This is a genomic window from Streptomyces virginiae, from assembly GCF_040638905.1.
GTDB classification, from domain to species: Bacteria; Actinomycetota; Actinomycetes; order Streptomycetales; family Streptomycetaceae; genus Streptomyces; species Streptomyces virginiae_B.
The window spans coordinates 1-57671 of record NZ_JBEZYV010000017.1; the positions used below are offsets into that span (position 1 = coordinate 1).

Sequence of the window (57671 nt, forward strand, 5' to 3'; positions counted from 1 at the left end):
TGGGGCGGGGACACGGCGGAGTGTCCCCGCAGGACGAGGCGCGACCACCGGGTACCACCGCGACATGCCCGCGGGCGCCGAGCCGAGGAGACACTCCGGCGGGGCACCGCCCCACACCACCAAGCCCCGCCGGCGATTGAGGCGCGGGCCCGGGGCAGAGCCCCAGCACCCACCGGCCAGCCCCAGCCGAACCGCAGGGCCCGGGCACCCATCCACCCGCCCCAGCCGAACCGCAGGGACCCGGCCACCCCGGCGGGAGGCTACTCGTGGTGTTCCAGGCCGATCGCCTTCTGGAGGTTCTTGTGGGCCTGACCCCATTCGCCCTCCTGCTGTTCCAGCAGCGCCGCGGCGATGGCGTCGAGTTTGACCTGGATGGCGTGTTCCGCGCGGCGTTCGGAGTTCTTCAGCAGGGCCAGCAGGAGCAGGGCCACCGCGCCCATCGCGTCGCCGACCAGGTGCTGCCAGCTCGTGTCCAGGTGGAGCAGGTGGACCACAAGGAAGGCCGCCACCAGCAGGACGCAGAACACGGAGAAGGGAGCGGAGCTGGTGAAGTTGGACGCCAGTTCCGCGAGCTTCTCGAACCGCCCGAGCTCGTCGTCGTCGCCCTTCTTCGCGGGGTGCTCAAAGGTCATGCTCCACGCCTGCCCGCTGCGGCTCCCCGAACCCCCCGGTTCGCCCGCTTGTGCCCGAAGGTGTCGCGGCCGGGCCGAACGGCCCATACCCCGCACGGCACCGCCGAGAGGATATTGCGCCAGATTGGCAAGATGACTCCGCGCCAAACGATCATTTTCGCTCAGCAAGCTTCAAACACGATCATCCGACGCTCGCCCCCGTCACCCCCGCTCGGGATACCCCCACCCCGCCCGTCGACTGCCCCCGACCCCGGCCGAGGATGGCCGAAACCACTCGGGCCGCCCGGAATTGCAGACAACTTCCGGCCATTCAAAGCGAGTTGACCTCGCAGCAAGGGTCAACCTAAGGTTTGGACCAGTACTGACCAGTACTCCTATTCCAGCTTTGGCTGTTTCCGTGCTCCACTCCGCCAATCCCATCGCAGGGGAATGAATCAGGCCGATGTTTGCGGATCAGGATGCGATGGACGCCGGCTGCGTGACCTCGGGTCGATCGCCCCGGAGAGCTCCGCGCATCCTCGTCCCCAGATCCGTGGTACCGCGGAGAACACCGGCCCCGTGAGCCCCGGAGCTCCGGCACCCCGAAGAGGGGGAACCCCGCGCGGCAGCCCTCCCGGCGCCGCGCGTCACGTTCGCCGTCCGCCTGCCGGCCCGCACCCGGTGCGAACATCCGATCCGGCATTGAATGAGGCTGAGAATGCTTGACGCTGCCCTGGACCAGATCCACTACGAGACGGTGGTCGACGCCGTGCGCGCGCACGCCGCGCGCATACCGGACCATCCGCTGTTCACCTTCCTCCCCGACGGCGAGGAGGCCGAGCCCTCGCTGACCTTCGCGGCGCTCGACGCCAAGGCGCGGGCCGTCGCCGCGAGCCTGCACGCCGCGCACGTGGAGCCCGGCTCCCGTGCGCTCCTGCTGTTCCAGCCCGGCCAGGACTTCGTCGTCGCCTTCTTCGGCTGCCTCTACGCGGGCGTCGTCGCCGTGCCCGCGTACCTCCCCCACCCGGCGCAGCGCGCCCGGGGCCTGCTGCGGCTGGCCGGCATCGCCGAGGACGCGCAGCCCGCGGCCGTGCTGACCACCGCCGGGATCCGGGCGGCCATCGAGACGACGGCGCGTACGATCCCCGAGGTCCAGGAGACGGCCTGGCTGGCGGTCGACACGATCGCGGAGGGGACCGGAGCGAACTGGTCCGCACCGTCCCCGGAACCGAAGTCGGTCGCCTTCCTGCAGTACACCTCCGGCTCGACCGGACGGCCGAAGGGTGTGATGGTCACCCACGGCAACCTCACCCACAACACCGACCTCATCCGCACGTCTCTCGGAATGGACGGCTCCACGGTTGTCGTGGGGTGGCTGCCGCCCTATCACGACATGGGACTGATCTCGATGATCATCGTTCCGGCGATGATGGGGATCCATTCCGTTTCCATGCCGACCGTGGCGTTCCTGCAGAGTCCGGTGCGCTGGCTGCGCGCCATATCGACGTACCGGGGAACGCTTTCCGCGGCCCCCAACTTCGCGTTCGATCTGTGCACCCGGAAAGTCACCGAGGAGGACCGCGCGACCCTGGACCTTTCGTCCTGGCTCGTCGCGACGAATGGTGCCGAGCCCATTCGCGCCGAGTCGATGAAGCGGTTCTCCGAGGCATTCGCGTCCACCGGATTCCGCCCGGAAACCATCGTTCCGGTATACGGGCTCGCGGAGAGCACGCTGCTGGTGAGCGGGGCTCCGATCGAACGGCCCTGGGTGTTCCGGTCCTTCGACGAGAACGAGCTCGAACGCGGGGCCGCGGTGGTCGTGCCCGACGACAGCCCGGGCGCGCGCGTCCTGGTCAGCTGCGGCGTCAGCCGGGCCCTCGACGTGGCCGTCGTCGACCCGCAGGCGCGCACCCGGTGCCGGCCGGGACAGGTCGGTGAGATCTGGGTCGCAGGCGACAGCGTCGCGGTCGGCTACTGGCAGCGTCCCGACCTCAGCCGCGAGGCCTTCGAGGCGACGCTCGCCGACGGCGACGACCAGGGCCCGTACATGCGTACGGGCGATCTGGGCTTCCAGACGCAGGACGGTCTGTTCGTCTGCGGACGCATCAAGGACGTCATCATCGTGGGCGGGCGCAACCACTACCCCCACGACATCGAGCGCACCGCCGAAAGCGCGCACCCCGCGCTCCGCCCCGGCTGCGTCGCCGCCTTCGGTGTCAGCACGGACGGCGTGGAGCAGGTGGTGGTCGCCGCCGAGCTGCGCCGCGAGGCCGGCGACGGCTCGGACCGGGAGGCCCAGGAGGGCGTCGTGAACGCCGTGCTGCGTGCGGTGGCCCAGGAGCACCGGCTGACCGTGCGCGAGGTCGTCCTCCTGCCCGCCGGGACCCTCCCCAAGACGTCGAGCGGCAAGCTCCAGCGCCGCGAGACCCGGAAGGAGTACCTGGCCGGCCGGTCGCCGTGGAACGCCCAGCACTGACCCGCACCACCACAGAACAGCGGAACAGCACGACACAGGGGGAGCACATGAAGGACACCGAGCTGGAAACCTGGCTGCGCCGGCGCATCGCCGAGCTGGCCCGCATGAGTTCGGCAGACGAGATATCGGTCCACGAGCCGCTGGCCGCCTACGGCCTGTCCTCGATCGACGCGGTGGCGCTGGCCGGTGAACTCGGCGCACTGCTGGGCCGGAAGGTCTCGCCGACGGTCGCGTACGAATTTCCCACGCTCAAGGAGATCCTGGACCACCTCCAGGGCAGGCGGCCCGACCGGGGCGGCCTCACCGCACCGCGCCGCAACGCCACAGCCGGCGCGGCCCACGACGAGCCGATCGCCATCATCGGCATGGGGTGCCGGTTCCCCGGGGCCGACGGCCCGGAGGCCTTCTGGGACCTGCTCGAACGGGGCGTGGACGCCGTCGGCCGGGTCCCCGACGACCGGTTCGCCCGCTGGGGCCGCGGCGACGGCGGCACCGACCGCGCCGGCGTCGGAGGCTTCCTCGGCGGCGTCGGCGGACTGGACCTGGACTTCTTCGGCATCAGCGAGCACGAGGCCGCCAAGATCGACCCGCAGCAGCGGCTCATGCTGGAGGTCGCCTGGGAGGCCGTGGAGGACGCGGGGATCGACCCGTACGGCCTGGCCGGTTCGGCCACCGGCGTCTTCGTGGGCATCTCCAGCTCGGACTACCGCGACGTCCTGGCGAACTCGCCCTCGGCGGACGCCTATTCGCTGCTCGGCGGGGCGTCCAGCGTCGCCGCCAACCGGCTCTCCTACGTACTCGACCTGCGCGGCCCGAGCCTGTCCGTCGACACGGCCTGCTCCTCGTCCCTCGTCGCCGTCCACCTCGCGTGCGAGGCGATCCGCCGCGGTGAATGCGGCGTCGCCATCGTCGGCGGCGTGAACGTGATCCTCACCCCGGCGATCACCGAGGCGTTCGACAACTCGGGCGTCATGGCACCCGACGGCCGCTGCAAGGCCTTCTCGGCGCGGGCCGACGGCTACGTGCGCAGCGAGGGCGCTGGTGCGGTCGTCCTCAAGCCGCTGAGCGAGGCGCTGCGCGACGGGGACCGCGTCTCGGCGGTGATCCGCGGGTCCGCGGTGACCTCGGACGGGCGGACCAACGGCCTGCTGGCGCCCAGCCGCCGGGCGCAGGAGGACGTGGTGCGCCTCGCGCTCGCGGGCGCGGGCGCCCGCCCGTCGGAGGTCGGCTACGTCGAGGCCCACGGGACGGGCACCGCGATCGGCGACCAGATCGAGGCCGCCGCGCTGGGCACCGTTTTGAAGCAGGGCCGCGCCGAGGACCGGCCGTGCGCGATCGGCTCGGTGAAGACGAACCTCGGGCACCTGGAAGCGGCGGCCGGCATCGCCGGCCTGATCAAACTGGCCCTCTCCTTCGAGCACGGGGCCCTCCCGCCGTCCCTGCACTGTGCGGAGCCGAACCCGGACATCGACTTCGACGGGCTGGGGCTGCGCGTGCAGACCTCGCTGCGCCGCTGGGAGTCTCCCGAGGAGCTCGGTCTGGCCGGAGTGAGCTCCTTCGGTTTCGGCGGCACGAACGCGCACGCGGTGCTCGGCCCCGCCCCCGCCGCCGTTGCGGAGGCGGAGCCCGCGGCGCCCGCGGGCGACGGGCACCCCGTACGGCTCCTGGCCCTGTCGGCCGCCACCGAGGCGGCCCTGCACGCGCAGGCCGCCGGTCACGCGGCCTGGGCCGCCGGGGTGGACGAGCACGAGCTGGGCCGGGACACCGCCGCGGCGACGCTGCTGCGGGGACGCGGCGGGCCACGGGGGCGCGAGTTCCGTGCCGCCTTCGCCTTCGCGGACAAGGAGGAGCTCCTCGGCCGCCTGCGCGAGCCGTTCACGGCCGCGCGGGGCGTACCGGACGAGGCGGGCGTCGTCTTCGTGTTCCCCGGACAGGGCGCGCAGTGGCTCGGGATGGGCCGGGCCCTGCTGAAGTCTGAGCCCGCCTTCGACCTGGCCGTCTCGCGCTGCGAGCAGGCCTTCGCCCCGTACGTCGACTGGTCGCTGCGCGAGGTCCTGACCGAGGAGGACGCCGCTGCGCTGCTGGAGCGCATCGACGTCGTCCAGCCCGCGCTCTTCGCGATGCAGGTCGCGCTGGCGGCGCTCTTCCGGTCGTGGGGCGTGCGGCCCGCCGGTGTCGTCGGGCACAGCATGGGTGAAGTGGCGGCGGCCCACGTCGCGGGCGCGCTGCGACTGGAGGACGCGGCGCGGATCATCTGCCGGCGCAGCGCCCTGATGATGCGTCACCGCGGCCAAGGATCCATGGCGCTGGTCTCGCTCCCCGTCTCGGACGTGCGCAAGGCCCTGGAGCCCTACGGGGACCGGCTCTCGCTCGCCGCGCACAACGGGCCGAGCACGACGGTGGTGTCCGGGGAGGCCACGGCCGTCGACGCGTTCGTGACCGCCATGGACGCCGAGGGCGTCTTCTGCCGGCGGGTCAAGGTGGACGTGGCCTCGCACTGCGCGCTGCTGGAGGACCTGCGGGAGGACCTCACCGCCGAGCTGTCCGGGCTGTCGCCGCGTGCCGCGACCGCCGTCTTCTACTCCTCCCTGGTCGGGGAGCGCCTCGACGCGCAGGCGCTGGACGCGGGCTACTGGTGGCGCAACCTGCGCGAGCCGGTGCTGTTCGCCGACGCGGTCCGCACGGCCGGGGCGGCCGGACACCGGGTGTTCCTGGAGATGAGTCCGCACCCGCTGCTGTCGGTGTCGGTGACCGAGTGCCTGGAGGACGACGACCGCGCCGCGGCCGCCCTCCCGGCGATGCGGCGCTCGGACGGCCGGGCGCCCTACGAAGCGGTCGCCGCGCTGTTCGAGGCCGGGTGCGAGATCGACTGGGCCGCCTTCTTCGGCGGCCGGCCCCGGGCGGGCACGCGGCTGCCCGCGTACCCCTGGCAGCGCCAGGAGCACTGGGTGGAGCCCGAGGGCCCCCGCTCGGAGGGCACGCTGGTCACCGGGGCGCTGCCGGTCATCCGGGACCACCGGGTGCAGGAACGGGCGATCGCGCCCGCCGCGTGGATGCTCGACGCGGCGCTGAAGGATCTCAATCCGGACCGGGTCGGCGGGTACGGCCTGAGCGACGTACTGGTGACGAACCCCCTGGCCGTCGCCGAGGGTGAGGCCCGGCACGTGCGGGTCTCCCGGCGGGTCCGCGCGGGGAACGAGCCCTTCCTGTCCGTGGAGAGCCGGGCGGCCGGCGATCGGGGCTCCGCGTGGGAGGAGCACGTCTCCGCCACGTGGTCCGAGGCCCCGCCGGCCCCGGACGCGGCGGACCTGTCCGCGATCCGCCTGCGGTGCCCGCGGCGCGTCGAGCCCGATGTCCTCTACGAGCACCTGGCGGCGTCGGGGCTCTCGTACGGGGACACCATGCGGATGGTGACCGGGATGTGGCTGGGCGAGAAGGAGCTGCTGACCCGGCTCGCTCCCCCGTCCCCGCGGACCGCGGGCCGGCCGCTGCCGGCGGACGTCGCGGACGGGGCCATGCAGTCCATCGCCGGGCTGTCCGTCGACGGCGGCGCCGACGGGACGTTCGTGGGGTTCGGCTACGGACGGGTCGACGTCTTCGCGCCCTGGTCGGGTCCGGCCTTCGCCCACGTGCGGCTGCTCGGCGAACTCGAGGCCGACGCCGACACCTTCGACTGCGACGTGGACGTACTCGATCCCGACGGGCGGGTCCTCGTACGGTTCACGGGCGTGTCGCTCAAGCGGATGCGCACCCGGCACTCCATGCGCTTCTTCGCCGTGGACGCGCGGCCGCAGCCGCGGCCCGCCGAGACCGACGCGACCGCCGCCGCCACGCCCGTCGTCCTCCTCACCGCGGACGCCGGCCGGTGTGCGGCGCTGGTGGAGGAGCTGGGCCGGGGCGGCGGCGGGTGTTCGGTCGTCCCGCTGCCACAGGGAGAGGAGGCGGCGGCGTTCCTGGAGTCGCTGCCGGAGCGGGCGCGCCTGCTCGTCGTGGAGCCGGAGCGCGAGGCGTTCCTGTCGTTCCTGCGGGCCGCCGCGCGCACCGGGTCCGCCGCGCGCCGCGAGCTGGCGCTGGTGACCGGCGACGTCGCGCTGCCCCCGCTGCTGCGCGCCCTGGAGCAGGAGAGCGCCAGCTGGTCCGGGCGGGCCGTGCGGGTCGAGCCGGAGGAGCTGGCGACGCGGGAACTCGCCCGGGACATCGCCGCGGAGCTCGCGACGGCACCCGGCGCGTTCTGCGTCCGCTACCGGCACGGGGAGCGGACCGTCCCGTCCCTGTCCCCGGTCGAGCCGGCCTCCGGCGAGGCGGACCTCCGGCCCGGCGGCGTCTACTGGATCACGGGCGGCCAGGGCGGGCTCGGTTCCACGCTCGCGGTCACGCTGGCCCGCGAGGCGGGCGCGCGGGTGGTACTCACCGGGCGCCGTCCGGAGGTCGACCCGCGGCTGGAGGAGGCGGTCGACGCGGCCGGCGGGCGGCTGCTGTACCTCCAGGCGGACGTGACGGACGCGGCCGCGGTACGGCGTGCCCTGGACGAGACGCTGCGCCGCTTCGGGGCCCTGCACGGTGTGATCCACACCGCGGGAATCCTCGACGACGCGCTCGTCGAGTCGACGTCGGCCGAGCGCATGAACACGATCATCGCGCCGAAGGAGCAGGGAGCCCGGATCCTCATCGACGCGGTGGCGTCGGAGGACCTGGACTTCATCGTGCTGTTCTCGTCCATGGCCAGCCTGTTCGTGACGCCCGGGCAGGGCGCGTACGCGGCGGGCAACGCCACGCTCGACGCGCTGACCGGTACGGTGCGCAGCCGGCGCACGCCCGTGCGCACGGTCAACTGGGGCCCCTGGGCGGAGCTGGGAATGGTCGCCGACCCCAAGTACCAGGCCCAGCTGCTGGAGTCGGGGCTGCACCCGATGTCGCCGGAGGCGGGCGCCGCCGCGTTCCTCCGGTCCCTGGGCAGCTCCCACCTGCAGCTGGCGGTCCTGGACGTGGGCGACGAGGTCGCCGACGGTCTGGTGGACCGGTTCAACCGCGGGCACGGACAGGCCGGGGCGGCGCCGCGGGCGCGCGCTGCGCGTCCGGACGGCGCGGCCGGCTCGGCGGCGGACTTCGTCCGGGCGGAGCTGGCCCGGGCCCTGCGCCGCTCCCCCGCCGAGATCGACACCTCTGCGCGCTTCGACCGCCTGGGGGTCGACTCGCTGCTGGCCGTGTCCCTCACCCGCCGGATCGGCGCCCACTTCGGGCTGGAGCTGCCGGCGACGTTCATGTTCAACCACCGGACGGTGGACGCCGTGGGGCTCCACCTGGAGGGGCTGCTGGGGCCGGCCGAGCCCGAGGGGGCGCAAGCGCTGCCCGAGCTGCCCGCGCAGAGCGCGCAGGAGGTCACGCTGGACGAGGCGGAGCTGCACAGCACCGTCCCCGGCTACACCATCGCCGCGGGCCCGGCCGGGCTCGACATGCGGCTGCGGGACGTTCCCGTGCGCAAGGCCGGGCCGGGCGAGGTGGTCATCGACGTGCGGGCCGTCGGCGTCAATTTCATCGACGTCCTGGCGACCACCGGTTTCCACCCGTTCCTGTCGACGCCCCCGTTCGTCCCCGGGCACGAGGTGGCCGGCGTCGTCCACGCGGTGGGCGACGGCGTGGAACACGTGCGGCCCGGCGACGCGGTCATCGCGCTGACCCCGGACGGCGGTTACGCGGCCCGCGTGACGACGGCCGCGTACACGGTGGCTCCGCTGCCCGAAGGCGTCAGCGCCGTCGATGCGGTCTCCGTGCTGATCAGCGGCCTCACGGCCATCGCGTGCCTGGAGCGGGAGGCGCGCGTCCACCCGGGCGACCGGGTGCTCGTCCAGGCAGCGGCCGGCGCGACCGGTACGGCCTGCGTGCAGCTGGCGCTGCACCACGGCGCCACGGTGTTCGGGACGGCGAGCACGGAGGCCAAGCTGGACCACCTGCGGGCCCTGGGAGTCCAGCACCCGATCAACTACGCGGAGGCGGACTTCGCCGAGGCCGTACGGGAGCTCACCCCCGACCAGGGGCTCGACCTCGTCGTGGACTCGCTCTCGGGGGACGCGGTGGGCCGCGGCCTGGAGCTGCTGCGGGCCGGGGGGCGTTTCATCGAGATCGGGGCGGCGGGGGTGCTCGACCTGGCCGTGGACGGCCGCGACCTGTTCATGAGCAGCCGCTCCTTCTGCACCGTCAACGTCGGTGCGCTGGCCCGTGATCCGTCCCGGCTGCGGCCGCTGATGGACCGCCTCGTCGAGCTGATCGACGCGGGCGTGCTCCGTCCCTCGGTGGGCGGTGTCTTCGCCTTCGAGGACGCCCCGCAGGCGATCACGCAGTTGCGCAACCGGGCCAACATCGGCAAGTTCGTCGTCACCGTTTCTTAGGATGGTCGTGGAAGAATCTCGCAGTCGATCAGAGTGGAAGCGGAAATTCCGCACGTTTGCCGATGAGGTGATGGCCCCGCACGTACGCCGCTACGACGAGGAACGGGCCTTCCCCGTCGAGATCCACGAGCGGGCCGCCGCCGAGGGCATCCTCAACGCGGCCTTCCCCCAGGAGCTGGGCGGCGCCGGACTGTCCTACACGGAGTTCGGCCAGGTCATCGGCGAACTGTCCGCGGTCTGCCCGGGGATGACGTGGACGCTGGTGTTCAACCGCGGCGCGCTGCACCCCGTGGTCGCCGCCGGCACCCCGGAGCAGAAGGAGCTGTTCGTCACGCGGCTGCTGAAGGACAACGGCTACGCGGCCCTCGGGCTCACCGAGCCGGAGAACGGCTCCAACCTGCTGGCGGCCGCCACCCGCGCCGTGCAGACGGATTCGGGCTGGCTGCTCAACGGCGGCAAGTGCATGTCCGGGAACGGGACCGTCGCCGACGTGTTCATCGTCCTGGCCAACACGGTGATGGACAACCGCAAACGCGGCCTGTCGTTCTTCGCCGTCCCGCGCGACGCTCCGGGCGTGACCGTGAGCGAGGACATCGACAAGGCGGCGTTCCGCTGCCTGCCCACGCCCTCGGTCACCTTCCGGGACGTCGCCCTGGAACCGATCAGCCTGATCGGGAGGGCCGGGGACGGGGAGATGCTGCTGAACGAACTCCTCGCGACCATCCGCATCGGCGGCGCCGCCTGCGGCACGGGCATCGTCGCCGCCATGCTGCGGGACGCGCTCACCTGGGTCGGCGAGCGCCGCGTCTACCCCGACGACCGCATGGACACCCTCAGCCACGTCCAGCTGACACTGGGCCGGTTGTACGTCGAGCTGTGCGCCGCCCGCAAGCTGCTGGACGAGGCGACGGCCCTGGCCGATCAGGGACTGCCCTTCGGCAAGGAGAGCTCCATGGCGAAGTACTACGCCACCGAGCTCGCCGTCCGGGCCTCGAACGAGATCCTCCAGCTGTACGGGTGGCGCGGCATCGCCGCCGACCACGGCGTCGAGAAGCGCTGGCGGGACGCGCGCGCCCTGACCATCTTCGAGGGCTCCAGCGAGATCCAGCTGCTGAACGTGTTCCGCGAAATGCGCAGGACGGCCACGAGCGAGGGAGGTCTGTGAGCACGTCCGTCGAAGTGACCACCGAGACCGTGCGCGCCGGGGACGGCGCCACGGCACAGGTCCGGCTGCACCGCAGGCCCGACGATCCGTCGGCACCCGTCCTGGTGTGCATGCCCGCCATGGGCACCAGGGCCGCGGCCTACGCCCCGCTGGCGGACGCCCTCGCCGGGGCCGGCTTCCAGGTGGCCGTCGGCGAACTGCGCGGGCAGGGCACGAGTTCCGTGCGCGCCGGGCGGGGGGTGCGCTACGGCTATCACGAGATGGTGGCGTACGACTACCCGGCGCTCTTCCGCGCGGTGCAGGCGGCCTTCCCGGCGGCTCCGCGCCACCTCCTGGGGCACAGCCTCGGGGGGCAGCTCGGCGCCCTCTACCTCAGCCAGGAGCCGCACATGGCCTCGGGCGCGGTCCTGGTGGGAGCCCCCTCCTGCCACTACCGCGGCTGGCCGTTCCCGCAGAGTCTGGGGATGCTCGCCGCCTTCCAGCTCGCGGCCGCGTTCGCCGCGGTGTACGGGTACTTCCCCGGCCGCCGCATCGGGGTCCTGGGCAACGACTCCGCGCAGGTCCTGAGGGACATGGCCACGCAGGTCCGGACGGGCCGCTACCACGTGCCGTCCTGCGAGGTGGACTTCGAGCCGGCACTGGCGAAGCTGGAGCTGCCGGTGCTGGCGGTCGCCGTCAAGGGCGACGCCATGGCACCGCCCGGCGGGGTGCGCGCCCTCGCCGGGAAGCTCACGAGCGCCCGCGTGACGTACTGGGAGCTCGCGCTCGGCGAGGGCGCCAAGGGCAGCCGGCACTACGCCTGGATCCGGGACAGCGCCGCGCTCGTGGCACGGGTACGCAGCTTCGTGGACCAGGTCTGACGGCCCTCCCCGGCCCGTCAGCCCAGACGGGCCGGGGAGGAGGCCCCGGGGGTCAGCAGTTCGGGGCTGCCGGAGCCGTCGGCCGGCACGGTCCACAGGTCCGTACGGTCGGCGGCGCCCTCGGCGGGCAGGGCGTAGGCGAGCGTACGGTCGTCCAGCCAGGCGGCCTGGTCGTCGACGCTGCGCTTCTCGGCGAGCGGACGGTCCCGCGACGTCCCCAGATCCATGACGTGTTCGCGCCACAGCGAGGCCCCGGCCCGCACCCGCTTCTTGTACGCGATGCGCGTCTCGTCCGGGGACAGGGACGGGCATTCGACGTTCTTGGCGAGGGTGGTGACGGAGCGCCGCGAGACCGAGCCCTTGACCAGGTGCGTCTCGCCCGCCGTGGAGAGGGTGGCGTAGAAGGTGTCGTCGTCCTTCGCGAAGGTCACGCCCCAGAAGTTCACGTCCTGGGCGCGGTAGTCCCGCCCGTCCATGGTGATGGCGAACTCCTCCAGGCTCGCGTCGAGCTTCCAGGTCCTGGTGTCCAGGATCGCGGTGCGCGTGGAGAAGAACGCGGCGCCGTAGGACTCACCGGAGACGAACACGGTCCAGGCGGCGAAGCGGCCGCTGGGGGAGACGCGGGCCCGGCTGGGCGTGCCCGCCAGGGGGAAGCTGCGCACCTGGCGCAGCTCGGCGTCGACGATGACCGCCTTGTTGTCCTGGGCGAGCGCGCCCGGGCTGGAGCGCAGGCAGACGCCCGTCCCCGCCGCGGCGTGGAAGCGCCGGCAGGTCAGGTCGGACACGGTGCGGGGGCCGTCGGGCGCGTCGGCCGGGACGGAGGTGAGGGCCCCGCGGTCCGGGCCCTGCCCGCTGCCCAGGAAGGCCAGCGTGTCCCGTCCGGCCGTCAGCGTGACGGCCCCCGCGGTCGCCTCCGCGCCGCCCGTACGGGGCTGGTCGGCGCGGGAGGCGGCGCGCTGCACCAGGGCGGCGCCGACGCCCCCGAGCAGCAGCACCGCCACCGCGAGGACGAGCAGGCGGCGGGAGCGTGTCATCGGGTTCCTCACGGGCGTCGGGCCGGGTCGGGCGGAGTGGGTGCAGCTGCCGCAGGTGCGCAGGGCGCGGGCGTGGCCGGCCGCAGCACGTAGCCGGCGACGGCCGCGCAGCAGAGCAGGCCGGCCGCGGCGGCGGCGAGGGCCGGGCCGGTGCCCCAGAGGGTCCACGCCCCGCCGAAGGCCAGCGAGCAGCCGAAGCGGGCCAGCGCCTGGCCGGTGCCGACCAGGGCCAGGCCGGTGGCGCGCAGCGACTCGGGGACGGTGGCGGCGACGGCGGCGGGCAGCACCCCGTCGGTGGCGGCGTAGAACATGCCGTGCAGGGCCAGGACCAGGTAGGGCAGGGCCGGCCAGGCGGGGGCCCACAGCAACAGCCCGTAGGCGGCGAGCAGGAGGGCGTGGCCGGTCAGGAAGACGGTGCGGCGCCCGATCCGGTCGGCGAGGGCGCCGGCCGGGACGGCCAGCAGCAGGAACACGGCGGCGGTGCCGAGCGGCAGGAGCGGGAACCACTGGTCGTCGATGCCCGTCCGGCGCTGGAGCAGCAGGTAGACGAAGGCGTCGCTGACGGTGGTGAGTCCGAGCAGGACCGCGCAGAGCGCCAGGGCCCGCAGCCGCGGCAGGCGCAGCAGGGCCGCTGCGTCGCGCAGCCGTACGGGGTCGGGCCGCTCGGGGGCGGGCGGCGCGGCGGGTGCGGCGGCCGTCCGGGGGCGGGGGGGCGGTGTGCCGCCCGCGCCGGAGGGGACGAACAGCATGAGCACGACGACGCCCAGGGCGGCGACGCAGGCGCTGACGCCGAAGACGGCGTCGTAGCCGTCGACGGCCACGCCGAGGATGAGGAAGGCGGCGAGCGGGCCGAGCAGCGCCCCGGTGGTGTCCATCGCCCGGTGCACGCCGAAGGCCCGGCCCTGTAACCGGTCGGGGGTGGAGAGGGAGATCAGCGCGTCGCGCGGGGCGGTGCGCAGGCCCTTGCCGGTGCGTTCCAGCGCGAGGACGACGCTGATCGGGCCGAGGCTGTGGGCGAGCAGCAGCAGGGGTTTGCACAGCGCGGACAGGCCGTAGCCGATGCCGGCGACCAGCTTGTGGTTGCGGACCCGGTCGGCGAGGTGGCCGCCGGTGAGCTGGACCAGGGCGCTGACGCCGTTGTAGACGCCGTCGAGCGCGCCGAACCCGAGGGGGCTCAGGCCCAGCCCCGCGATCAGGTAGAGGGGCAGGACGGCGGTGACCATCTCGGAGGAGACGTCGGTGATCAGACTGACCGTGCCCAGGGCGAGGACGGTCGGGGCGACCGCCGGCGCCCTGCCGGATCCCCGGTCCGGCGCGGTCTTCGCGCCCGCGGGCGCGGAGCGGTCCGCGAGGTACATGCTCTGGAGCTCCCCCGTGCAGACGGTCTGAGTCGTTCGGACGTGCGAGTCGATCCCGAACCCTAGTGCTTGTACGGGCCAACTGTGGTGCGTACGAGGCGATTCGGCCCTGGCGGGCGTCCTGCCGGTCAGGCCGGGCTCGCGGGCCCTGGTGCCGCACCCGGATCCGGTCCGACCTACAGGACACCCCCCGCGCACCGCTGCGTCACTGCCGGCTGCTCTCGTCCCGCAGCCAGGTGGAGAAGTCCCGGTCGCGGACGGCCCTGCGGGAGCCCCGGCGGGCGGCGAGCGCGGCCGCCGCGAACACCAGGACGGCAGGCAGCAGTTCCGGATCGGCGCGCAGCAGGGAGCGGAGGTCGGACGTTGCGGTGCGCGCCGAGGGGGCGGCGCCCGCCCCGGCCTCCCGTGCCGCCTGGAAGCGCTCGTACTCGGCGGAGGAGGTCGCCGCGCGGACCTTGCGCCGGATCAGGTCGGACCAGGTGCGCGGCGGGCGCACGACGACCCGGGCCGCCTCCACCACGCTCCGCTCCCCCGGCCCGAAGGTGAGGGAGGCGGCCAGGTCGTCGGCCATGAGCGGGGGCAGTGCGGCGATCCGCTGGTGCCCCTCCTCCGTCACGGCGATGACGCCCCGGCCGAACAGGCCCTCGCGGACGGCCGGCAGCCGCTGCCACACCCGGTAGTAGGCGCGGACCGGCCAGGCGCAGCCGGTGAGCGGGATGTCCCGGCCGGGTGCGGCGGCGAGCAGGTCCGGGTCCCCGTCGAGCGCGTCCGCCAGGGCGCGTACGTCGGCGGCCCCGAGGACGACGTCGGCGTCCACGTACAGCCGGGGGAAGCCGCGCGCATGCTCGTCCCCGACCCGAAGTGCCGTGTGTTTGGAGGGCGTCGGGATCTCCACGACGCGTACGCGGGCGCCGTGCGCGCCCGCCACCCGGGCGGTGTCGTCGCTGCAGCCGTTGCACACCACGACGATGTCGGGCCCGGACGCCGAGGAGTCGGCCAGGAGCGCGTCGAGGAGCCGGCCGATGACCCGGCCCTCGTTGTGGGCCGGTATCACGATGCTGGTCACCCGCGCAGTATGCACGCTCGAACGCCGGCTCCCGGCGATTCCGCCAACTCTGCCCGGGGGTACGCCCGGTGGACTAGATTGAGCGGCGCCGACCGGATTCGGCACGCTTCGGCGCGGCCGGCCACGGTCCGGAACCGGCAAGGGTGGTACGGCTTCGGCTGCTTGTGGGGAACGGGCGGTCGGGCCGGGGGGCGGCATACGCGATTCACGCAGAACATCGGTTGTGGGGGGCCATCACCGTCGAGCAGGTCACGCACGGGACGCGCAGGCGTCCGGCGTGCCCTCTACGACGGCGTTCCTCCTCTCACCACACGCGTCCCGGCCACGGGTTGTCGACACGCCGGTCGGCGTGCGCGGAAGGAAGGGAACGCTGTGAAGGACACCTCCAAGGACGGCGCGCAGAGCGCCGCCCAGACCGTCGGGCAGAGTGCCGGGATCTCCGGCCGGGGGTCCGCGGCACCGTTGGGCATCGCGGTGGTCGGCGCGGGCTACTGGGGACCCAATCTCGTCCGCAACTTCCAGTCCAGTCCGCAGTTCCGGCTGCGGTGGCTCTGCGATCTGGACGTCGACCGGGCACGGCAGGTGCTCGGCAGGTACTCCACGGTGCAGCCGACCTCGGACTACGCGGCGGTCCTCGCCGACCCGTCCGTCCAGGCGGTCGCCGTGGCCACCCCGGCCGGGACGCACCTGGACGTCGCGCTGGCCGCCCTGCGGGCCGGCAAGCACGTCCTCGTGGAGAAGCCGCTCGCCTCCACGTACGAGGACGGGATGCGGCTGGTGGCGGAGGCGGAGAAGCGCGGTCTCACCCTGATGTGCGACCACACCTACTGCTACACCCCGGCGGTGCGCCGGATCCGGGAGATGGTCCGCTCCGGTGAACTGGGCGAGATCCACTTCGTGGACTCGGTACGGATCAACCTCGGGCTCGTCCAGAAGGACGTCGACGTCCTGTGGGACCTGGCCCCCCACGACCTGTCGGTCCTCGACTTCATCCTCCCCGACCACGTGAAGCCGGTGGCCGTCGCCACGACCGGCGCCGATCCGATCGGGGCCGGTCAGTCCTGCGTGGCCTACCTGACCCTCCAGCTGAACACGGGCGCCATCGCGCACGTGCACGTCAACTGGCTCTCCCCGACGAAGGTGCGCACCACCATGGTCGGCGGCTCCAAGCGCACCCTGGTCTGGGACGACCTCAACCCGACCCAGCGCGTCTCGGTGTTCGACCGCGGCGTGGAGCTGAGCACCCCTCAGGAGATCGGCGCCGACGAGCGCCGCGACATGCTCGTCTCCTACCGGACCGGTGACATGGTGGCGCCCGCGATCGGCGAGAAGGAGGCGCTGCGCAGCATGGTCGAGGAGTTCGCCGACGCCATCAGGACGGGACGGCCGGCGCTGACCGACGGCCGGGCGGGCCTGAAGGTCCTGGACATCCTCGAAGCGGCCTCCCGCAGCCTGGAGTTCCGTGGCGCGGTCGTCGGACTGCGCACCGGGCGCTGACGTCCCGGATCCCTCCCGGAACACTTCCGGATCTCTCGCGGACCACCCACGGATCCCTCGCGGACCGTGCACACACGCAAGACACGACCTATTCAGTGGGAGCAGGGCGTTGAGCAGCAGCGTACGAGGCAAGAGGATTCTGGTCACCGGCGGAGCGGGCACCATCGGCTCGCACGTGGTGGACCAGCTGGTGGACAACGGGGCACGCGAGATCGTGGTGCTCGACAACTTCGTGCGGGGGCGGACCGCCAACCTGGCCCGCGCCCTGCCGAGCGGTGTCGTCGAGGTCGTCGAGGGCGACATCCGCGACGTGGCGGCGGTACGCAAGGTCACGGAGGGCGCCGACCTGGTCTTCCACCTGGCCGCCATCCGGATCACCCAGTGCGCGGAAGAGCCGCGGCTGGCGAACGAGGTGATGGTGGACGGCACGTTCAACGTGCTGGAGGCGGCGGCCGCGGCCGGAGTGGGCAAGGTGATCGCCTCGTCCTCGGCCTCGGTCTACGGACTGGCCGAGCAGTTCCCGACGACCGAGCGCCACCACCCGTACAACAACGACACGTTCTACGGTGCGGCGAAGGCCTTCAACGAGGGGATGCTGCGCAGCTTCCACTCGATGTACGGGCTCGACTACATCGCCCTGCGCTACTTCAACGTGTACGGGCCTCGGATGGACATCCACGGCCTCTACACCGAGGTGCTCATCCGCTGGATGGAGCGCATAGCCTCGGGCGAACCGCCGCTGATCCTCGGCGACGGCCTGCAGACCATGGACTTCGTCGACGTGCGCGACATCGCGCGCGCCAACCTGCTGGCCGCCGAATCGGACCTGACCGACGAGGTGTTCAACGTCGCGAGCGGGTCCGAGACGAGCCTGCTGGAGCTGGCGAACGGCCTGCTGGAGGCCATGGGCGCGGACGGCCTGATGCCCGAGCACGGCCCGGCCCGGGCCGTGAACGGCGTGACCCGCCGCCTGGCGGACACCGCGCGGGCCTCGGAGCGGCTCGGCTTCACGGCCGGCATCGACCTGCGCACCGGGCTGCGGGACCTGGTGCAGTGGTGGCGCGCCGAGCGTGCCGCCGACGCGGCCGCACAGGCGGGCCGATGACCGCCCCCGCCCCGGCCGCCGCGCAGGCGCGGATCCCCGTGATGGTGCCCTGGCTGGGCGAGGAGGAGGCGAAGGCGGCGGCCGACGCGGTGCTCTCCGGCTGGGTCGCCCAGGGTCCCCGGGTCGCCGCGTTCGAGCGGGCCTTCGCGGAGCGGGTGGGCGCCGAGCACGGCATCGCCGTCAGCTCGTGCACCACCGCCCTGCACCTGGCCCTGGTCGCGCTGGACCTCGGACCGGGTGACGAGGTGGTCGTCCCGTCCCTGTCGTTCATCGCCACCGCCAACGCCGTGCGCCACGTGGGCGCCCGGCCGGTGTTCGCCGACGTCGAGGAGGCCACCGGCAATCTGACCCCGGCCACCGTGGACGCGGTTCGCACCCCCCGTACGAAGGCGGTGCTCGCCGTCCACCAGGGCGGGGTGCCGGCGGACGTGCACGCACTGCGCGCGGCGTGCGCCGAATGGGACGTGGCGCTGGTGGAGGACGCCGCCTGCGGTATCGGCGCGACGGTCGGCGGGAAGTCCGTCGGCCACGGGGCGCTCCTCGCCGCCTGGTCCTTCCACCCCCGCAAGGTGATCACCACCGGCGAGGGCGGCATGGTGACGACGGACGACGCACAGTGGGCGGAGCGGCTGCGCCGGCTGCGCGAGCACGGGATGAACGTGTCCGCCGCGCAGCGTCACGCGAGCAGCAAGCCGATCGTCGAGAGCTACCTGGAGGTCGGCTACAACTACCGGATGACCGACATCCAGGCCGCGGTCGGCCTGGTGCAGCTCGGCAAGCTGGACGAGATCGTGGCCCGGCGGCGCGCGCTCGCCGCCCGGTACGCGGAGCTGTTGCGGGAGGTCCCCGGTCTCCGCCCGGTCCGCGATCCCGTACACGGTCAGGGCAACTTCCAGTCGTACTGGGTGCTGCTGGCCGAGGATTTTCCCGTCGGCCGGGACGAGCTGCTCGCGGTGCTCTCCGAGGCCGGGATCTCGGCCCGGCGCGGGATCATGGCCTCCCACCTGGAGCCGGCGTACGAGGGCCACGGCGCGGCCGCGCTGCCGGTGACCGAGCGGATCAGCCGTGACTCGCTGATCCTCCCGCTGTTCCACACCATGACCGGGGCGCAGCAGGACCGGGTGGTGGCCGTGTTGCGGGAACAGGCGGGCGGATGAGCGCTCCGGTGACCGAGGACCTGCTGATCGTCGGAGCGGGCGGCTTCGCGCGGGAGACCGCGCAGGCCGTACGGGACGTGGCCGCGGCCGACGTGGCGCGCTGCCGTCCTCCCCGCTGGCGGTCGGCCGGGCACCTCGACGACGATCCGGCGCTGCACGGCCGGGAGGTCGACGGGGTCCCGGTGCTGGGCGGCTGCGAGCTGGTCCACGAGCTGCCGGCCGCCCGGGTGGTGGTCTGCGTGGGCAGTCCGCGCGACTACGCCGTACGGGCCCGCCTGGTGCGGCGCCTGGGGCTGCCGGCGGACCGGTACGCGACGGTGGTGCACCCCACGGCGGCGGTGTCGGCGTCCTCGGTGCTCGGCGCGGGCTCGGTGCTGCTGGCGCACTGCGTGCTGACGGCCTCCGTCCGGGTCGGGTCCCACGTGGCGGTCATGCCGCAAGTGGTCCTCACGCACGACGACACGGTCGAGGACTTCGCCACGCTCGCCTCCGGCGTACGCCTGGGCGGCGGGGTGCGGGTCGGGCGCGGCGCGTACGTGGGGGCGGGGGCGCTGGTCCGGGAGTACGCCGCGATCGGCGCCTGGTCGCTGACCGGCATGGGCAGCACCGTCCTCGCGGACGTTCCCGCCGGGGAGGTGTGGGCCGGCAGCCCGGCCCGCCCGCTGCGGCCGGCGGGGGCCCCGGCCCTCGCCGAACTGGCGGCCGGGCCAGGGGCATCCGGCGGGTCCGCCGCGGGCGCACCCGCGCAGGAGGCGCCGGTGCCCGCCGGGGCAGCGGCGCACGGCACGGAAGACGGCGCCGGCCCGAACGGCCCGCGGCCTCAGACACGGATGGAGAGTCCCGTCGCATGAACCAGATACCGCTCGTCGACCTGAAGGCCGCGCACGCCGAGGTCGCCGAGGAATTGAGGGCCGGCTTCGACCGGGTGCTCGCGGACACCGCCTTCATCGGGGGCGCCGAGGTCCGGGCCTTCGAGAACGAGTACGCCGACTTCGCCGGGGTCCGGCACTGTGTGGGGGTCGCCAACGGCACCGACGCCCTCGAACTGGCGCTGCGGGCGAGCGGTGTCGGCGTGGGTGACGAGGTGGTGCTGCCCGCCAACACCTTCATCGCGACGGCGGGCGCCGTCGCCCGGATCGGCGCCCGGCCGGTGCTGGTCGACTGCCTGCCCGACACCCTGCTGATGGATCCGCAGGCCGCGCTGGACGCGGTCGGGCCGGCGACCCGCGCGGTGGTGCCCGTCCACCTGTACGGGCAGTGCGCGGCCGCCGCGGAGCTGGCGGGCCGGCTTCCGGCGCACGTCAAGGTCGTCGAGGACGCGGCGCAGAGCCAGGGCGCGACCCGGGACGGCCGCTCCCCCGGCAGCGGGGGGATCGCCGCGACCAGCTTCTACCCGGGCAAGAACCTCGGGGCGTACGGGGACGCGGGCGCGGTGGTGACCGACGACCAGGAGAGCGCCGATCTGGTCCGGGCGCTCGCCAACCACGGCGGGGTCGCCAAGTACCGCCACGACGTGGCCGGTTTCAACAGCCGGCTGGACGGTCTGCAGGCCGTGGTCCTGCGGGCCAAGCTGGCCCGGCTGGCGGAGGGGAACGCTGCCCGCCGGACCGCCGCCGCCCGCTACGACGGGCTGCTGGGCGGGCTCGCCGCCGCCGGACGGGTCACCCTGCCGGTCACCGCGGAGGGCAACGTCCACGTCTGGCACCTGTACGTCGTACGGGTCGGCGGTGCCGACCGCGACACGGTGGTCGGCAAGCTCAACGCCGAGGGGATCGGCGCGGGCGTGCACTACCCGGCCCCGGTCCACCTCACCCCGGCCTTCGCCCACCTCGGGCACGGGCGCGGGGCCTTTCCGCACGCCGAGCGGGCCGCGGACCTGATGCTCTCCCTGCCCCTCTTCCCGCAGATCACCGCCGCCCAGCAGCAGCGGGTCGTGGACGCGCTCTCCGACGCCCTGCGCTGACACGTGCAGACGTACACAATGAGGTCCAGATGAACAAACGGACAAAGTTGCTCCGTTACGGTCTCTTCACCGTGGTGGCGGCCCTGATGGCCACGGTCCTGCCTCCGGCCTCCGTGGCCGCGGCGGCCGATCCCTGCGGTCCCACGACGAACGCGATCGTCTGCGAGAACTCCAAGCCGGGCACCCCGATGGAGGAGTGGTTCGCGCCGAGCGCCTACGGCGACATCAAGGGGTTCCCGGCCCAGACGAGCGTCCAGGCGGGCGACACCCTGCAGTTCAAGATCCAGTCGCCGACGCCGTACAAGGTGTCGGTGTACCGCCTCGGCCACTACGGCGGCACCGGAGCCCGGCTGGTGTCGACCGCGGCGCAGGCCGCCCAGACGTATCCGGCGAACTTCGCGCCCGGCGGGAACCCGGCCACCTGCACCACCAAGGCCTCCACCGGCCTGGTGGACTGCGGCAACTGGCCGGTCACCGCGACGTGGTCCGTGCCGGCCGACGCCGTCTCCGGGCTCTACGTGGCCAACTTCGACCAGGCCGACGGCAACGGCGTGATGCCGTACCCGTTCGTCGTCCGCAAGGACGACAGCCACTCCGACATCGTGGTGCAGACCAGCGACCAGACCTGGCAGGCGTACAACAACTACGGCGGCCAGGACCTCTACGACGGGGGCGGGCCCGCGCCCGACGGGCGGGCCTACGAGGTCAGCTACAACCGGCCCATGGACATCGGCGGGGACAACGGGATCTACGGTTCCGAGTTCCAGATGGTGGCGTGGCTGGAGCGCAACGGCTACGACGTGAGCTACATGTCCGGGATCGACATGTCGGTGCGCGGCGCGACCCTGCTGTCCCACCACAAGGTCTTCATGTCCTCCGGGCACGACGAGTACTGGACCCAGGACCAGTTCACCAACGCACTCAACGCGCGCCGGGCCGGGCAGCACCAGACGTACTTCGCGGGCAACGAGATCTTCTGGAAGACCCGGCTCGCCCCGAGCATCGACGGCGCGAACACCGCCAACCGGACGCTGGTCTCGTACAAGGAGACCAAACTGTCCTTCCCCCAGCCGAACGGCATCCCCGACCCGAGCGGGATCTGGACGGGCACCTTCATGGACCCGGCCGGCGCGGCGGGCGGCCGGCCCTTCCAGCCGCAGAACCAGCTGACCGGCTCGATGTTCAGCGTCAACGGCTACCGCAGCGACGCGATCACCGTGCCGGGCACCTTCGCCAAGCAGCGCCTGTGGCGCAACACCTCCGTCGCGAACCTCACTCCTTCGCAGACCGCCACGTTCCCGCAGGGCACGCTCGGCTACGAGTGGGACAGCGACGTGGAGAACGCCAGCCGTCCGGCCGGGCAGATCCAGATGTCGTCCACGACGGTCGACATCGAGGACGGCAAACTCCTGAAGGACTACGGCAACACCTACGGCAACGGCACCGCGACGCACAGCCTGGTGGCGTTCCGCGACCAGACCTCGCACGCGCTGGTGTTCGGCGCGGGCACGGTGCAGTGGTCCTGGGGTCTGACCAACATGCCCACCTCCAACCCGGACGACACCGTGGTCACCGCCGACAAGCGGATGCAGCAGGCCACGGTGAACGTGTTCGCCGACATGGGCGTCCAGCCCAAGTCCCTGCAGAGCGACCTGGTCGCCTCGACCGCCTCCACGGACACGGTGGGCCCCGGCATCACTGTCACCAGCCCGGCGGCGAACGCCACCGTGCCGGCCCTGCGGCCGGTGACCGTCACCGGTACGGCGACCGACACCGGCGGCGGCGTAGTGGCCCGGGTCGAGGTGTCCACCGACGGCGGGACCACGTGGAAGGCGACCACCGGCCTGGCGAACTGGAGCTACACGTGGACGCCGACCACCCCGGGCCCCGTGCAGATCAAGGTGCGCGCGGTCGACGACAGCGTCAACATCGGCGCGACCACCACTGTCCCGCTGACCGTCGGGCCGCAGCAGTGCCCCTGCACCGTGTGGCCCGCCGCGGCCGTGCCCGGCACCGTCAACGCCGGTGACGGCAGCGCCGTCGAACTCGGTGTGAAGATCCGCTCCTCGGTGGCCGGCTCGATCACCGGCGTCCGGTTCTACAAGTCCCCCGCCAACACCGGGACCCACACCGGCAGCCTGTGGAGCAGCACCGGCCAGCGCCTGGCCACGGGCACCTTCACCAACGAGACGGCGTCCGGCTGGCAGCAGCTGAACTTCTCCAGCCCGGTGCCGATCAAGCCCAACACCACCTACGTCGCCTCCTACTTCGCACCGAACGGCGGCTATTCCTTCGACAACACCTTCGCCGCCGCCGACGCGGGCCTGGCCCCGCTCACGGCCCTGAAGAACGGAACCGACGGCGGCAACGGCGTCTACCGCTACAGCGGGACGGGCGGGTTCCCGAACAAGGCCTCGTCCGGCAGCAACTACTGGGTGGACGCGGTGCTGGACACCTCCGGCGCGAGTACGACCCCGCCCACCGTCACCGGTACCTCCCCGCAGTCCGCCGCGACCGGTACGCAGATCACGGCGGCGGTGACGGCCACCTTCAGTACGGCCGTCGACGCGGAGACGCTCACCTTCACCGTGAAGGACGCGGGCGGCGCCACCGTCCCGGGCAGCAAGGTCCTCGGCGCGTCGAACAGCGCGACCTTCACCCCGTCCTCCGAACTGGCCCTGAACACCACCTACACGGCGTCCGTCCGGGTGTCCGACCTGTGGGGCAACGCCATGACCGGGCCGGTCACGTGGAACTTCACGACCAGCGCGAGCCCTCCGGTGGTGAACTGCCCCTGCGCCCTGTGGAACGGCACCGCGGCGCCGAGCACCGCCAACGTGGGCGACGACGCCAACTCGGTGGAGCTGGGCACCCGCTTCCAGTCGGCGGTGAACGGCTACATCACCGGTGTCACCTTCTACAAGGGCCCCGGCAACACCGGTACCCACACGGGCAGCCTGTGGTCCTCCTCCGGCACCCTGCTGGCCACCGGCACCTTCGGCAGCGAGACCCTGTCCGGCTGGCAGCAGCTGCAGTTCGCAACACCGGTGCCGATCACGGCGGGCACCACGTACGTGGCCTCCTACCACGCACCGAACGGCAACTACTCGGTCGACGGCGGCTACTTCTCCGGCGCCCACCGCTCCTACCCGCTGGTGGCCCCGGCCGACGCGCCCGGGAGCGCCAACGGGCTCTACAAGTACGGCTCCGCCACGGTCTTCCCGTCGAACACCTACGGTTCGGTGAACTACTGGGTCGGTCCGGTCTTCACCACGACCCCGCCGAACTCCCCGCAGTCCACGGACGGTTCCACGGAGGTGTCCGGCCAGTGAGCACGGTCAGCGTGGTGATCCCCTGCTACAAGTACGGCCACTTCCTGGCCGACTGCGTCAAGAGCGTCCTGGACGAGCAGGAGGGCGTCGACGTCCGGGTGCTGATCATCGACGACGCCTCGCCCGACGACTCCGCGGACGTGGCGCGCGCGCTGGCGGCGGCCGACCCGAGGATCGAGGTACGGGTCCACGAGCGCAACCAGGGGCACATCGCGACCTACAACGAGGGTCTGCTGGAGTGGGCCGACGGGGACTACGTCGCCCTGCTCTCGGCCGACGACCGGCTGGTCCCCGGGGCCCTCGTGCGCGCCGCGGCCCTGCTCGACGCCCATCCGGAGGCCGGCTTCGCCTATGGCAGGCCGCTGCGCTTCCGGCACGGCGGTCCGCTGCCCCAGGCCCGTACCCGGTCCGCCGGGTCGGTGGTCTACCCCGGGCGGTGGTGGCTGGACCGGCGGTTCCGGGAGGGCACCGGCTGCATCACCTCGCCCGAGGTGGTCGTCCGTACCAGTCTCCAGCGCAAGGTCGGGGGCTACGATCCGGAGCTGCCGCACGCCGGTGACATCGAGATGTGGATGCGGCTCGCGGCGCACGCCGACGTGGGCTACGTCCGCGGAGCCGACCAGGCCTTCTACCGCATCCACGGCGACAACATGTCCACCACGGACTTCGGCGGGCAGCTCGACGACCTGCGCCAGCGCCTGGTCGCCTTCGACTCGGTGCTCGTCAAGTGCGGCGATCTGCTCCCGGGGGCGGACCGGCTGGCGGTCGCGGCGCGCACCCGGCTCGCCCGGTACGCGCTGCGGCGCGCCTACCGGGCCTACGACCGGGGGCGGACCGCCGTGGTGCCGGTCGACGAGCTCGTGGAGTTCGCGGCCGAGTGCCTGCCGGACGGCTACACGTCGCTGGCCGAGTACCGGGCGCTGCTCAGGCGCCGGCGGATCGGTCCGCGCGTGATGCCCTACCTTCAGCCGCTGGTGCTGTCGGCCGTGGCCGACCGGGGGCGCGAGTGGCTGTGGTGGCGGTCCTGGAAGCGCCGAGGGATCTGATGACCCGTCTCCACCGCTTCCAGCGGCGGCTCCTGCGGACCGGCGCCGGCGCTCTCGCGCCGGCGCCGGTCCCGGCGTGTCAGGAGCCGGTCGGTCCACAGGGCCACCGCCACACCGGCGACCGCGGCCACCAGGGCCACACCGGCGAGGGCCCGCATCCGGTCGCCGGTCCGCGCGACGGCGTGCGGCTGCACCAGCAGGTCCACGCTCATCCGTGCCGCGTCCGGGATGCCCTGCTGCGTCTGGAGGTCGGTCAGGTGCCGGGTGTAGACCTCGATGATCTTCCGTACGGAGGCGTCGGCCACGTCGGGGTCGGAGTGCTCGACCTGGATCTGCAGCGAGGGAATCAGGTGGCGCGGGGTGACGCTGGTGCCGCTGTTGCGCGGTGTCATCCGATAGGTGCCGGCGACTCCCGCCGCCCGGAGCTCGTCCGCTCCCGCGGGCGAGTCCAGCTGCTGCACCACCGCATAGGAGACGGCGGCGAGCGGCGGCTGGAGGTTCGCGAGCTGGTTGGGCTGCCGGCTGGTCACCGGCGGCTTGAGCACCACGATCGCGGAGCTGAGGTGGACCGGCTGGGGCCGCAGCACCGCCGCCGCTCCGACGGCCGCGAGCAGCACCGCCACGACCAGGACGTACCAGCGCCGGCGCAGCGCTCGGACCAACTCACCAGGCGACACGGGGATCCTTTCCTTCATGTCCGATCCTTGCAGGACCCGGGTAGGTCCGCCATCAGATCCGTTACCCGGCAGGGGTGTTCGTGAGCATTCGTGAATTGGGCGCGGTGCTGCGGCGGCGCTGGTACGTGATGCTTCCGGCGATCGTGCTCAGCCTGCTGGCGGCGCTCCACCTGTACCGGTCGGTGCCGGTGGCGTACCAGTCGCAGAGTTCGGTGGCACTGCTCGACTCCTCGGCGGCGGCCAAGCTGCCGCCGGCCTTCGGCAATCCCATCTCCAACGCGGGCGGCGCCCTGGTGGTGACCGCGGACGTGCTGATCAGGACGCTGTCGGGGGCGGACGCCGCCCGTGAGCTGCACAGCCTGGGCGTGAGCGATCCCTATACCGTCGGGTTCGCCGCGAACACCTCGGGGCCGCTGCTGACGCTGACGGTCACGGGCACCGACCGGGAGAAGGTGCTGGAGGAGACCAACCTGCTGACGGGCTTCGCCGGGGAGCAGCTCAACGCGCTGCAGGCGGCAGCCAAGGTGCAGCCCGCGTACATGGTGCAGACCGCGCCGGTGGTGCTGCCGCAGACCCCGGTGCCGCAGCTCAAGAGCCGCTACCAGCAGGTGCTGGGGGTCCTCATCCTCGGTGTCGGCGGCGGGTTCGTCCTCTCCTTCGTGGCGGACGCGCTGTCGGCGGCCCGCCGGCGCAGGCGCGAGAGGGCCGCCGAGGCCGCCGGCGCATCGGGCCGGGCCGGGCGCCGCAGGTCGCGGGGCCGCCATGTGGACGCCACCGCGCTGCTCACCGGGTATCTGGCGCTGGCCTTCTTCATCCCGTCGAACCTGACGCTGCCGGGCCTGGGCGGGGTGGGGACCCCGGCCAACGTGTTCGCCCTGCTGGCCCTGTTCTGGTATCTGGCGACCTGGCTCGCCGGCCGGATCCGGCCGGCGGCCGGGACCCGGCTGCCGCGGGTGGCGATGTGGCTGCTGGCCGTGTCGGTGCTGGCCTCCTACATCGCGAACGCGGGCCGCGGCAGCGTGCGCAAGGAGCTGCTCGGTGCGGACCGCGGCCTGATCGCCCTGCTGGTGTGGGTGTCGCTGGTGGTGCTGGTCACCGCCGGGATCCAGGACCGGGCGCGCCTGGACGTACTGATGCGCCGGGCCGTGGTGATGGGGACGATCGTGGCGGCCGTCGGGTTCTACGACTTCTTCACCGCGACCAACATCGCCGACAGCATCAGCATCCCGGGACTGGCCTCGGGCGTCCCCCAGATCACGACCCTGGACCGCGGGGCGTTCACCCGTCCCCGGTCCACGACGGCGCAGCCGCTGGAGTTCGGCGGGATGCTGGCGCTGCTGCTGCCCTTCGCCGTGCAGCAGGCCTTCGATCCGGTACGGCGCCACCTGAAGGCCTGGCGCCGCTGGGCGCCGGTGGCGCTGATGGGCGGGGCACTGCCGCTGACGGTGTCGCGCACCTCGATCATCGGGGCGCTGATCGTGATCCTGGTGATGGTGCCGCGCTGGAAACCGCAGCGGCGGTGGACCGCGATCGGTGTGCTGGTGGGAGCGGTCGCCTGTTTCAAGGTGATCATTCCGGGGCTGATCGGCACCATCACCGCCCTGTTCGCGTCCTTCCTGTCGAACTCCGACAGCAGTACCCAGGCCCGGACCGTGAAGTACAGCGCGATCGTCCCGTACCTGGACGAGCGCCCCCTGTTCGGGCGCGGGCTGGGCACGTTCATTCCCGAGCTCTACTTCTTCACCGACAACCAGTACATGCTGACCCTGGCCGAGATGGGGTTCCTGGGGCTGCTCGCGCTCGTGTTCCTCTTCCTCACCGGCATCCACCAGGGCGGGGCGATCCGCCGGCTGGCGGTCGGCGAGTCCGACCGGGAGCTGGGGCAGGCGTTCTTCGCCTCCGCGGTCGTCGCCCTGGTCGTCAGCGCCACGTTCGACGCACTCAGCTTCCCGATGTTCGCCGGGATGTTCTTCCTGACGATCGCCGCCGGAGGCAGTTACCTCGGCTTCATCCGGCGCGCGGCGCCGAAGCCCCGATCCGTGGAGTTCCCATGTCTTCCCGCCGATCAGCGTCTCCCGAGTCCCTCCCCGGCTCCGGCTCCGGTCCGGTAGCGGTCCTCGTCGTCACCTGGAACAGTGCGGAGGTCCTGCCGGAGTTCCTCGCCTCGCTGCCGGAGGGCATGGCCGGGCTCGACTGGCGTCTCGTCGTCGCCGACAACGACTCCGCCGACGACACGGTGGAGGTGGTGCGCTCGCTGGCCCCGGACGCGACGGTCGTCCGTACCGGGCGCAACGCCGGGTACGCGGCCGGGGTGAACGCCGCGCTGGCGGCCGCCGCCGGGTGGGAGGGCGGCTTCCGGGCCGCCCTGGTGAGCAATCCGGACGTCCGGATGCGGCGTGGCTGCGCCAAGGTGCTCGTGGACGCGCTCGGCGCGCCGCAGCCCGGCGGCGGCCGGGTCGGGATCAGCGTCCCACTGCTGTACGAGGAGGACGGCCGGACGCTCCTGCACTCGCTGCGCCGCGAGTCCAGCGTGCCCCGGGCACTGGGCGAGGCGGTGATCGGCAACCGCCGGGCGGGGCGCTTCCCGCGCTGGAGCGAGCTGGTCACCGATCCGGCCGCGTACGAGCGGGAGACGGTGGCGGACTGGGCGACGGGGGCGCTGATGGCCCTGTCCGGGGAGTGCCTGGCCGCGTGCGGGGCCTGGGACGAGTCGTTCTTCCTGTACTCGGAGGAGACCGAGTACTGTCTGCGGGCCCGGGACCGCGGTTTCGTGACCCGGCTGGAGCCGTCGGCCTCGGCCACCCACCTGGGCGGGGACTCCCGGGTGTCGCCGCGGCTGTGGACGCTGCTGACGGTCAACCGGGTCCGGCTCTACCGGCGCCGCCACGGCCTTGCGGCCACCACCGCCTTCCGGGCGGCCGTGCTGCTGCGGGAGTCCTCCCGCGCGGCCCTGGGCCGGCCGGCGAGCCTGGCGGCCGCCCGCGCGCTGGCCGGCCGGCCGGCCCTGCGCGCCGCGCCCGGTCCTCAGCCGGCCGGGCCGTCCCACGCGGTGTAGAAGCTTCCTGGGTTGACCAGGTAGCGGACGGTGGGGCGGGGCAGGTGGCGTACTTCGTGGCGGCGGGCGTAGCGGCGGATGAGCTCCCAGTCCTCGCGGGGCAGCACCTCGGGGGTGCGCCGCAGCCGGCTGAAGTGCAGGGCCCGGCTGCGGCGGGCCACGAAGGCGTTGGTGTCCAGGAAGGCCTCGTGGGCGGCGCGGCGGCGGTCGAAGGGGACGGACAGGACGTCGCGTTCGGTGCCGTCGGGCAGCACCCTGCGCAGCGCGGTGTAGACGGCGTCGGGTCCGCCGGCCGCGTCCAGGCAGGTCAGGGCCTGCTCCAGGTGGTCAGGCTCCCACAGGTTGTCGTCGTCGAGGAAGGCCACGTACCGGGAGCGGGTGAGCCGGATGCCCACGTTGCGCACGACTCCGGCGGTCGCCGTGTTGCGGGTCAGGGAGACCGCGAACAGGCTTGGGTGCGAAGGCAGTTCGGGCAGGCCGGCGCCGTCGTCGACGACGATGACCACCTGGTCGGTGACGGTCTGCGCCAGGGCGGAGCGGACCGCCGCGCGCAGCGCGTCGGGGCGCCGGTGGGTGGCGATCACGGTGGCGACCCGGGCGGCCGGGGGCCGGCCCAGGAGGGCCGCGAGGCGGGTGGTCTCGGTGTCCTCGAAGCGCCGCAGCCGTACGGCGGAGGGCAGGAGCAGGAGTTTGTTGCGGGCCTCGAAGAGCACCAGCCAGCCGAAGGCCCGCTTCAGCAGTTCCCAGGGGGCCCGGACGATACGGCGCATCGTGGAATCTCCGTGGTGGTGGGGTGGGGTGTCAGGGGGCGGGTTCCACCGGGCGGCCGTCGGACATGCGGTTGTCCTTCCACACGTTCCCGGAGCCGCCGGGGTTCCAGGCGGTGACGGGGCCGTAGGCGCCACTGGCCGGGTGGTACTGGGTGGAGAAGACGTTGCCGGTGACCCGGATGCCGGTGGCGCCCGGGCCTCCGCCGTAGAGCGCGTACGCTCCGCCGGCCAGCCAGTTGTCCTCGACGATGACGGAGGAGACGACGCCGGTGTCGGCGAAGAGGCCCACGGCTGCGGTGGCGCCCTTGTCCACGGGGGTGGCGTTGAGCAGGGTGTTGTGCCGGACGGTCAGCCGGCCCTTGTTGCCGCCGCCGCTGATGACGGCGTCGGTGTGCTGCCATTCGCCGCCCTGGTTGCGGAAGGCGACGAGGTCGTGGACGTAGTTGTCGTGCAGGTCGCCCTGGCCCATGGACAGGGCGTTGCCGAACACCGAGATGTCGCACCAGCCGACCTCGATGGAGCTGCCGCCCATGTTCGACACGGCGTAGTTGACGCCTCCGTTGTCGGGGCCCTGGCCCGGTACGGCGGTGATGGTGGTGTGCAGGACCTTCAGCCCGCTGAAGCCGGGGCGCAGGTTGATCCCCCACCAGTTGGTGGAGGTGATCTTGCTGTCGACGACGGTGACGTCGTCGGCGTAGATGTCGAGCGAGCCGCGGATGTCCCAGCCCTTGATGACCGTGCCGTCCTTCTTGACCGACAGGTTGCCGGTGTCGTGCCGCTCCAGGCCGATCCGCGGGCCGGTGCTGTTCGCGTCGGGGTATCCGCAGGCCCCGGGTGAGGTGCAGGCGGTGGCGGAGGGGGCGGGGGACGGTCCGCCCGCTCCCGGCGAGGGCGGCGGTGAGGCCGTGGCCGAGGGGCTCGGCGTGCCGCCGGTGGCGGGCACCGGCGTCGCGGGGGCAGCGCCCGTCGGTGTCGCGGAGGGGGCGGCCTTCGGATCGCTCACCCCGGTGCGGTCGGCGTCGTACAGGGTGAGGACGACGGCCAGGACCACTCCGGCGAGCAGCCACGCCCCCAGGCGCCTTCGGTTGCCTGTCATGGCCGGTCGCCTATCCTCGGAGCGTTTTTCGGGCGGGCAGGAGGCATGCGGCGTAGCACAGGGTGCCTGCGGTCGCGGTCGCGAGGAGCGCGGGCACGGAGTCGCCGAGGGAGCGTTGCAGGAGGAGGAGCACGGCGGTCATCACGGCGCCGCCGAGCAGCGGCAGGGCGCAGGCCCGTACGAGGGTGCCCAGGCGGATGCCGCCGCGGTGCAGTGCGAGGAGGAACACCGGGACCACGACGGCGCAGGCGACGGCGACGTGTCCCTGTGCCACACCGGTGATCCCGCCGCCGCGGGCGCCGATCACGAGGGCCGGGATCAGGACGAGCAGCCACAGGCCCTGCACTCCGATGAGCGAGCGGCGCCGGCCGGTGGCCACCAGGCAGTCGTAGGCGAGTTCGCAGCCGATGCGGACGAGGCCGAGTGCCATCAGCCAGGGCAGGGGGCCGGCCGCGGGCAGCCAGCGTTCGCCGTAGACGAGCTCGATGACGGGTGCGGCGAGGGAGGCCAGCAGGACGCAAGGCGGGACGGTGGCCGCCGTCACCACGCCGAGGGCGCGGGCGAAGCCGGCGGCCAGCGCCTGCGGTGAGTCGGCCAGTCGGGAGAAGCCGGCGAAGGAGACGCGGCGGGCGGCTTCGGAGACGACGCGGACGGGCCAGCCGGAGATGTTGAAGGCGAGTACGTAGAAGCCGAGGGCGAGGGGGTCCAGGGTGGAGCCCACCACCATGGTGTCCACGTTGACCACGCCGAGCGCGAGCATGCTGGCTCCGGCGAGCGGGAGGCCGAACTTCAGCAGGGCGCGGGCCTGTTCCCTGTCCCAGCCGAACGTCAGGGTGCCGGGCGCGGCGAGGCAGCAGCCGATGAGGGCGGCCACGTTGCCGACGACGGATCCCCAGGCGAAGCTCATCGCCCCCCAGCCCTGGACGGCGAGCATCAGGGTCACCGCGGTGCTGAGGACGAAGTTGAGCGCGTCGACGGCCATCCGCCGGCCCTGCGCGAACTCCCGGGTGAGGAAGCCGGCCGGGACCTGGGACAGTCCGTCGAGGACCACGCACAGGCACATGACCCGCAGGACCCCGGACGCCTCGGGCGAGCCGAGGACGTCGGCGACGGCCGGGGCGGTCGCGAACAGCACCGCGTAGAGCAGGCAGCTGGAGGCGGCGCTGAGGGTGAGGACGGTGGGCGCGAAGCGGCGCGGGTCGCCCTCCCAGCGGACGATGGCGAGGGAGACGCCGAGTTCGTTCGCGGAGAGCAGGACGAGCAGGACGGTCTGAGCGATCCCGTACACGCCCCAGGCCTCGGGCCCGAGGAAGTAGCGGGCGAGGACGATGCCGGTCGCGAAGTTGCCGAGGCGCATGACGACCGTGTTGATCAGGCTCCACTTGGCCGCGGAGCCGACCCTGCGTCCCAGGGAGGGCTCCGCCGGGGTGGTCTGCGTGCTGGTACCGGTGTCGGTCACGGCGAACCCGCCCCGCCGGGGCCGACCGTGCGCAGTGCCATGGTCTCGTCGGTGGCGACGGGTGTCGTGGCGGCGGGTACGGCGGGGGCGGCCGGCGTCCCGGCCGGGGCCGGGCGGTCCTTCGCGCGCGGGGTGCGCCGCCGGGCCTCCACGAAGAAGGTGGCGACCAGGGTGAGGACGAAGCCGAGCGCGCCCGCCATCACGATGTACTGGAGCCGGGTCTTGGTCTGCGCCTGCGGTTTCTGCGGGGGCACGATGGTCGCCATCCGGATCATGGCCTCGGGGGCGACGGACTGTTGGGTCTGGAACTCCTTGAGCCTCTTGTCGGCGTAGGAGGCGAGGAGTTGGTCGGACGTGAGGACGGCTGCCGGGTCGGTGCCGGTGACGGTCAGCCACATGAAGGGGCCCTGGGCGTTGTCGGCGATCTTCACCTCGTGCTTGCCGGTGACGCCGAGGGCCTTGAGGTCGGCTTTGGCGCCGTCCGAGTTGAGGTTGCGGGCGAGGCCGTCGGCCATGCCGGTGAGCGAGGCCTGCGTGCTGAGAAAGGGGTTGCCGTCGAAGGCCTCGGTGGCCTTCGCCGAGTTGAGCAGCGTCACGGTGCTCTGCGACTGGTACTCCACCGGGATCAGCAGGTGCACGGCGGTGGTCAGTGCCGCTGTCAGCAGCAGTCCGGGCAGCAGCACGTACCAGCGCCTGCGCATGACCCGCCCTATCTCGGCGAGATCCATGGTCTTCCCCCTTGTTGCGGATGTTCCGGCTACTGCGGTCCGTGCCCGGCGGCCGGCACGAGGTCGGTGGGTCTGGGCCGGGGGCGGGCGGGCCCGCCGTCGAGGAGGACGGCGGCGATGCGCTCGCCGGCGCGGCCGTCCCACAGTGCGGGGCAGCGCGGCGCGGGCGGATCGTCGAGCACCTTGTCCACGGTGGCGACGATCCGGTCGGGATCGGTACCGGCCAGGACGTTGGTGCCCTCCACCACGGTGATGGGACGCTCGGTGTTCTCCCTCAGGGTCACGCAGGGCACGCCCAGGGCGGTGGTCTCCTCCTGGACGCCCCCGGAGTCGGTGAGCACCAGCCGGGCGGAGTCCTGCAGGGCGATGAAGTCGAGGTACCCGGCGGCCGGGACGAGCCGGATGCCGTCGGGGACGCCCAGTTCGGCCAGCCGCTGCGCGGCCCGCGGGTGCACGGGCAGCAGCAGCGGACAGCGGCCGGCGATCTCGCCGAGGGCCTTGAGCAGGCCGCGCAGCGCGCCGGGGTCGTCCACGTTGGCCGGCCGGTGCAGGGTGACCAGGCCGTACCCGCCGCGGGTGAGCCCGTGGCGGGTGAGGACGTCCGACTGCCGGGCCCGGTCCAGGTTGGCGAGGAGCGTGTCGATCATGACGTTGCCGACGACGTGGATCTGGTCCTCGCGGTAGCCCTCCGCGCGCAGGTTGGCCGCGGCGTCGGGTGAGGGGGCCAGCAGGTAGTCGCTGACCCGGTCGGTGGCGACCCGGTTGACCTCCTCGGGCATGCTCCAGTCGCGGCTGCGCAGGCCGGCTTCCACGTGGGCCAGCAGCGGGCCGGCCTTCGCGGTCACCAGGGCGCAGGCGAGGGTGGAGTTGATGTCCCCGACCACCACCACCGCGTCGGGCGCCAGTTCTTCGACGAGCGGCTCGAAGGCGGCCATCACCCGGCCGGTCTGCTGGGCGTGACTGCCCGATCCGGCGCCCAGGTACCGGTCGGGCGGGCGGATGCCGAGGTCGCGGAAGAAGACGTCGTTCATGGACTCGTCGTAGTGCTGTCCGGTGTGGACGAGGACCACCTCGGCGCCGCGGCGCTCCAGTGCGTCCATCACCGGTTTGATCTTCATGTAGTTGGGGCGCGCCCCGGCGACGCAGACGATCCTGGTCATGGGTTCAGAGCACCTCCACCTTCGGGCCGGTCATGCGGTTGCGGGTGTCGAGGACGAAGGAGGCGTGTTCGGTGATCATCGGGTAGTCGAAGGAGTCGTGGTCGGTGAGGAGGACGACGACGTCGGCGGCCGCCAGTTCCTTGCGGGTCGCTTCGACGCGGGCGAGGCGTGCGTCGACCTTGACGCTCTCCACCACGTGCGGGTCGACGGCGCGGACCTTGGCGCCCATGTCGAGGAGCAGTTCGGCGATGCGTACGGCGGGCGACTCGCGCGCGTCGCCGGTGTTCTTCTTGTATGCGAGGCCGAGCAGCAGGACGCGGGAGCCGTTGACGGAGCGGCGCTTGGCGTTGAGGGCGTCGATCACGCGGCGGGTGACGTATTCGGGCATGTGGTTGTTGATGTCGTTGGCGAGTTCGACGAAGCGGAAGTTCTGGCCGAGTTCGCGCTGGACGCGCCAGTTCAGGTACGACGGGTCGATGGGCAGGCAGTGTCCGCCGACGCCCGGTCCCGGGGTGAACTTCATGAAGCCGAAGGGCTTGCTGGACGCGGCCTCGATGGACTGCCAGACGTCGATGTCGAGGTGGCGGGCGAACATGGCGATCTCGTTGACGAGGGCGATGTTCACGTGCCGGAAGGTGTTCTCCAGCAGTTTCGCCAGCTCGGCCTCCTTGGGCGAGCGCACGGGCACGGTGGTGTCGACGAGCTGTCCGTAGAAGGCCTCGACGGCCTTCAGGGAGGCGGCGTCGACCCCGGAGACGACCTTCGGCGTCTGCTGGAAGCCCCAGACGGTGTTGCCCGGGTCGATCCGCTCCGGGCTGTAGCCCAGGTGGAAGTCGGCACCGGCGGTGAGGCCGGAGCCGTCCTCCAGGATCGGGGCGAACAGTTCCTCGGTGGTGCCCGGGTAGGTGGTGGACTCCAGGATCACGGTCGCGCCCGGGCGCAGGAAGCGGGCCAGGGTGTGGGCCGACTCCTCGATGTAGCGCAGGTCGGGGGCCCCGTCCTGCAAGGGGGTGGGGACGGTGACGACGGCGACGTCGAATCCGCCGCAATCCCGGGCGAGTTCGCTGGGCCGGTAGGTGCCGCGCTCCAGGGCGCGGGCGAGGCGTTCGGAGGAGACGTCCTCCACGTACGACTCTCCGGCGGCGAGGCTCTTGACCCGCAGCGCGTCCACGTCGTAGCCGATCACCTGGTGGCCGACCTCGGCGGCCCGGACGGCCAGCGGAAGGCCTACGTATCCCTGTCCCACGACGACGACGCGCATCAGCAGTGACTCCTGTTCGCGGAACCGGCGGACGGGGTGCGGTGGATGAGCTCCCGGACCGTCATGGCGAGGAATGCGGCATTGGTGGTGAGGTAGCGCTTGCCGAGGCGGCGCGGCTCCTGGAGGGTGCGGTAGAACCATTCGAGGCCCATCCGCTGCCAGGCCAGGGGGGCCCGCTTGGTGATGCCGGCGAGGATGTCGAAGGAGCCTCCGACGCCGTGGACGACGTGGGCGCCGGTGCGCTTGCCGTAGCCGGCGGTGAAGATCTCCTTCTTGGGCGAGGTCATGCCGAGGAACAGCAGGCGGGCGCCGCTGTCGGCGACGGAGTCGGCGATCCCCTCCTGTTCGCAGTCGCCGAAGTAGCCGTTGCGGCTGCCCGCGACCCGCAGTTTCGGGAAGCGTTCGGAGATCTGCCCGAGCATCATCTCCAGCACCTCCTGCTGGGCTCCGAGGAGGTAGACGGGGATGTCCGCCACCTCGGCCGCCGCGAGCAGGCGCATGAACAGGTCGATGCCCGCGACGCGTTCGGGCAGCCGGACGCCCAGGACGCGGCCCGCCCAGACCACGGCCTGGCCGTCGGCCAGGACGAGGTCGCAGCCGGCGACCGCTTCGGCGAGGGCCGGGTCGCGCCGCATGTTGACCAGCTTGGCGGCGTTGACCATGCCGATCTCGATCTGCTCCCCGCGCCGTACGGCGTCGAGGCAGCGCTGCACGGTCTCGTCCATGGTCAGGGGGTCGAGCGTGACCCCGAAGAGGGTGGTACGGCTCATCTCTGCGGCCCCCCGAGCCAGGCGAACAGCATCCAGCCGAACTCGTACGGGCGGCACTCCCGATCCACCCACCGCGGGCGGAAGAGCACGTCCAGGGGTGCGAGCCGGACGTGCGGGGCGAGGCGGGTGGTGAGCCCGCGGGCGGCCCGGACGGCCTTCTTGGGGTCACCGCGGTAGACCTTGCGCCAGGTGACGCCGAGGTCCTCGCGGATCATCGGCTCGCGCGGGGTTCCGGCGGGCCCGGCGAGTTCGGGCACCGCCGTCATCCAGCGCAGTCCCTGGCGGATCGCCGCGGTGAAGTCCGTGCCGCCCGCTTCGGCCAGGTCGAACAGGGCGGTCGGGGCCATCGCGTGCTGGTGGACGCTGTAGACGGGGTAGCCCTCGATCACGGCGCCCTCGCGGGCGTCGTAGTGCCACCACCACTGTCCGCCGTCGCCCTGGAGGTCGACGATGCGGGCGGCGCAGGCGTCGGCGGCCGCGAGGGCCTCGGGGTCGGCGCCGCTCGTGTGCAGCCGGGCCAGCGCCTGCAGCGGATAGGTCTGGTCGGCGAAGCAGGCCACGTGCGAGCGGTAGCCGGGCAGCAGTCCCGGGCCGGTGGCGTGCGCGAACAGCGGGCCGCTGCCGGTCCTGGCCGTCAGCAGGCGGGCGCGGGCGTCCGCGAGGCGTTCCTCCACGTCCACCGCGGCGCGTGCGGCCGCGAGGGCGGAGAGCACCCAGGCCGCCTCGACGGTGTACCGGGGCCGGCCGGGCGGGTCCAGGGCGGCGACCCGGTCGAGGGCGTCGGACAGTTTCGGGTGGCCGGTCTCGGCGGCGGCCCAGGCGACGAGCGCCGCGTCGCCGAGGTTCACCACCCCGGGCAGCCGTTCCACCAGCAGTCCGGTGAACTCCTCGGCGGAGCGTCCGCCGAACAGGGCGCGCTGGCGGTCCTCCGGCAGGAACCGGGCGCCCAGTGCGGTGATGGCCGCGTACCGGGTGCTGGTCCCGCGCGGTTCCAGGCGTCGGGTGCCCTCGGGCGAGACCGCCGCGGCCCTGGTGAAGGCGAAGGTCTCGGCCTCGGGCAGATACATGGCGGGCAGACCCGCCTCGGCCAGCCCGAGCAGCCGCTGCGCCAGTACGTGCAGCTTCGGGTCCTCTTCGGCCAGTGCTGCTAATCGTGTGGTGGTCATCGGGTCCCCACCCCGACTCCCCGGGTGCCGCTCGCACCCCGCATGTCCGAGCTCTTCGGCTCCAACACACCTACCCCCTCTGATCGCTCCTCGGACGGACCTGGCGGTCGTCATTCCGCGGAGGGGGACTGCGCGTGACGGCGCCCGTGCCCGCGGCGTCCGACGCCGGGGCACGAGCCGTCCGAAGGCTGCCGTCTGGATCCCCCCAGCGATGCCTCGGACCGGGACACGCGTGCACGGCAGTGTCGGCGGGCGCGGTGGAACCACGCTCCGCCGGACGCTGCCCGCGGTGCCCTCGTCGTACACAACCCCCCACTGAACAAGGCCTGTTGCCTGCTCAGATCCCGTGTGCAGGGACACGTTATGCCCATGGATGTTCATTGATTGCGGTTTTGAGGAAATGCTTGTGGCCCAAATCGCCGGCATCCGTCAGGTGCGCTCGACGAGCGTGCCGTCCTTCTCGTCGTGCAGCGCCCCGGTGCGCGGGCACTCCCACGTGCCCGGCTCGCCGTCACGCTCCACCAGTCGGACCCCGGCCCGGCCCACCCAGCCGATCCGGCGGGCCGGCACCCCGGCCACGAGGGCGAAGTCCGGAACGTCCTTGGAGACCACCGCCCCGGCCGCGACGAGGGCCCAGCGCCCGACCCGCACCCCGGCCACGCACACCGAACGGGCCCCCAGCGAGGCGCCCTCGGCCACGACGACCCCGGCGGCCTCCCAGTCACCGTCGCGCTTGAGAGTGCCGTCGGGGTCGACCGCGCGCGGGTAGAAGTCGTTCGTGAGGACCGCGGCCGGGCCGATGAACACCCCGTCGCCCAGCTCGGCCGGCTCGTAGACGAGCGCGTAGTTCTGGAGCTTCACGTGGTCGCCGATCCGTACGCCGGGCCCGACGTACGCGCCGCGCCCCACGATGCACCCGCGCCCGAGCCGGGCCTCCTCGCGTATCTGCGCCAGATCCCAGATCGTGGTCCCCTCGCCGAGCTCGGCGCTCTCGTCCACCTGCGAGGTCGGTTGAATGCGGACACTCACGGCGCGGTCCCCTTACGGTTCGCCAGACGTGCTGCGCACGGGCGTGTGAAGGCACGGATGTGCGGGTGTTCAGACGTTCCGGTGCTCAGATGTTCCAGTGTTCAGGCGTTCCGGTGTTCAGGCGTACGGCGGTACGCGCCGAGCATATGCGGCCGCGGGCCGCTCCACCCGTGGAACAACCGACTCTTCGTTCCAGGCACTTGGGCGCGCCGGCCGGCGCGCCCCGCGTCCGTCAGAGGAGGCGTTCGGGAACGGAGCCGGCGGGAACGGTGCGCGTGCGCGGGCGCCCGTCGGGGGAAAGGAACTCGACGCCGCCCATGGGGTCGGCCGTGACCTCGCCGACGACGGCGGCCCGCCGGCCGTGGGGGTGTGCGCGCAGGGCCGCCAGGACCCGGCCGGTGCGCCCGGGCGGGACGAACAGGCACAGGCAGCCGGCGCACGCCGCGTCCAGCGGGGCGAGGCCGCGGGCACCGAGGGCCACCCGGGCCGCGTGGCGCACGGGCAGGGCGGACTCGTCGACGCGCAGCGTCAGGCCGCGGCCCGCCGCGCTCTGGCGCAGCACCTCGGCCAGACCGCCGGCGACCACGGTCCGGGCGTGGCGGACATCGGCGCCCACCGTCCGCAGCAGGCCGCCCAAGGGGGCGCAGTCGCTGGGCACGTGGTGCTCGTACCCCAGGCCGTCGCGCAACGACACCAGGTGGGCGGCGTGGCTGCCGAGCGGCCCGGTCACGACGATGCGGTCCCCCGGCCGGACCGTGTGGAGTTCCCGGGAGGGGCCGCCGGCCGCCACCCCGAACGCGGTCGTGGTGACGAAGACCCGGTCGGCCTCGCCCGCGCGGACGACCTGGGTGTCGACCGCGGCGATGGTGACCCCGGCCTCGGCGGCCGTGCTGCGCACCGACGCGGTCAGCCGGCGGACCAGCTCCAGCGGGAGTCCGGCCTCCAGCACGATGCCGAGGGCGATGTGCCGGGGTTCGGCGCCGGTGACGGCCAGTTCGTTGACGGCGCCGCAGACGGCCACGCGGCCGATGTCGCCGTTGCCGAAGAAGGGCGGATCGACGACGTACGTCCCGGTGCGGACGACGACGTCGCGGTCCGGAAGGAGCTCCTCCTCGACCAGGGCGCGCACGCCCGGGCCGAAACCGACCTGGGCCGCGTCCCATCCCCGTGCGTACGTCACGCCATCCCCCGATGCGCCCGATTCATGATCGTCCCATCATCCTGCGCCTACGGGGCACCGCATACCCGTGTCACCCGTACGGCGACCGATCAGGGGTCGGTAGGGGCGGGCGGGCGTTCGTACCCGCGCAGCAGTACGACGGCGGTGGCGGTGGCGAGGGCCGGCAGGGCAGCGAAGCCGGCCAGCAGGCCCAGTTCGGCGGCCGCGGTCTGCTGCGCGGCGCGGCCGGTGCCGGAGGAGACGTAGCCGGAGAGCTGGAGGACGAGTCCGTAGACGAAGGGCCCGGCGGCGACCCCGAGGCCCTCGCCGGTGGTGAACAGCCCGGACAGGACGCCCGCCCTGCGGTGCTCGGTACGGGCGGTGCACTGCGCCAGCATGGCGTACAGGAACAGCAGCTGACCGGCGTGGCCGGTGCCGGCGAGGGCCATGACGGCCAGCACCGCGGCGTCGGGCAGCACGGGGGCCGCGAGGAGGAGCAGGCAGCCGGCCGCGAACAGGCCGGACGCTAGGGCGTGGCCGCGGCGGCCGCGCAGCCGCGACCAGAGCGGGACGGTCAGCAGGTTGGGGGCGACGAACGCGACGACGAGGGGGGCCACCCCGGCCGGGTCCCGCAGCACGTGGTCGGCGAAGTACGGGGCGCCCGCGAGCAGGACGCCGGTGGCCGCGGACTGGACGACCGCGCACCGCAGCAGCGCCGCGAAGGAGGGGTTGGCGCGGGCGGCGGCGAACTGGCGGCGCAGGCCGGGCTCGATGTCGGCGGCCCGGACCGGGGCGGGCGGACCAGGGAGTGTCCGCACAGTGGCGTCGGCCGCCCGGAGGGCGGACGCGGCGGGCTCCGGGCCGGACCCCGCCGCGCCGGCGGGACTTTGTGCACACGACCCGGAGCCGGAGGTGCCGCCGAAGACCCAGAGCGCGCCGAGGGCGATGACCACGGCGCCGAACGCGCCGGCCCAGCGGTGTCCGGCGAGGCCGCCGCCCCCGGCGTCGATCAGGGCGGGGGCGGCGGCTCCGGTGACGAGGGCGGCCACTCCGATGACCGCGACCCGCCCGCCGACCAGGCGCATGCGGTCCTCGTCGCGGGTGGCGAGCTCGGCGGGCATGGCCACGTACGGCACTTGGAAGAAGGCGAAGGCGGTGGCGGTGAGCAGGTATCCGGCCGCCGTGAACCAGGCGCCCGCGGGGCCCGGCAGCGGGCCCGCGAACGTCAGCGCGAAGGCCGCGGCCATGGCGAGCCCGCCCCACAGGACGTACGGGCGGCGGGCGCCCCAGCGGGTGCGGGTACGGTCGCTGGCGCGGCCGACGAGCGGGTTGAGCAGGGCGTCCCAGGCCTTGGGCACGAACACCACGAGCCCCGCCAGCGCCGCTCCCACGCCCAGGGTGTCGGTGAGGTACGGGAGCAGCAGCAGGCCGGGGAGGGTGGTGAACGTCGCGGTGACGAGGGACCCCGAGGCGTAGCCGAACCGCAGCCGGGCCGGCGGGCCGGCCGACGGCCCGGGCGCGGGCGGCGCCGCGCCTCGCGTGCGCACGGTCCCTGTGGTGGCCATCGGGGGCTCCCTTCCGGGATCGGGGAGAGCGGGGTGAACGGGGCGGGCGAACGGGACGTCGGGCGGAACGGGGGAAGCGGGGATGCCAAGGCCCCGCGCCCGAAGGGTGGGGGATGCCCCCAGGGGGCGGGGCCTTGGCTCGGGTCCGTGAAGTCCCCTTTGCTCTTACGGGACTTGACGGAGGCTCTCCGGTACCCACACTCCCGCAGGCGGCATGGACGGCGCTAAAGCCCCGGCCCCGCGGGCCCGGCCGGCGGGCCGGACGAGTTCCTGCCATGCACTTTGCTGACACCGGCTCCGGCTGGCTGCCCGCTCCGCGGCCGCCCCACCATGGCTGCAGAGAAGGAGAGGGACATGACAGTCGACAACGGCACGGCCTCGCCCCCCACCATCCATGGACATGCGACCGCGGGCACCCAGCACCTGATCCACCGTCCGCCCTCGCGGGCGTACTACGCCCTCGACGCACCCAGCCTGGGTGAGGAGAACTTCACCCTCGTCGGCGCCACTCCCGTCACCCACCCGCTCTTCAACGACGGCCCGGGCCGCTTCCACGACCTGCAGATCGCGACCGAGACGGTCCGGGAGATCGGCGAGTTCGTCGGCCACCGCTACTTCGGCGTCCCGGACGACCGGCCCGGCCTGTTCTACCGCTTCACCCTCGACTTCACCGACCTCTCCGCCTGGCGCACGGACCCGGGCGGCCCCCGTCCCGTGCCCCTGGCCACCCACATCCGGGCCCGTCCGGCGAACGTGGTGGCCGAGGTACCGCGCGGTCTCGACTTCCACCTCCAGGTGACCATCGACGGCCGCCCGTGCGCGACGGGAGCGGCCGGGCTGGTCTTCCTGATGCCGAAGCTGTACCGCAAGCACGTGGAGCACTCCCGGCGGGCCCTGCAGGCCGCACCGGAGATCGACGACGCGCCGGACGGTCCACTGCGCCCGGCCGGCTCCGCCGAGGCGGGCCGCTACGCGCCCGAGAACATCGTGGTCAGCGAGCCCACCGACGTCTCGCGCGGCCGGCTGAGCACCTGGCTCCTCCCCACCCCCGTCAGCCCCCTGTTCACCGGCGAGGACGGCCAGTACTCCGGCCTGCACCTGCTGGAGGCGCTGCGCCAGACCTCGCTGCTCGCCGCGGGCCGCGCGCACGGGCTGAGCTCCGCGCACAGCACCCTCGGCGCCTGCCGGATCCACTTCCGCGGGCCTGCGGAGCGTGAACTGCCGCTGCGCTGCGTCGCGGTGGCCGGACCGCTCGGGCGGGACGACGAGGGCCGGCCGTCCGTCCCGGTGACGCTCACCCTGACCCAGCGGCGGCGCGCGGTGGCGGAGGCCCGTACCACCGTGGTGCAGGACCACTGAGCGCGATGCGCTTCGGGATCCTGGGCCCGCTGGAGGTCACCGGCGCCGCGGCCCCCACGGACGGCGGCCGGGAGCCCTCGTACGCTCCGCAGGCCGCCAAGCTGCGGGTCGTCCTCGGCACGCTCCTGATCCGCGCGAACGAGGTCGTGTCGGTGGAGAGCCTCATCGACGAGCTCTGGCCGGACGCACCGCCGCGCACGGCGACGACCACCCTCCAGGTGTACGTGTCCCACCTGCGCAAGACCCTCCGGAGCGCCGATCCGGTGAACGGCCGCGAGGCCCTGGTGACCCGGCGCCCGGGGTACCTGCTGCGGGTCGGCGCGGACGCCGTCGACGCGCTGGCTTTCGAGGACCTGTCCCGGCGGGGCCACCAGGCCCTGCAGGCTTCGGACTTCAGCGCCGCGGCCGATCTGCAGCGGCGGGCGCTGGCGCTGTGGCGGGGGCCGCTGCTGTCGGACACCCCGCACGGGCCGGTGCTGGAGGGCGCCGCCGTGCGGCTGGCCGAGGCGCGCACCACCGCCCTGGACGAGCGGATCCGGGCCGAGCTGCACCTCGGGCTGCACCGCGAACTGGTCGCCGAGCTGCAGGAACTGGTCGCCGAGCACCGGATGCACGAGGAGTTCCACACGCACCTGATGGTGGCGCTGTACCGGTGCGGACGGCAGGCCGAGGCCCTGCGGGTGTTCACGACGCTGCGCCGGACCCTCGTGGAGGAGCTCGGGATCGAGCCGGGCCCGTCGTCGACCCGGCTCCAGCGGCGCATCCTGGAGGGCGACCCGGCGCTGACGCGTGCCGGGGGCCGGGCCGCCGGCCCGGGCCCGGGCGTGGGGACGACCGCGGGCACGACCGCGGTGACGGCGGGCAGGCAGGCCGGGGCGGCCCGGGACCCCGGTCACGACCGGCTGCCCGCGGCCGTCGCCGACAGCGGTGCGGGCGCGGGCGCCGCCGGCTGGTCCTCGGCGCCCGGCGCACTGCCCGCCGCCGACCCCTGCTTCACCGGCCGCACGGACGAACTGAACCAGCTGGAGCGGATGTTGCGCAGCGCCCCGGCCGGCGGCTGCGTCGCCGTGACGGGCATGCCGGGCGCCGGCAAGACCGCGCTGGCCGTCGAGGCCGCGCACCGGGTCGCCGACGCCTTCCCCGACGGACGGCTCTACCTGGACCTGCGGGACGGCGCCGGCCCCGGTCTGCCGCCGGGCGCGGGAGCCGTCCTCAAGCGGCTGCCGCCCGCTTCCGCCGGGCCCGGCGCGACCCCCGCCGACGGCGCTCGGCAGGCCCCCCGGCTGCTGCTGGTCCTGGACGGGGTGGGCTCGGAGGCCCAGGTACGGCCCCTGCTGCCCGCCCTGCGGGGCGCCGTGGTGCTGCTCGTGGCACGCCGGGTGCCCGCCGGGCTCCCCGGGCTGCGGTCGGTGCTCCTCGGACCGTGGCGTCCCGACGAGGCCCAGCGGCTCGTCGGGCTGTTCACCGGACGTGCCGGGACCCGGCCCGGGGCGCTCGGCGCCGCGGCCGCGCCGGCCCTCGGGCCGGGCATCGGGCCCGACACGGTCGCCGAGATCGCCGAGCTGTGCGGCCGGCTCCCGCTCGCCGTACGGACCGCCGCGGCGCAGCTCGCCGCCCGTCCGCACTGGACGGCCGCTGTCCTGGCGGACCGGCTGCGGGACGAGGCCGGACGCCTGGACGTGCTGCGCACGGGTGACGTGGACGTCCGGGCCCGCCTCCTGGACGCCTACGGAGCCTGCCCCGAACCGCAGCGGCGGGCCTTCCGGCTGTTGTCCCTGCTGCCTCCCGGCCGGTTCGGCGCCCGGCAGGCCGCGGCCGCCCTCGACCTGACCGGGGCACAGGCCTCGTCGGTGCTGGAGTCGCTGGCCGACGAGCGGCTGGTGGCCGTGGACCACGACGGCTGCCGGCTTCCGGAGCTGCTGCGGCTGCTCGCGGTGGAACGGCTGGCGCTGGAGGACCCGCCCGAGGTGGTCCGGGCGGCGGCGGAACGCGTGTGCCGGGCGTACGCGGCCGCCGCCGCGGCGGAGCCGGGCCGGGTGTCCGACTCCGGCGCGCGCGGGCTCGTACGCCTGGCCCGGACCGCGTACGGGGCGGGGCTGTGGGCACTGGCCGTACGGCTGACGGACGCCCTGGCCGGCTGGGTGCCGGACGACGGGGAGGCCGTGTACGCGCTGGGGCTGGACGCCGCGCGGCGCTGCGCCGACCGGTCGGCGCAGGCACGGATGCGGCGCTCGCTCGGTGAACTCGCCTGGCAGTACCGGCGCGTGGAGCAGGCGCACGAGCTGTTCTCGGGCGCCTTGGAACTGGCCCGCGGGGCCGGCGACGAGGAGGAGGCCGCCCGCGCCCTGGTGGGCCTGGCCGAACTGCGCCTGGACGCCGGGCAGTCCGCGGAGGCCGCCGCACTGCTGGAGCCCGCCCTCACCGCCCTGTCGGCGCCGGGCCGCACCCGCGGCCGGTACGAGGCGAGCCGCGCGCGGGCGCTGCTGGCACTGGCGCAGGAGGGGCCGGAGAGCGCCCGGACGTGGTTCGGCGAGTGCCTGGAGCTGGCGGGGGCGCTGCGCGACCGGCGGCTGGAGGTGTACGCGCTGCGCTCGCTGCGGGCGATGAGCCGGCCGCCGGAGAGCGGCTGCGGCCCGGCGTCACGCGCCGTGGAGATCAGCCCCGGCCTGTGGCGCATCCACCCGGCCGGTGTCCCCACGTGAACGGGCCGGCCCGGCCGGTCACCGCGAACCCTGCGAAAGGAGCACCATGAGCACGATGGGCACCCTGCCGGCAGCCCTCGGCCCGGTGACGGAGCTCGTCGGCCGGGAGCTCGAGGCGGCCATGCTGCGCGAGCGGCTGCGGGACCCGCTGGTACGGCTGGTGACGGTCACCGGGCGGGCCGGGGTGGGAAAGAGCCGGCTGGCGCTGGAGGTCGTACGGGAGATCGGCGCGGAGTTCCGCCGGGTGGAGGTCCTCGACGCCGGGGCGCCGGGCACGCTGTCGGCCCTGTCCGCGCCGCCCGCGCCGCCCGCCCTGTCCGCGCTGCCCGCCCTGTCCGCACCGCCCGCACGCGACGGGCAGCAGGAGCCCGGCCGGGTTCTGCTGCTGCTCGACGGCTGCGACCACGAGGCCCGCCCGGGAGCCGCCGGGGCGCTGGAGGCGCTCGCCGGTGACCCGCGGGTGGTGGTGCTGGCCACGGCGGTGGAGCCGCTGGGGGTGTACGGGGAGCTGCTGCTGCCGCTGAACCCGCTGCCTGTCCCGGGCCCGGTCGGCGGTCCGGCCGGCGGCGACGCTGCCGCCGCCGATCCGCACGAGCTCCAGCAGGTGGCGTCGGTGGAGCTGTTCGTACGGCGGGCCCGGGCCGCCGACCCGGCCTTCGCACTCACTCCGGAGAACGCCGGGGCCGTCGCGGAGATCTGCACGCTGCTGGACGGGCTACCGCTCGCCGTCGAACTCGCCGCGCGGCGGATGAGGCTGCTGCCCGCGCACCTGCTGCCGGTGCGGCTGCGGGACCGTACGACCGTCCTGTCCGGCGGGCCGGCGAACGCGCCCGAGCGGCACCGCTCGCTCGCCGCCCTCGCGCAGTGGAGCTGCCGCGGCCTGGACGCCCCGGCCCGTGCGCTGCTGGGCCGGCTCTCGGTGTACGAGCCGGGCTTCGGCCTGTCGGCGGCGCGGCTGTCGGCCGAGCCGGCCGTCGACACGCTGATGGACCGCGGCCTGCTCGTCGTGGTGGGTGAGGAGCGAGGGGAGTTGCGGCTGGCCGTCTCCGAGCCCGTGCGCTCCGCCGCGCGCGACGCCTTGGCGGAGGCGGACGGCGAGGACGCGGCCCGTGACGCGCACGCCGAGCGCTACCGGACGCTGGTGGGCTCCGCGCGGGCCGGGCTCCGGGGCACCGGACAGGACCGTCTCCTGCGGGAGCTGGCCGCCGAGGGGGCGAACGTGACGGCGGCCCTGCGGCGGCTGCGCGAACGGGGCGACGCCGGGGCGGCCGCCACCATGGCGCTCGGCTGCCGCCTGCCCTGGCTGGTCCAGGGGCGGCTGCGGGAGGGCCTGGAGTGGTGCGACGAGCTCGACGGGGAGGGCGGTCCGGCGCTGCCGGACGCCGTGCGGGCCCGCCTCGCCGACATGTCCGGCGTCTTCGCACTCGCCCTGGGCGATCCGCAGGAGGCGGTCCGCCGCCACCGGCACGCGCTCGCCCTGGGCAAGGGCGTGGGCGACCGCCGACAGAACGCGCTCGTCTCCGCCCACCTCGGCGCGGCCCTGCTGGAGGCCGGCGACCCGCCGGGGGCGCGGGCCGTGCTGGTGACGGCGCTCAGCGCGCTGGAGGCGATGGGCGTCACCGGCGGCGCCGCCGGGGCGGCCGTCTCGCTGGCCGGCGTCCTGCGCGCCGAGGGCGACCGGCGCCGGGCCCAGGAGCTGCTGGACCGGGCGGTGGAGGTCCTGCGGCGGAGCCGGGACGGACGGGGCCTCGCCCATGCCCTGCGCAAGGAGGCGGCGCTGGCCCTGGACGGCGACGAGCCGGCCCGGGCCGACCGGGCGCTGCGGGAGGGCCTGCAGCTCTTCGGGGCCGTTGGCGAGCGGACGGAACTGCCGGGTCTGCTGGAGGAGTTCTCGCTGCTGCTGATGCGCACCGCACCGGCCCAGCGGCCGCGGACGGTGCGGCTGCTGGCGGCGGCCGACACCCTGCGCGCCGCGACGGGCGCCGCGGTCCCGGACGAGTGGCGGTCGGCGGCCGAGCGGGCCCGGACGGACCTGGGCGCACGCATGGACTGGACGGACTTCGCGCTGGCCTGGGCGGAGGGCGTACGGATGACCGCGTCCGAGGCGGTGGCGGAGGCCCTGTCGGCTCCCGCGCCGGCGCGCCGCCCGTCGAGCGGACCGGCTCCCGAGGACCAGTCGCTGACCCCGCGCCAGGTCCAGGTGGCGCTGCTGGTCTCCGAAGGTATGACGAATCGCCAGATAGCAGCCAGGCTGGACATTTCCGAGTGGACGGTGGTCAACCACGTGCGGCAGGTCATGCGCCGCCTGGGGTGCTCCTCCCGGGTGCAGGTCGCGGGGGCGGTGGGCAGATGGGCCTGACGAGGTCGGCCCCGACGGGCCCGACGCACCCGACGTCCCCTGCGGGCGCCGTCCGTACGGCGGGCCGCTCCGGGCGCCCGCCCGCCCGGCCGCCGGACCTGACGCCGCCCGCCGAGGTCGCCGAGCGGTTCCGGGCCGCCGGCTGGTGGCGCGGGGAGACCTTCCTCGACGACCTGTACCGGACGGCCGCCCGTGCGCCGCAGCGTCCCGCGATCGTCTCCGACCGGGCCCACCGGCCCGCCGGACGGCGCCTGGTGACCGTCACCTACGCCCAGCTCGCCGCGTACGTCGACCGGTTCGCCGCCGCCCTGTCGTCCCTGGGCGTCGTGGCGGGCGACCCGGTCGCCTACCAGCTGCCGAACTGGTGGGAGACCGCGGCGCTCACCCTGGCCTGTCTGCGGGTCGGCGCGGTCGCGGTGCCGGTGCTGCCGACCGTACGGGCCCACGGTCTGCACCGGATCCTGGACGCCACCCGGGCCCGGATCTGCGTGGTGCCCGACGTGTGGGAGGGCTTCGCCCACGCCGAGGCCCTGGCGGACCTGGCCGGCCGGCTGCCGTGGCTGCGCCACCGGGTCGTCGTGGGCGACGCGGCGGCGACCGCAGCCGTGGACTTCACCGCGCACTTCCTGCGGACCGCGCACGAACGCACGGCGGCGGGCCGGCGGAGCAGGCCGCGCGGCGGGCGGGCCGACCGGCCCGCCCTGCTGATCAGCGTCATGGGGCTGCGGGACGCCTACACCTCGGTGCTGCACTCCCCCAACACCCTGTACGCCAACATCTCCGCGCAGAGCGCTCCCGACGGGCCCGGACGGCGGCCGGGCGAGGTCTTCCTCAGCACCCTGCCGCTCACCTCCCTGGGCTCCCTGATCTACACCGTGTGCTGGCCGCTGGCCGTCGGCGGGACCGGCGTGTGCCAGGACGTGTGGGACCCGGGCCGCTGCCTGGACCTGATGGCCACGGCCGGGGTCGACCAGGTGTACGCGGAACCGGCCTACCTCTCCGAGCTGGTGACGGCGCAGCGCCGCCGGCCGCGGGCGCAGCGGCGGTTGCGGCTTGTGCTGTCGGGGGGCCGTACCAGTACGCCGGCGCCGCTCGCCGAGGAGCTGCGGGAGGTGTTCGGGGTACCGGTGCTCTCGGTGTGGGGGGCACCGGAACTGGGCATGGGCGCGCTCTCCGGGGACGTGCCCGGCGGTGGTGACGGGGTCCGCCCGCTGGGCGGGCTGGAGGTGTCGGCCGGGCCCGCGGGCTCGGCGCTGGAGGTGCGCGGCCCGTCGGTCTGCCTGGCGACCTGGCGGCACGGTGCTCCGGCGCCGGTGGCGACCTGGGAGCACGCGGACGGCTGGCTGGACACGGGGGACCTGGCCGCGGCCGACCGGCACGGCGGGATACGGGTCCTGTCCCGGGCCGGCACACGGACCGGCGCCATCTTCATGGTGCCGGTCTCCGAGGTGGAGGAGCGGCTGCTGGCCCACCCCCGGGTACGGGAGGCGGCGGTGGTCGCCTACACCGACCCGGAACACGGAGAGCTGCCGTGCGCCGTCGTGGTCCCGGCCGCCGACGAGGGGCCGCCGGGGCCGGCAGAGCTCCGCGAGCACCTCGTCTCCCTGGGTGTGGCGGAGGCCTTCCTGCCCACCCGGTTGGAGATCGTCGGGGCGCTGCCGCGCGACGACCGGGGCCAGGTGCGCCGGGAGGCCCTGCGGAGCTGGCTGGCCCGGCTACGGCCGGGCACCCCCCGTCCGGCTCCCACCTGAGACCGGCCGGGAACCTGGACGGGCCTCGGGGCGGGACGGGCCTCGGCGCGGGCCGGGACGGGCCTCGGACGGCGAGCCTGGACGAGCCTCGGGCAGGGCTGGGGCGAGCTCGGACGAGGCGGGGCCGGGACAGGCCACGGGCGCGGGCCAGGACGGGTCTCGGGCGCGAGCCGGGACGGGCCCCGGACGGAAGCCGGGCCAGGCCCCGGGCGCGAGGCCGGGACGGGACTTGGCGGAAGCCGGGACAGGCCCCGGGCGCGAGGCCGGGACGGGACTCGGCGGAAGCCGGGACAGGCCCCGGGCGCGAGGCCGGGACGGGACTCCGCGGAAGCCGGGACAGGCCCCGGGCGCGAGGCCGGGACGGGACTCGGCGGAAGCCGGGACAGGCCCCGGGCGCGAGGCCGGGACGGGACTCGGCGGGGGCCGGGGCGGGGCTCGGGCGGGAGTCGGGCGGGGTGGCGGCGGCCCGGCGGGCGTCCCGGACGACAGGACAGCGTCAGCCGGCGATCTCCCGGGCGAGGGCCCCGAGTTCCCCGCGCCACGCGGGGGTGATCCCGGCTCCGGCCACGGCCTTGTCGGCGCGGACCACGAGCGCGGCGATGGTCTCCTCGGCCCGGTCCCGCGCCCGGTCGTCGAAGAACACGTCGCGCAGGAACTGGGCGTCGCCGTCGAAGCCCGGGCCGCCGCCGAGGAATCCGCGGATCCGCCATGCGGCGTGCAGGACGCGGGCGTATTCCTCGTAGGCCTCGCGGAGGTCGTCGCGGCCCGCGAGCGCGGCGCCGATCAGCAGTGCGTGGCGCAGCCCGTACCAGCCGGCGCCGCATCCGGTGGCGCAGCCGTCGAGGCACTGGCCGGGCCAGGCGTCGTCGAGGTACTCGGTGGCCGCGGCGGCCTCCATGTGTGCGCCGATCGCCCGCTCGACGCGCAGGTCGTCCCACAACAGGCGGGCCTCCTGGGGCAGTGCGGCGGCGAGCCGGTCGCCGTAGGCGAGCGCGAGGTCGCCCGCGAGCACGGCGGTGCCCTCGCCGAACCGGCGCGGCTCGCCGCGCCAGCCGTTGCGCTCGTGTTCGGCGGCGTGGCTGATGTGCAGGGTCGGGATGCCGCGGCGCAGCGGGGCGTTGTCCCGGACGTCGGCGCGGATCACCCAGCAGGTGTCAAGGAGTTCGAGGGCGGCGGCGGCCGCCGGGGCTGCGCCGTCGTCGGGGTCGCCGCCGGCGGCGAGGTAGCCGGTGAGGCAGATGGCGGGGCGGGCCCGTTCGCCGCCGGCCTGGACGAGCTCGGCCACGCCCATCACCAGGACGGCGCTGCGCGGGTCGGAGGTGCGCCGGCGGCGGTGCTCCTGCGCGAGGAGCCGCGCGAGCTCCTCTTCGACCCGGTCGAGCATGGCGTCGCGGACCTCTCCGGGCGACGCGGTGCGCCACGGCTGGTCGTGTGTTGTGGTCATGGTGCCCTCCCTGCGGGCTACGGCTCATGACCGACTTTCCCGGACGCGGCGCGCGGAAGCCACCTGTTCGGCGTTCGGAGACGGTAACGGGGGGGGTGCGGCGGGTCCGATCCGTGCCAGGAGCCTGCCACGGGAGGGCCCACCGGGCCGGGCTTGCCACGGCCTTGCCACGGCCTTGCCATGGAGCCGCCCACGCGCCGCCCGCCGCCCGCCTCAGACGGGTTGCCCGGCGGCCGCCGGGTCGAGGTCGACCGGCAGGGCCTGCCGACCGGGGATGTTCAGTTTGCGGTAGACGCGGGTGAGGTGCTGTTCCACCGTACTGACCGTGATGTAGAGCTTCCTGGCGATCTCCCGGTTGGTGTGGCCGTGCACCGCGAGCAGCGCCACCCGCCGCTCCGACTCGCTGAGGGCCGCCACCAGTCCGGGGTCCGGGGCGTCGGCCCGGCCTCCCCCGCCGGTGTCGTCCTCGGTGTGGCCGGGGAGGATCCGCTCGCGCAGGGCGTCGGCCCCGCAGGTCTTCGCGAGGTGCCATGCCTTGCGGTTGACCATGGCGGCCCGTGCCGGATCGCCCGCCTCGCGCAGCGCCTGCCCGAAGTCCGACATGGCGCGGGCCAGTTCGTAGGCGTCCCCCGAGCGCTGGAGTTCGTCGACGGCCTTGGCCAGCATCGCCTGGCGTTCCCTGGGCTCGCGCAGGGACGCCCGCAGCCGCAGGGAGATGCCGCGCACCCACGGGTCGGCGGCGTCGCGGGTGGTGAGCTGGTCCGCGAGGAAGCGCTCCGCCTGGTGGGCCTCGCCGAGCCGGAGCAGGGCCTCGGCGGCGTCCGTGCGCCAGGGGAGGACCCGGGGCCGGTCCAGGCCCCAGCGCTTCGCGTGCCGGCCGATGTCCAGGAAGTCGCCCAGGGCCGCGTGGAAGCGGCTCGTCGCCAGGGCGTGGTGGCCCCTGGCGCGCAGGTGCGCCAGGGCGTGCACGCCGCCGGTGTGCACGGCGGGGGCGGGCCCGCCCAGGGCTGCCGCTGCCTCCTCCAGCCGGCCCGTCGCGGTCAGGGCCCGCGCCCGGGTGCCCGCCAGCGCGCTGAGCAGCACGCTGGCGCCCCGGGCCGGCGCCGCCCGCAAGGCCTCCCCGGCGGTTTCCGCCGCGCCCGTCAGGTCGCCCAGGCGCAGCCGGGCCTCGGCGGTGAGCCCGGCGAACACGGCCTGCCAGCCGGTGGCCCCGCGCCGGGCCGCCTGGTGGGTGAACTCCTCGCACCAGGGCAGGGCCCGGGCCGCGCCGTCCAGGTACAGCAGGGTGCGCAGGGCCTGCGCCACCGGTTCGACGGTGCCCTCGGCGAGGGTGGCGCCGCGCAGGAACAGCTCGGCCGACCGGGCGGCGGCGTCTTCCTCCGCCTCCACGGGGAGCGCCCACAGGGCCGCCGGGTGGACGGTGGTCCCGGCGGAGCTGACGGCGGGGCAGGTGCCGGACCCCGCCGGGGCGCTCCGCCGGCCGGCGGCCCACCGGGGGAACGCCGACAGGCCGTCCAGCGGGTCGCCGCCGGGGATGCCGCCGTGGCGGGCGCCGCCGGCTCGGGTGCCGCCGGCCGTCAGCCGCTCCAGCACGTCGGCGGACTCGTCGATGCGGCCCTGCGCGGCCAGCGCCCTGGCCAGGGGGGCGAGGGCCTGCGGACCGAGCTGTCCGGCGCCGGCGGCGGCAAGCGGGGCCGCGAGGCGGTGCTCCGCGGCCGCCGGGTCGGTGCGGCCCAGGACGACACCGAGCCTGATGTCCACCTCGGCGCGGGACGTGGCGTCCGGGCAGGCCTCGTGGGCGAGCCGCAGGAGTGCCACGGCACGGTCGGGGTCGCCCTCCGCCACGTGCTGGTCCGCGGCGGAGCGCAGGACGGGCAGGGCCCACTCCGGGCGGGTGTCGTGTGCGGCGAGGAGCTGTCCGGCGACCTCGGTGTCGGGCGCGCCCGACGCGCGCGCCAGCAGGGCGGCCTCCGTGTGCAGGGCGGACCGGTCGGCGGGGTCGAGCCGGTCCAGTACGGCGGCCCGGGCGGCCGGGTGGCGCAGTCCGTGGTGTCCGCGCCGTCCGTGCGGGCCGTCGGGGGCGAGCAGTCCGGCGTCCTCCAGGGCCGCGAGGGCGCGTAGGGCGGTGCTCTCGTCGGTGCCGCTCAGCCGGGCGAGGTGTGCGGGCGTGGCCGGGCCGTCCAGTACGGCGAGCGCCGCGCCGAGTCGGGGGGTGGCGGGTCCGCAGCGGTGCAGGCAGGTGAGGACGGCCTGGGCGTAGGTGTCGCCGGGCCGTTCCGACGGGTCCTGCAGGAGGGCCCGCAGCAGCAGCGGATTGCCGCCGCTGACCTCGTGGAGCCGGGCCGCCTCCGCCTCGGTGCGGCCGGGCAGCAGGGCGTGGACGGCGTCGGGGGTGAGCCGCCCGAGCCGCAGGCGGACGAAGTGGGGCAGGCGGAGCAGTTCGGTGCGCAGCAGCGGGTCACTGCCGTATTCGTGCGGGGAGACCGTCAGGACCAGCAGGACGGGGGCGCGGCGGATCTCGCGCGCGAGGTGGAGCAGGTGGCGGCCCGAGGGCTCGTCCACGTGGTGCAGGTCGTCCACGCAGATCACCACGGGTGCGGCGGCGCTCAGTTCGCGGACGGCGACCGCGAAGTCCCGCAGGGCCAAGGGGTCCTCGGCGTCGTCCGGTGACGAGGGCAGGGGCAGGGCCCCGGGCGGTGCGTCGGCGGCCAGCCGGCGCAGGACTCCCAGCCGGCGGCCGCGTCCGCCGGCGTCGCCGCCGGCCCGCAGGACGAGGGCCCCGCGGTCCTCGGCGTGCGCGGCGGTCGTTTCGAGGAATTCGCTCTTTCCGCAGCCGACCGCCCCCTCGACGAGCAGTAGTCCGGCATTTCCCTCGGTGCAGCCGTCGAGCAGCGCTGCTGACACGGACATTTCCTCGGCACGGCGGAACGGCAGCATGAAAATCCCCCAGGATCCCCGTTCCGCGTATGAGAGGCGTTCAAAGCATTCGATGTATTCGACGAATTCGAAATGTGAACACGAATACCGAACGGGGGTGTTCGAGCGTGGAGCGAGCGAGAATTCCCGCTCAGTCTAGGGGCCGGATCCGGCACCCGGTGGTGTCCGGAAGTTGCCTGGCATCAATCCCCGCGACGGGCGACGGGGAAGATCCGGCGGGGGATATTCCGCGGGTGGCCGGGCCGCTGCCACTCGCGGGGATAGCCGACGGAGACCTCCTCGAAGCGCACGCCGTCGTACCAGGTGGTCCGCGGGATGTGCAGGTGCCCGTAGACGACGGCGGCGGCGCGGAAGCGGACGTGCCAGTCGGCGGTGAGCTCGGTGCCGCACCACTGCGCGAACTCGGGGTGGCGCAGTACGTCCGTCGGGGCGCGGACCAGCGGGAAGTGGTTGACGAGGACCGTGCGCAGGTCGGGGCCGCACGCGGCCAGCCGCTGTTCGGTGGCGGCGACGCGGGCCCGGCACCAGTCCTGCCGGGAGGGGTGGGGATCGGGGTGCAGCATGAACTCGTCGGAGCACACCACCCCGGCCTCGTAGGCCTGTTCCAGGGCCTGTTCCCTGGTGGCGGCGGTGGGCGTGCGGAAGGTGTAGTCGTACAGCAGGAAGAGCGGGGCCACGACGAGCGGGCCGCCCGGCCCCGCCCAGACGGGGTAGGGGTCCTCCGGAGTGTGCACGCCGAAGGACCGGCAGATCTCGACCAGCCGCCGGTAGCGGGCCTCCCCGCGCAGGGGGTCGGGGTCGTCCCGGACGGTCCACAGTTCATGGTTTCCGGGCGCCCACACCACGGTGGCGTAGCGCCGGGTGAGGAGGTCGAGCACCCACCGGAGATCGTCGAGTGACTCGCTCACGTCGCCGGCCACGATGAGCCAGTCGGCGGGACTGTCGGGATAGAGGTCCTCGACGATCCGGCGGTTCTCCGGGAATCCGACATGGAGGTCGCTGATACCCATGAGGTTTCCGTGCGGCATTACGCGAGTGTGCCCGGTCGGCGCCCGCTCCAACACCCCTTGACCACCCCTCAATTGACGCCGACGCACCCCTGTTCGGGCACATGGCAGGGGGATGGCAATGCCGGGGCCGCCGGCTGCCGGAGGACCGGCAGGCTCGGGGCCGGCCGGCCGTTGGATGGCAGCGGTCTGGGAGAGAACCGGGCCGCACCCGGGTGTGTGCGGTTGACCTGCGCCTTCGACGCTGGCCGGGGTGGCGCGGCGGCGTGAACGTGGGAGCTGTCCGACCGGAACAGCGACCCGAGGGAACACCGTGCTCACAAAGCTCCTGCCCGCGAACGTCGCGACTGCCGAAGCCACCACCGACCCCGCCGACGTCTTCCTCTACCCCGAGGAGGAACGCCTCATCCGCAACGCCGTACCCAAGCGGCGGCTGGAGTTCGGCACCGTCAGGTGGTGCGCCCGCCGCGCCATGGGAGAGCTGGGGCTGCCCCCGGCTCCCGTGGTGCCGGGCCGGCGCGGCGCCCCGCAGTGGGCGCCCTCGGTCGTCGGATCCATGACCCACTGCGCCGGCTTCCGGGGCGTGGCACTCGCCCGCTCCGCCGAGTTCGCCTCGGTCGGGGTGGACGCGGAACCCAACGCCCCCATGCCGGAAGGCGTCCTCGACTCGATCGCACTGCCCCGCGAGTTCGATCTCGTCGCCGGGCTGGAACGGACCGCGCCCGGTGTGGCGTGGGACCGGCTGCTCTTCAGCATCAAGGAGGCCGTCTACAAGACCTGGTTCCCGCTCACCGGCCAGGAACTCGACTTCACCGACGCCCTGGTGAGCGTGGACCCGGGGCGGGGCACCTTCCACGCCCGGCTGCTGCCGGACCCCGAGGCCCTCTCGCCGGCCGGGCCGACCGCCTTCGACGGTCGCTGGTCCGCGGAGCGGGGCGTACTGCTGAGCGCGATAGCGGTGCCGGCTGCCCGGCTCGCCGCCGTCGGCGCTCCGGTACGCGGAAGCGCTCCCCGCATCTGCCGTGCGGGGAGCGCTTCGTGAACCGCCGGACGTGACGTCAGGTCACGTCCACTGGTCGTCCTCGGGCTTGGCGCCGACGTCGGTACCGGTACCGGCACCGGTGTCGACGTCGGTCAGCCGGACGGTGACGGACGACTCGGCGGACGCGCCGGACACGACCGGTCCGGACATGTGCTGAACTCCCACCGCCATTACCACACCCGCCACCGCAGTCAAGCATATCGAGAAGACCTTAACGGAAACTGTTCTCACGACTTCCCCCAGTCGAAGATCGAGATCTGCTCATCCGAACCGCTCGCCACTTCCGGCTCAGCGGCCCGGTTGATGGGAACAGAGTGCTGGCTCTCGATCAATCCCGCCAAGGGCGGTACGTTGGCGTAAAGTTACGTGGCAGCAAATACATCAATCAGCGGGGGCTGACATGTTTGCAGGGGAGGGCTCGGATTCGGGGTTCGCCGAGCTGGACGACGTCAGTGCCGCGGCATACGGCCTGGCCGTCGAGTACGGCCGCTTCGAGCGCGAACGGATCGCCGAACAGCTGTCGCTGACACCCGAGGAGATCTCCCGGGTGGAACAGGTGCTGAGCGGGGTCCGCCTCTTACAGGCGATGCCGGGAAACCCCGCCGAACTGACCCCCGTCACGCCCGACGTCGCCGCCGCGTCCCTCGTCGCACCCGCCGAGCGGCACATACGCGACCTCCAGCAGGCGGTCACGGACGTCCGGGCCAAGCTGCTGTCCCTGACTCCCCTGTACTTCGAGGGCCGCCGGGTCCGCAACCGGCTGGAGGCCTTCGACGTCATCACCGACGTCTCCCGGATCCAGTCGATGCTCAACCATCTCACCCAGAGCTGCCAGAGCGAGATGCTCACCGTCCAGCCCGGCGGCGCGCGGCCCGCCTACGCGCTGGCACAGGCCCGGGAGTCCGCGCTGACGACCCTCTCGCGCGGGGTCCGGATCCGGACCATCTACCAGCACACCGCCCGCAACGACCTGCCGACCCGCAGCTACGTGCGCGAGGTGAGCGAACAGGGCGCGGAGATCCGCACCGCCGACGAAGTCATCGACCGGCTGATCATCTACGACCGGGAGGTGGCCTTCCTGCCGGAGCGCTCCGCCGGCGACCGCACGCCCGGCGCGGCGATCGTGCGCGAGCCCACCCTGGTGGCGTTCCTGTGCTCGGTCTTCGAGTACCTGTGGGACGGGGCCAGCCCCTACGTGGTGGATTCGCAGCGCTCCCCCGCCTCCTCCGACGAGCTGAAGTGGTCGATCATCCGGTTGATGACCAAGGGCTACAAGGACGAGATGGTGGCCCGGCGGCTCGGCATGTCCGTGCGCACCTGCCGCCGCCACATCGCCGAGATCACCGAGGAGCTGGAGGCCACCAGCCGCTTCCAGGCCGGCTACAACGCCGCCCGTCAGGAGATGCTCGCCGGGGGCTCGGTGCCCTCCTAGGGAGTGTCGTCCAGGCCCCGCCGGCCAGGCGGGACTTCGACGACACGACCTAAGGGCTGTCCAGGTCCTCGTCGAGCGCCTCGGTGATGGCGTCCACGCAGTCCTGGTCGAGCATCGTCGTGACGTGGGCGTCCTGGAGCCGGCCGAAGCCCGCGTCGTAGACCGCGGCACTGACCACGTAGCCGTCGGCGACCGGAAACGTACGGAAGATCCACTCGTCCCCGGTCCCCGCGGTGCCGTCGGGCCGCTGGACCCGCACGGCCCGGCCGTCGGGGCCGAAGCCGAACTCGGTGAAGCGGAACTGCATGCCCTGCCCGATCGCCTTGCTGTAGGCCTCCTTGAGCGTCCACAGCCGCACGAGGGCGTCGTTGCGCTGCGTTTCCGGCATCCCCGACAGCAGCACCGACTCGTACGGGGTGCAGATGTGCCGGCCGAGTCCGCTGCCGTGCATCTCGCGGTCGGCGCGCTCGGCATCCACCCCGATCAGCCCGCAGGTCGTCAGGCCCACCAGCAGCAGGTCGTCGGTGTGGCTGAGGCTGATGTCGATCTGGTCGCAGCCGCGCAGGTACGGGCGGCCGGTCGGCCCGTAGGCCAGCTCCAGGTCGGCGGGATCGCTGCCGAGCACCGCGCTCGCCGCGTGTTTGAGGAGCATCCGGGAGGCGATGTAGCGGCCCCGTACGTCGGCGT

40 protein-coding genes (1 of these 40 running past the window's edge) are annotated in these 57671 nt (G+C 73.9%); 19 read left to right on the plus strand and 21 right to left on the minus strand.

What is annotated here, in order from left to right:
• Positions 1-260 precede the first annotated feature (260 nt).
• Positions 261-632 (minus strand): low affinity iron permease family protein, encoded by a 372-nt coding sequence (locus AB0F82_RS22730; protein ID WP_362630672.1) that lies wholly within the window; start codon positions 630-632, stop codon positions 261-263.
• 697 nt (positions 633-1329) lie between these two features.
• Here AB0F82_RS22730 and AB0F82_RS22735 point away from each other — a divergent pair.
• The 4 genes from AB0F82_RS22735 to AB0F82_RS22750 are packed head-to-tail and all read left to right on the plus strand — an operon-like array spanning position 1330 to position 11498.
• Positions 1330-3087, plus strand: coding sequence for a fatty acyl-AMP ligase (locus tag AB0F82_RS22735; RefSeq protein ID WP_362630675.1), 1758 nt, complete (start codon positions 1330-1332; stop codon positions 3085-3087).
• A gap of 47 nt (positions 3088-3134) precedes the next feature.
• Complete coding sequence (locus AB0F82_RS22740; RefSeq protein WP_362630678.1) at positions 3135-9473, plus strand: type I polyketide synthase; 6339 nt, start codon at positions 3135-3137, stop codon at positions 9471-9473.
• 1 nt (position 9474) lies between these two features.
• Positions 9475-10638: an acyl-CoA dehydrogenase family protein gene (locus AB0F82_RS22745; protein WP_362630681.1), complete on the plus strand. Its 1164-nt coding sequence runs from the start codon at positions 9475-9477 to the stop codon at positions 10636-10638.
• Positions 10635-11498, plus strand: coding sequence for an alpha/beta hydrolase family protein (locus AB0F82_RS22750; protein ID WP_362630683.1), 864 nt, complete (start codon positions 10635-10637; stop codon positions 11496-11498). Before AB0F82_RS22745 ends, AB0F82_RS22750 begins: the two co-directional genes overlap by 4 nt.
• 17 nt (positions 11499-11515) lie before the next feature.
• Here AB0F82_RS22750 and AB0F82_RS22755 read toward each other — a convergent pair whose 3' ends face one another.
• From AB0F82_RS22755 to AB0F82_RS22765, 3 genes are all read right to left on the minus strand, one after another.
• Positions 11516-12532, minus strand: coding sequence for a TolB family protein (locus AB0F82_RS22755; protein ID WP_362630686.1), 1017 nt, complete (start codon positions 12530-12532; stop codon positions 11516-11518).
• Positions 12533-12540: 8 nt separating this feature from the next.
• On the minus strand, positions 12541-13890 hold the full coding sequence (locus AB0F82_RS22760) for an MFS transporter (protein ID WP_362630689.1): 1350 nt from the start codon (positions 13888-13890) through the stop codon (positions 12541-12543).
• A 205-nt stretch (positions 13891-14095) separates the two neighbouring features.
• Positions 14096-14956 carry a glycosyltransferase gene (locus tag AB0F82_RS22765; RefSeq protein WP_362630691.1) on the minus strand — a complete coding sequence of 287 codons (861 nt, stop codon included), beginning with the start codon at positions 14954-14956 and terminating at the stop codon, positions 14096-14098.
• Between the two features lie 372 nt (positions 14957-15328).
• On the opposite strand from AB0F82_RS22765, the gene AB0F82_RS22770 reads away from it, so the two are divergent.
• The 7 genes from AB0F82_RS22770 to AB0F82_RS22800 all read left to right on the plus strand — a co-directional run bounded on the left by AB0F82_RS22770 (position 15329) and on the right by AB0F82_RS22800 (position 25056).
• Positions 15329-16453, plus strand: a complete 1125-nt coding sequence (locus AB0F82_RS22770; protein ID WP_362630694.1) for a Gfo/Idh/MocA family protein — start codon at positions 15329-15331, stop codon at positions 16451-16453.
• Between the two features lie 109 nt (positions 16454-16562).
• A complete protein-coding gene (locus tag AB0F82_RS22775; protein WP_362630697.1) occupies positions 16563-17558 on the plus strand; it encodes an SDR family NAD(P)-dependent oxidoreductase in 996 nt (331 codons plus the stop codon).
• On the plus strand, positions 17555-18715 hold the full coding sequence (locus tag AB0F82_RS22780) for a DegT/DnrJ/EryC1/StrS family aminotransferase (protein ID WP_362630700.1): 1161 nt from the start codon (positions 17555-17557) through the stop codon (positions 18713-18715). Before AB0F82_RS22775 ends, AB0F82_RS22780 begins: the two co-directional genes overlap by 4 nt.
• The gene (locus tag AB0F82_RS22785) at positions 18712-19566 is read left to right on the plus strand and encodes a NeuD/PglB/VioB family sugar acetyltransferase (RefSeq protein WP_362630703.1); all 855 of its coding nucleotides are present in this window, start codon (positions 18712-18714) and stop codon (positions 19564-19566) included. Before AB0F82_RS22780 ends, AB0F82_RS22785 begins: the two co-directional genes overlap by 4 nt.
• The gene (locus AB0F82_RS22790) at positions 19563-20678 is read left to right on the plus strand and encodes a DegT/DnrJ/EryC1/StrS family aminotransferase (protein WP_362630706.1); all 1116 of its coding nucleotides are present in this window, start codon (positions 19563-19565) and stop codon (positions 20676-20678) included. The genes AB0F82_RS22785 and AB0F82_RS22790 overlap by 4 nt, the downstream gene beginning before the upstream one ends.
• Positions 20679-20707: 29 nt before the next feature.
• A complete protein-coding gene (locus AB0F82_RS22795; protein ID WP_362630708.1) occupies positions 20708-24010 on the plus strand; it encodes a DUF4082 domain-containing protein in 3303 nt (1100 codons plus the stop codon).
• Positions 24007-25056 (plus strand): glycosyltransferase, encoded by a 1050-nt coding sequence (locus AB0F82_RS22800; protein WP_362630710.1) that lies wholly within the window; start codon positions 24007-24009, stop codon positions 25054-25056. Before AB0F82_RS22795 ends, AB0F82_RS22800 begins: the two co-directional genes overlap by 4 nt.
• Here AB0F82_RS22800 and AB0F82_RS22805 read toward each other — a convergent pair.
• Positions 24975-25751, minus strand: a complete 777-nt coding sequence (locus AB0F82_RS22805; protein ID WP_362630713.1) for a hypothetical protein — start codon at positions 25749-25751, stop codon at positions 24975-24977. The genes AB0F82_RS22800 and AB0F82_RS22805 overlap by 82 nt on opposite strands.
• Positions 25752-25813: 62 nt before the next feature.
• Here AB0F82_RS22805 and AB0F82_RS22810 point away from each other — a divergent pair, with 62 nt between their 5' ends.
• Positions 25814-27844 carry an O-antigen ligase family protein gene (locus tag AB0F82_RS22810; RefSeq protein WP_362630716.1) on the plus strand — a complete coding sequence of 677 codons (2031 nt, stop codon included), beginning with the start codon at positions 25814-25816 and terminating at the stop codon, positions 27842-27844.
• On the plus strand, positions 27784-28788 hold the full coding sequence (locus tag AB0F82_RS22815; RefSeq protein WP_362630719.1) for a glycosyltransferase family 2 protein: 1005 nt from the start codon (positions 27784-27786) through the stop codon (positions 28786-28788). Before AB0F82_RS22810 ends, AB0F82_RS22815 begins: the two co-directional genes overlap by 61 nt.
• Here the strand turns inward: AB0F82_RS22815 and AB0F82_RS22820 are convergent.
• From AB0F82_RS22820 to AB0F82_RS22870, 11 genes are all read right to left on the minus strand, one after another.
• Positions 28758-29558 (minus strand): glycosyltransferase family 2 protein, encoded by an 801-nt coding sequence (locus AB0F82_RS22820; RefSeq protein WP_362630722.1) that lies wholly within the window; start codon positions 29556-29558, stop codon positions 28758-28760. The two genes, AB0F82_RS22815 and AB0F82_RS22820, sit on opposite strands and share 31 nt — an antisense overlap.
• Positions 29559-29589: 31 nt before the next feature.
• The gene (locus AB0F82_RS22825; protein ID WP_362630725.1) at positions 29590-30654 is read right to left on the minus strand and encodes a hypothetical protein; all 1065 of its coding nucleotides are present in this window, start codon (positions 30652-30654) and stop codon (positions 29590-29592) included.
• A gap of 10 nt (positions 30655-30664) precedes the next feature.
• The gene (locus AB0F82_RS22830; RefSeq protein WP_362630728.1) at positions 30665-32113 is read right to left on the minus strand and encodes a lipopolysaccharide biosynthesis protein; all 1449 of its coding nucleotides are present in this window, start codon (positions 32111-32113) and stop codon (positions 30665-30667) included.
• Positions 32110-32841: a chain length determinant protein gene (locus tag AB0F82_RS22835; protein WP_362630731.1), complete on the minus strand. Its 732-nt coding sequence runs from the start codon at positions 32839-32841 to the stop codon at positions 32110-32112. Before AB0F82_RS22835 ends, AB0F82_RS22830 begins: the two co-directional genes overlap by 4 nt.
• 29 nt (positions 32842-32870) lie before the next feature.
• Positions 32871-34001 carry a non-hydrolyzing UDP-N-acetylglucosamine 2-epimerase gene (gene wecB, locus AB0F82_RS22840; protein WP_362630734.1) on the minus strand — a complete coding sequence of 377 codons (1131 nt, stop codon included), beginning with the start codon at positions 33999-34001 and terminating at the stop codon, positions 32871-32873.
• A 4-nt stretch (positions 34002-34005) separates the two neighbouring features.
• Positions 34006-35262 carry a nucleotide sugar dehydrogenase gene (locus tag AB0F82_RS22845; protein ID WP_356812610.1) on the minus strand — a complete coding sequence of 419 codons (1257 nt, stop codon included), beginning with the start codon at positions 35260-35262 and terminating at the stop codon, positions 34006-34008.
• A complete protein-coding gene (locus tag AB0F82_RS22850; RefSeq protein ID WP_362630738.1) occupies positions 35262-36032 on the minus strand; it encodes a WecB/TagA/CpsF family glycosyltransferase in 771 nt (256 codons plus the stop codon). The genes AB0F82_RS22845 and AB0F82_RS22850 overlap by 1 nt, the downstream gene beginning before the upstream one ends.
• Positions 36029-37198 carry a hypothetical protein gene (locus AB0F82_RS22855; RefSeq protein ID WP_362630741.1) on the minus strand — a complete coding sequence of 390 codons (1170 nt, stop codon included), beginning with the start codon at positions 37196-37198 and terminating at the stop codon, positions 36029-36031. The genes AB0F82_RS22850 and AB0F82_RS22855 overlap by 4 nt, the downstream gene beginning before the upstream one ends.
• A 429-nt stretch (positions 37199-37627) precedes the next feature.
• Positions 37628-38227, minus strand: a complete 600-nt coding sequence (locus tag AB0F82_RS22860) for an acyltransferase (protein ID WP_356812607.1) — start codon at positions 38225-38227, stop codon at positions 37628-37630.
• Between the two features lie 232 nt (positions 38228-38459).
• Positions 38460-39407, minus strand: a complete 948-nt coding sequence (locus AB0F82_RS22865; RefSeq protein WP_362630745.1) for an AIR synthase-related protein — start codon at positions 39405-39407, stop codon at positions 38460-38462.
• Between the two features lie 89 nt (positions 39408-39496).
• The gene (locus AB0F82_RS22870; RefSeq protein WP_362630748.1) at positions 39497-40951 is read right to left on the minus strand and encodes an MFS transporter; all 1455 of its coding nucleotides are present in this window, start codon (positions 40949-40951) and stop codon (positions 39497-39499) included.
• Between the two features lie 354 nt (positions 40952-41305).
• Between AB0F82_RS22870 and AB0F82_RS22875 the strand changes: the two genes are divergently transcribed.
• The 4 genes from AB0F82_RS22875 to AB0F82_RS22890 are packed head-to-tail and all read left to right on the plus strand — an operon-like array spanning position 41306 to position 49122.
• Positions 41306-42310, plus strand: a complete 1005-nt coding sequence (locus tag AB0F82_RS22875; protein ID WP_356812604.1) for an AfsA-related hotdog domain-containing protein — start codon at positions 41306-41308, stop codon at positions 42308-42310.
• A gap of 5 nt (positions 42311-42315) precedes the next feature.
• Positions 42316-45012 carry an AfsR/SARP family transcriptional regulator gene (locus AB0F82_RS22880; protein ID WP_362630751.1) on the plus strand — a complete coding sequence of 899 codons (2697 nt, stop codon included), beginning with the start codon at positions 42316-42318 and terminating at the stop codon, positions 45010-45012.
• Positions 45013-45058: 46 nt separating this feature from the next.
• Positions 45059-47371, plus strand: coding sequence for an ATP-binding protein (locus AB0F82_RS22885; protein WP_362630754.1), 2313 nt, complete (start codon positions 45059-45061; stop codon positions 47369-47371).
• Positions 47362-49122 (plus strand): AMP-binding protein, encoded by a 1761-nt coding sequence (locus AB0F82_RS22890; protein ID WP_362630757.1) that lies wholly within the window; start codon positions 47362-47364, stop codon positions 49120-49122. Before AB0F82_RS22885 ends, AB0F82_RS22890 begins: the two co-directional genes overlap by 10 nt.
• 496 nt (positions 49123-49618) lie before the next feature.
• Here the strand turns inward: AB0F82_RS22890 and AB0F82_RS22895 are convergent, their stop codons facing one another.
• From AB0F82_RS22895 to AB0F82_RS22905, 3 genes are all read right to left on the minus strand, one after another.
• Complete coding sequence (locus AB0F82_RS22895; RefSeq protein ID WP_362630760.1) at positions 49619-50566, minus strand: polyprenyl synthetase family protein; 948 nt, start codon at positions 50564-50566, stop codon at positions 49619-49621.
• Between the two features lie 213 nt (positions 50567-50779).
• Entirely contained in the window at positions 50780-53503 is a 2724-nt protein-coding gene (locus tag AB0F82_RS22900) for a helix-turn-helix transcriptional regulator (RefSeq protein WP_362630763.1), read from the minus strand.
• 182 nt (positions 53504-53685) lie between these two features.
• The gene (locus AB0F82_RS22905) at positions 53686-54531 is read right to left on the minus strand and encodes a metallophosphoesterase family protein (protein WP_356812598.1); all 846 of its coding nucleotides are present in this window, start codon (positions 54529-54531) and stop codon (positions 53686-53688) included.
• Between the two features lie 292 nt (positions 54532-54823).
• On the opposite strand from AB0F82_RS22905, the gene AB0F82_RS22910 reads away from it, so the two are divergent.
• Positions 54824-55552: a 4'-phosphopantetheinyl transferase family protein gene (locus AB0F82_RS22910; protein ID WP_362630768.1), complete on the plus strand. Its 729-nt coding sequence runs from the start codon at positions 54824-54826 to the stop codon at positions 55550-55552.
• 21 nt (positions 55553-55573) lie between these two features.
• Here the strand turns inward: AB0F82_RS22910 and AB0F82_RS22915 are convergent, their stop codons facing one another.
• A complete protein-coding gene (locus AB0F82_RS22915; protein WP_362630771.1) occupies positions 55574-55702 on the minus strand; it encodes a hypothetical protein in 129 nt (42 codons plus the stop codon).
• Positions 55703-55952: 250 nt separating this feature from the next.
• Between AB0F82_RS22915 and AB0F82_RS22920 the strand changes: the two genes are divergently transcribed.
• A complete protein-coding gene (locus AB0F82_RS22920; protein ID WP_362630774.1) occupies positions 55953-56984 on the plus strand; it encodes a LuxR C-terminal-related transcriptional regulator in 1032 nt (343 codons plus the stop codon).
• Between the two features lie 49 nt (positions 56985-57033).
• On the opposite strand, the gene AB0F82_RS22925 is transcribed toward AB0F82_RS22920, so the two are convergent.
• A protein-coding gene (locus AB0F82_RS22925; protein ID WP_362630776.1) for a 4'-phosphopantetheinyl transferase family protein crosses the window boundary here: on the minus strand, positions 57034-57671 show its 3' portion. The gene runs 220 nt beyond the window's last position; the window shows 638 of its 858 coding nt (coding positions 221-858); the start codon falls outside the window, past its right edge; the stop codon is at positions 57034-57036.

What these genes read in the sequence shown, in the direction of transcription:
- AB0F82_RS22730 (WP_362630672.1), bottom strand. Translation starts at nt 632, where the DNA reads ATGACCTTTGAGCACCCCGCGAAGAAGGGCGACGACGACGAGCTCGGG.
- AB0F82_RS22735 (WP_362630675.1), top strand. Translation starts at nt 1,330, where the DNA reads ATGCTTGACGCTGCCCTGGACCAGATCCACTACGAGACGGTGGTCGAC.
- AB0F82_RS22740 (WP_362630678.1), top strand. Translation starts at nt 3,135, where the DNA reads ATGAAGGACACCGAGCTGGAAACCTGGCTGCGCCGGCGCATCGCCGAG.
- AB0F82_RS22745 (WP_362630681.1), top strand. Translation starts at nt 9,475, where the DNA reads ATGGTCGTGGAAGAATCTCGCAGTCGATCAGAGTGGAAGCGGAAATTC.
- AB0F82_RS22755 (WP_362630686.1), bottom strand. Translation starts at nt 12,532, where the DNA reads ATGACACGCTCCCGCCGCCTGCTCGTCCTCGCGGTGGCGGTGCTGCTG.
- AB0F82_RS22760 (WP_362630689.1), bottom strand. Translation starts at nt 13,890, where the DNA reads ATGTACCTCGCGGACCGCTCCGCGCCCGCGGGCGCGAAGACCGCGCCG.
- AB0F82_RS22780 (WP_362630700.1), top strand. Translation starts at nt 17,555, where the DNA reads ATGACCGCCCCCGCCCCGGCCGCCGCGCAGGCGCGGATCCCCGTGATG.
- AB0F82_RS22785 (WP_362630703.1), top strand. Translation starts at nt 18,712, where the DNA reads ATGAGCGCTCCGGTGACCGAGGACCTGCTGATCGTCGGAGCGGGCGGC.
- AB0F82_RS22790 (WP_362630706.1), top strand. Translation starts at nt 19,563, where the DNA reads ATGAACCAGATACCGCTCGTCGACCTGAAGGCCGCGCACGCCGAGGTC.
- AB0F82_RS22795 (WP_362630708.1), top strand. Translation starts at nt 20,708, where the DNA reads ATGAACAAACGGACAAAGTTGCTCCGTTACGGTCTCTTCACCGTGGTG.
- AB0F82_RS22805 (WP_362630713.1), bottom strand. Translation starts at nt 25,751, where the DNA reads ATGAAGGAAAGGATCCCCGTGTCGCCTGGTGAGTTGGTCCGAGCGCTG.
- AB0F82_RS22815 (WP_362630719.1), top strand. Translation starts at nt 27,784, where the DNA reads ATGTCTTCCCGCCGATCAGCGTCTCCCGAGTCCCTCCCCGGCTCCGGC.
- AB0F82_RS22820 (WP_362630722.1), bottom strand. Translation starts at nt 29,558, where the DNA reads ATGCGCCGTATCGTCCGGGCCCCCTGGGAACTGCTGAAGCGGGCCTTC.
- AB0F82_RS22825 (WP_362630725.1), bottom strand. Translation starts at nt 30,654, where the DNA reads ATGACAGGCAACCGAAGGCGCCTGGGGGCGTGGCTGCTCGCCGGAGTG.
- AB0F82_RS22835 (WP_362630731.1), bottom strand. Translation starts at nt 32,841, where the DNA reads ATGGATCTCGCCGAGATAGGGCGGGTCATGCGCAGGCGCTGGTACGTG.
- wecB (WP_362630734.1), bottom strand. Translation starts at nt 34,001, where the DNA reads ATGACCAGGATCGTCTGCGTCGCCGGGGCGCGCCCCAACTACATGAAG.
- AB0F82_RS22845 (WP_356812610.1), bottom strand. Translation starts at nt 35,262, where the DNA reads ATGCGCGTCGTCGTCGTGGGACAGGGATACGTAGGCCTTCCGCTGGCC.
- AB0F82_RS22850 (WP_362630738.1), bottom strand. Translation starts at nt 36,032, where the DNA reads ATGAGCCGTACCACCCTCTTCGGGGTCACGCTCGACCCCCTGACCATG.
- AB0F82_RS22855 (WP_362630741.1), bottom strand. Translation starts at nt 37,198, where the DNA reads ATGACCACCACACGATTAGCAGCACTGGCCGAAGAGGACCCGAAGCTG.
- AB0F82_RS22870 (WP_362630748.1), bottom strand. Translation starts at nt 40,951, where the DNA reads ATGGCCACCACAGGGACCGTGCGCACGCGAGGCGCGGCGCCGCCCGCG.
- AB0F82_RS22875 (WP_356812604.1), top strand. Translation starts at nt 41,306, where the DNA reads ATGACAGTCGACAACGGCACGGCCTCGCCCCCCACCATCCATGGACAT.
- AB0F82_RS22880 (WP_362630751.1), top strand. Translation starts at nt 42,316, where the DNA reads ATGCGCTTCGGGATCCTGGGCCCGCTGGAGGTCACCGGCGCCGCGGCC.
- AB0F82_RS22885 (WP_362630754.1), top strand. Translation starts at nt 45,059, where the DNA reads ATGAGCACGATGGGCACCCTGCCGGCAGCCCTCGGCCCGGTGACGGAG.
- AB0F82_RS22890 (WP_362630757.1), top strand. Translation starts at nt 47,362, where the DNA reads ATGGGCCTGACGAGGTCGGCCCCGACGGGCCCGACGCACCCGACGTCC.
- AB0F82_RS22895 (WP_362630760.1), bottom strand. Translation starts at nt 50,566, where the DNA reads ATGACCACAACACACGACCAGCCGTGGCGCACCGCGTCGCCCGGAGAG.
- AB0F82_RS22900 (WP_362630763.1), bottom strand. Translation starts at nt 53,503, where the DNA reads ATGCTGCCGTTCCGCCGTGCCGAGGAAATGTCCGTGTCAGCAGCGCTG.
- AB0F82_RS22905 (WP_356812598.1), bottom strand. Translation starts at nt 54,531, where the DNA reads ATGCCGCACGGAAACCTCATGGGTATCAGCGACCTCCATGTCGGATTC.
- AB0F82_RS22915 (WP_362630771.1), bottom strand. Translation starts at nt 55,702, where the DNA reads ATGTCCGGACCGGTCGTGTCCGGCGCGTCCGCCGAGTCGTCCGTCACC.
- AB0F82_RS22920 (WP_362630774.1), top strand. Translation starts at nt 55,953, where the DNA reads ATGTTTGCAGGGGAGGGCTCGGATTCGGGGTTCGCCGAGCTGGACGAC.